Here is a 57671-nt window from a genome sequence, read left to right as displayed (position 1 = left end):
CAGACGAATGTACCGAGGCGGGGTACGGTGCCTTCCATGCGCGTCAAGTATGGGATTCGTTATACATCGACCGCGTCAAGACGATCGACGAATTGAACGTCCGTTCAGAAGTACGGGATCACTTGGCAGAGAAATACGTCATCTCGACCCAGGAGCTCTTCGTCAAACAAGAAGCCGGAGACGGGACGGTCAAATTTTTACTTAAACTCCACGACGGCCATTACATCGAGACGGTGCTCATGCGTCATAAATATGGTCGCTCGGTCTGTGTGACGACACAGGTCGGCTGTAACATCGGCTGCAGCTTCTGCGCGAGCGGACTGTTGAAAAAGACGCGCGATTTGACTGCGGGTGAGGTCGTCGAACAGATCATGACCGTCCAACATTTCCTCGACGCCGAAGGCGAAGGGGACCGCGTCAGTCATATCGTCGTCATGGGAATCGGTGAGCCGTTCGATAACTTTGACAACCTCGTCGACTTCCTCCTCGTCGTCAAAGACGAGCGCGGGCTCGCCATCGCCCCACGGAAGATCAACGTCTCGACGAGCGGGCTCGCGGACAAGATCTACAAGTTCGCCGACCTCGACCTTCGGATCAACCTGGCGCTCTCGCTCCACGCACCGAACGATGCGCTCCGGACACAGATCATGAAGATCAACAAGGCGTTCCCGCTCGACAAGCTCATGCCAGCGATCCGTTACTACGTCGAGAAGACGAACAAGCGGATCACGTTCGAGTACATCCTGCTCTCGAAAGTGAACGACCTGCCGGAGCACGCCGAGGAGCTCGCGAATCTGATCGAGGACATCAAGGACAAGTCGTACGTCAACTTGATCCCGTACAACCCGGTCAACGAGCACATTCAGTATGAGCGTAGCACGCCGGAGGACATCATGGCGTTTTACGACATCCTGAAAAAACGGGGCGTCAACACCGGCGTCCGTCTCGAGCACGGGACAGACATCGATGCGGCCTGCGGTCAGCTTCGAAGCAAACAGATGAAAATCGAAGGCGCAAAATAAACGAAACCTCTCCGAACCGTTCGGAGAGGTTTTTTAACGTTTCATCCCGACGTATTGGACGACCGACGATTGCCCGTGATGGAACAATCCTTCCTGACGCTCGACGGTCTGTTGGCAGAGTAAGATCGTGTCGAGTGCCGCCGTCAGTGGTTTGAACGTGTCGACGGTGTAAAGCAGGTTCGCATCACCCGGTCCGCCCGTGCCGTACATGAGCTGGTCCTGATGATACACCTCGGTGACGTACAGTCCGCCTTGTTTGAGCGTCCGTTTGACGCCGTCGAACACGGCTTGACGGACGTCCGGCGGGAAATGACCGAAGATACAGACGACGACGTCGTACGACGCCTCTTCCCATAGCGCATCCGACAGGTCGACGTGTTTCGTCTTGATTGAGACGCCTTTCGTCGCGGCGAGCCGCTCGGCCTTTTCGAGTCCGACCCGGGAGCCGTCCCACATCTCGACGTCATGACCGATGGAGGCGAGCCAGACGGCGTTCCGTCCTTCGCCTTCCGCGATGGCGAGGATGCGTTTCTTTTCCATGTCGTGCGCGGTGAAGTACTGCTTCAAAAATTCATTCGGTTCCGTCCCGTATACGTAGACGTCCGTATCATAGCGTTTGTCCCATTTTGACATGTCGTCACTCCTCGTTTTGTGATTTCCTTCTTCAGTATACCAAGATGCGTGCCGGGAGAACCATTTGTCCGTTTCATGCTTATTCCGTCCCATCTACGGGAATAGGATTTTGTACTAAAAGATAGAGTGGAGGCTGTGTAATGGAGAGAGTAGACGCATCGCTTTGGATTCGGGTCCGGAACACGTTAGGCGAAGGACCTTGTTGGGACGCGGAACTGAAACGGTTTTACTGGGTGGATATCGAAGGCCATACGCTCTGGTGGTATGACGAGAAAGAGGACGAATTGTCTTCGTTTGATATGGGCCAGCAGCTCGGCTTTGTCGTTCCGAAAGTGACGGACGGTGTCGTCGTCGGGTTGAAGGACGGGATCTACGAATGGGATGAGATTTTCCGTGAGTTGGATAAGATTGTCGAGTTGGACGACCCGGAAGGGGAGTTACGCTTCAATGACGGAAAGGCGGACCCGTATGGACGCCTGTTCGCCGGGACACTCCACCTGCAGGACCAAGAAGGACAGGCGACATTGTATCGGCTGGACCGGGACGGGACGACGACGGAACTCTTACGGGGGCTGACCCTCTCGAACGGGTTGACGTGGTCACCGGACCACTCCGTCTTTTATCATATCGATACGCCGACGAAGACGATTCGCAAATATGATTTCGATCTGCGGACCGGGACCCTCTCGAACGGGACGGTCGCCGTCGACTTCGAGGCGGAGGAGGGCTTCCCGGACGGCATGACCTCGGATGTGGACGGGTGCTTATGGGTCGCACATTACGCCGGTGGCAAAGTCTCGCGTTGGGACCCGGAAACGGGGGAGAAGCTGTTAGAAGTGAACGTCCCTGCCCCGAACGTGACGTCTTGCTGTTTCATCGGGGACGGCTTGAATCGTTTGGCCATCACGACGGCCCGGGAGGGGATGGATGAGTCGGCGCTAGAAAAGTATCCGGACGCCGGTTCGGTCTTTCTCGTCGACACAAATGTGAAAGGGATGCCCTTATATCGTTTCGGACGGTAAGGAGGAGACGACATGGTGAAACGTCTATTGGTGCGTGCAGGAATCGGGTTGGCGATTGCGGCAGTGACCGGTGCGGGGATTCAAAAGATTCGGGCGGACCGGAAACGCGAGGAGGACCACTCTTATCTCGACCCGAAATGGGACGAGGTGTCGAGCGTCGACGCGGACAAGGATACCGACGAGGTCGGATTGACCCAGCTCGATTCGATCTACCGCGCGGAGTGGCAGGCGAACGCTTACCCGCGGTCGGAGGCCGAGCGGAAGGCGCTCGAGGAATGAAGTTCCACTGAAAATGAATCAGACCATAAAACAAGACGACTCACTCGGAGTCGTCTTGTTTTGTTTCTTTCACGATTTTAAACTTCGGTTTCACGGATTCGTTGTTGAACGCCTCGAGGACGGTGTTCTCGTTGGCCATTCGGATCTGTTGCGGCTCACCTTTTGCCGTCGTCCCGATGCAGTACATCTGTGCCTCGTAATCGGCGAAGAGCGTCTTATAAGAAGTCGCATGGTGCATGAGGCGTCCCGGGGAGCCCCAGCCGACGATGATCATGCCGTTGCTGTTCTCGACGTCTTTCAACGTCTCTTCGACGTAGTGATAGTTCACCTCATCGAGTTGGGACTCGACGTACGGGAGGTCGTCACTGATCGCGAGCGTCGGGACGAGACTGATGACCCGCATCTCACGGATCGGTTGCTCAAGGTGGTTACGCATCAACATGTAGGCACGTTGCGTCGTCGTGCCGGACAAGAAAGCGTCGCTCATGCGGGGTGAATAGATGATGACCGCACAGATGACACCGTCTTGGACGTCTGTAAACTCATAAGTGCGCATATAGCGTTTCGTCTTATCCTCATTGAAGACCGACTTGACGCGTATCGTCACTTCCTCTACATGCGTGTTCATATGGATTCCTCACTTCGATTGAATGAAATCAGCCCAACGTCTTGAACCATTCGATGTAGCGAATGGCATAGTAGGCCGCTTGTTGTTTGACTGTCAGACGGTCGTCCGGAATAAGGACGACGTCCGTTTGATACGATTCATAAAACGACATGACGTCATCGACATACTGCTCACTTCGATTGTATTCAAAGATCGCGTTTTGAATCGACGTTGCGGAGTCGCTCGTCGTCCCGCCATGCTCACTTAAATAATAAGCCGCCGTATGGGCAGAATCAACCAGGCTGTGCGGGTCTGCTTTCCCGTCACCGTCGCCGTCACGTCCGAGACCTCCGTACTGGTCGATCAAGGAAAGGTCTGTCAAATCGACCTCATCCTCCGGGACGTCCCCGCGAATGTCTTCCGTGTCATATTCCCAGCCGAGCCACGTTCGCGGCATGAATTGGAACGGGCCGATCGCCCCGACAGAGGAGCGCATCGAGGAGCTGTGCGAGAAGATGGTCTCAACGCGGTGGACCGCGGCGAGGAGTTTCCAGTCGACGTCGTACGTGGTCGCCGCATCCTGATAGACGTCCACGTGCGTGGACGGGATGCCGTTGTCCCCGTAATAGGTTCGATATAATCCGTTGTTTACTTTATCATGTTGACCGAGCCAGCCCAGTGCACCGAGAAAAAGGACGAGCACGAGGAGCAGTCCGGTCAGTCGCAGCATCAATCGCTTCAAGATACCGCCTCCTAGCTTTTAGACAATACCCGAATAGTGTAGCATATAGCTAAGAGGAAGGACAGGAGAGGATATGGATGCTCGAACAATTGATTTTTACCGTCATCATCGGCTATTTATTGATCGTCCAATTGTTCAACGCCCGACTGATCGAACCGATGATCCAATCGCTCGGTCGGACGAAAGTGTACGAACAGACGATCCAATCGGCGTGGGGATTGAGTCTGCTGTTGCTCGCGCTCGTTTTTTTATTTCAAGTACCGCCAAAAGAAGTCGGGTTGAAATTCTTCCCACCGAGCGGTGACGAACGAGCGTGGCAGGCGTTCTTTTTGGCCTCTATCCTCATCGCAATCAGTCTCGTCTGTTATCTTCTCGTCAAAACGTCGCCCCGGTTACGGGCCCGGCTTCGACCTCACTATGAGCTTGACATGGAAAAGTTGCTGTTACCGCGTACCTCATCGGAAGAACAGGTGTGGAAAGCGGTGTCGGTCACAGCCGGTGTGACCGAGGAGTTCATCTTCCGTGGGGTCTTACTCTATACCCTCACACTCTATTTTGACGCCTCCCACCTGACGCTCGCCATCATCGGGGGACTGTTGTTCGGTATGGCCCACGCCTATCAGGGGTTGCGGGGCGTCATCACGACAGGCGTCGTCGGGGTGGGGCTCGGTGCCCTCTATTTGGCGATGGGGATCCTTTGGCCCGTCATGGTCATCCATGCCCTTCTTGATCTGATCGCTGGTCCAATCCATGTCGATTCAAAAAGTGAGTGACCGCACGCTCATAGCCCACGGCATCTTTTATGATGCAGTCCGTATGCTCGGCCCCATCAATCAAGGTGAGGTCGTTTTTGCGGTTGAGCGCGTTCATCTCGACAGACATCCACGTCGGGACGAAATCGTCTTTTGACCCGTGAATGAATAAGATCGGGGTTTCAGTCTGTTCGACCGCCGCTTTCGGACGGACTTCCTTCATCCGGAAACCGGCCCGTGACCAGAGGAAATAATCGATCCCCGGAAGGAACAGGTCACCCGGGAGCCGGTGAAGCTCGATGAGTTGGTGTCGCATCAGCTGCCGCATGTCATCGAACGGGCACTCGGCCATGATGAAATCGACATCGGTCAAAGGCGCGGTCTGAAGAACCGTCGCCGCCCCCATAGAGACCCCGTGCAGCCCGATCGTGTCGACTTGCTCTTTCTCACGTAACCAGTCGACCCAGTCGGCCATGTCCTGCTTCTCGTGATAGCCGTAGGAGGCGTAGACCCCTTCAGACTCCCCGTGTGAACGTAAATCGACCGCGAGCAGGTTGTACCCGAGCCGGTGGAACATCGCTAAGTGAGGAGCCATGAAAGAGTGGGAGGCCGTATAACCGTGTACAAAGACGACCCATTTCTTGGCGTTATGGTTCCGATAGATCCGTCCGTACAAGCGTAAATCGTCACGGGAACGGATAGAGACGTGCTCGAAAGGAACGTCATGGTAAAAAGATTGATCTTCTGCCGTATAAGGGGCGAGTAACATCTCCGGTGTTTTCCGTTTCCCTCGCGTCATTCGTTTGAAGGCATAGTAGCTGATTCCGTAATATCCGGCGAAAAGTGTCGCCGCACCCAGTTTCCATTTATGCTGCATCGTGAACCGTCTCCTTTCATCTCTTGTTTTATTGTACCCGATATGTCGCGAACCGTTCAGCTTTTGTAAGATAACGTCAAGGCTTACTGCCTATTAGCGGAACTGTTCGTTGACAGGAGGGAAGTCGTGAAAAAATCCGTTTCGCCTTAAACTGAACGTATCTCAGAAGAAGAGGACAGGTGAGACAGATGGAGCGTCACCTTCTTTATCGAACGTTGCAAACCTTATTGACGGAGACGACCGGCCGACTGGCAGACGGGGTCGAGTTCAATTGCACCGCTTTTGGCGGTGAGTCCGCCATGGGCGTGGTACTGGATTTGATCATCGAACGATATTTTGATGGGCACGGTCGTGAAATCAAGTTGCCGGTTCGTCAATTGGCTGAAACCGTCCGTGTCCGACCGGATGAATTCGTCCGTGCCCTGGTCGCCCTCGGTGCGATCGAACTCGCCTCAAATCACATTAAAGAACGAATGATTCAAATTGATGAGGCATCGATCTCAGAGACCGGGACATTGGTCGTCCGCATCCGGCTCGGTGGTTGGCTCACCTATCAGCTCGAGAGCGTCTGTCAGCCGGAAGTCGGGCTGCGTGTCTCGCAATAAGAAAAGCACGAGGTCGGGGCGGTCCCGATCTCGTGCTTTTTAGGTTGTGGACTTCGAGAGATGCTCATGTAAGGCGCGGAGTGCGCGAATGAATGCATCCTTAAAGTATTTGTCTTCCTGTGTCTCCAACGTTTGGATCGCCTTTTGGTCACCGGTGCTTGCTTTGATCAGGAGATTGACGACCGTTCCCCAACGTTTGACGTGCTCCGGCCGGGGATGGTTCAACGCCTCGGTAAGGGTGAACCAATAAGGCTGGTCGCGGCGTTGGAGGGTGGCGAGCATCTTTTTCGCCGTCAACGCGTCTGTCTCAGCAGGAAGCGTGGCCGTTGCGAACCATCCAAGCAAGGCGACACTCATCGATTCGAGTTGCTCTTTATACTCTTTCTCGAGCGGCAATCGTCCATAGTCGGTCAAGTTCACGAAGACGAGGCGGTCCTTCGGGTCGATATGGGTGATCCAGCCCGAGAGCGTTTTGTGTTTTTCCCGTTCTTTCGATTGGGCTTTGCACGTGTACCCTTGTTGCTTCCCGATATAGATCCGGAACTGACCGCGGTCGACATGCTTGTCCACTTTGAACTCGATGTTTTGACCGACCTGGAACGGTTGATTCCGTTTATTCAGCGTCTGTCCTTTTTTCAGTTCTGGACGTTTTGAGATGTGACGTAACGCTTCCTGCTCCGTCCGGTCGTCGAGCGTCCATAGGTTATGCGGGGTCACATTTTTGAAGCGATGGCGTCGAACATAAATATACTGGTCTAACGCATCGATTGCACTGGCCGATGTGATGGTCCCGTTCATGTAATCGTCAGCAATATCACGAAGCGTGAGTGATTCAAGACGGTCGATGTGGCCGGCGTACGGGACGGTTCCGACGACAAACAGGGCGGTCGCAATCAATTCACTTTCGCGAGGGGTCAATGGTCGTTTGGCCATAGTACACATCCTCTCTCCATTCATATCTTTAGTATAACAAAAAGCGATTTCAACATGTAAATCCCAATCACCTTTTAGGAAATTTTATGTGCTTACAGGAATTCCTCGTTTCATTCCGAATACATCTATGTAGAGGATCAGAGAACGAAGTGGCTAACGAGAGGGTGGGGGTGAGGAGATGAAGCTTTCCATTGAACCGGGAGATTATGTCGTCTTGGTCGAGATCAATAAAGAAGTGTTGAAATGCACCTCACTCGAAGCAGCCGGACAAGCCGACCGGCTACGCTATGAACTCGTCGGCCGGATGAGCGAGCGGTTGCCATCGGAAGTCATCGTCCCTTCAATCATCGACTACATTCGCTTCGGCAGCGGTTATATCGGCGACCGGATTGTCTGGGATACGGAGACGGAGTCTTTTTTTTGCCAGCAGTTCGAGACGATCGACGGTTCGCCGCTCGGAGAAGACCTGGATGGCTTCAAACCGGACCCGTCACGCGTGGAGCTCGCCCGGTATTATACGTATTTGACGATCGGAAAGATCATTGACTATGAGATGGACCAAGCGGACGAACCGGGGGATTGGTGACAAAATAATATTTTTATAAAAAAAGGGAAATTCGGCTCGTGATTTGAGATAATAATCTCAACTTCGATTGTTTGGAATGGAGCGAAATGAATGAAACGGATAGCTTTACTGACCGCGTTGGCGATTCTCATCCCGTCAGCCGCGTCTGCGTCAAAGCCGGTGTTACTCGAAAAACATGGCTATACGACAACAGAACCTCGAATCTCGAATCAATATTATATCATGCAAACCGGAACGGACCTCGCCTGGAACAAGACACGGGGCGCACGCGATATCGTCGTCGCATTGATCGACTCGTCCGCTGACCGGAACCATATTGAATTAAAGAATGTGCCACGGGTCGTCCAATCGCTGCAAGGACCGTATATTGCGGATTTTCATGGCACCCACACGGCCGGCATCATGGCCGGAAAACATAACAAATACGGCATCGCGGGTCTCGCACCGAACGTGCGCTATCATTTTTACAATGTGTTCTATGGGGAAGATTCAGAATATACCGATACGTGGATCGTCGCAAAAGCGGTCGATACCGCGGTCGCTAAAGGCGCGAACATCATCAACATCTCACTCGGCGGTGAAGAATATGACGAGCGGTTGGCAAATGCGATTCAACGTGCCCGTGCCAAAGGGGTCATCGTCGTCGCATCTTCCGGGAATGACGGGGAGGACAGAACCTCGTTCCCGGCGAGCATGAAAGAAGTCATTGCCGTCGGAGCCATCGATTCGAACCATCGGATCGCGCGCTTCAGCAACATGGACAATCATGTGAAAGTCGTCGCACCGGGTGTCAGTATTCTCTCCCTCGGGGTAAACAATCAGTTTACATACTTGAACGGGACCTCTGTCGCGGCACCGATGGTCACAGCGAGTCTCGCGCTCGTCAAATCGGTCAACCCATTTCTGACGCCGGCGGAAATCGATACGATGATTGCGAAGATGCCTCGGAAACCAGGCAAAACGTATGCGGAACTGAATACGAAATGGTTGGTTGATCATACGCCGCGGCCGATCCACATCTCGACCCCGTCGACGCTTCGGAGCCGGTATGTGAGAGAAATCAAACTGAGTGTGACGAACCACTCGAATTTGAAGACGTCGTTCGCAATGTACAAAGACGGGAGAAAAGTAAAGACGCTGACTCCGAACAAGCTGTTCACGATGTACTCGAGAGGAGACTGGCTACCGAGCGGGAAGTACCGAATCGTCGCACAAGTGACCGATGGGAAGTATAAACGCTATACGAGCCGCACAATCAACTACGTGAACACGTTGAAGACAAGTGTCACTGTGAAGGCAGTCGATGACAAGACGTTCGAGGTGAAGACGACCCGTAAAGGCATCGTCACAGTCAAAGATGATGCAGGGAAAACCGTCTATGAGGCACTTCATATCCCCGGGGCCTTCCCGGTACGTGGCGACACGTCGAAACCGTTGACGGTCATCTTGAAACCGACCGATGTCACGGAGAAGTCGGTCTCCACTCATTATGAACCGCCTGTCCCGTCTGAACCGGAACCCGATTCGGCAGAGACGATCGAACAACTCTAAAAAAAAGCCACTTCGCTCAATTTTATGAGTGAAGTGGCTTTTCGTTTGTCAGTCGATGGTGATGGCTTCCCCACACCAACGGATGCTAGCTTCTAAGACATTGCCTTGGTCATCGATATGCTCAAAGCTCAACTTTCCATCTCGAATAATGTCACACAGACCGACACGTACGGTGTCGCTCCATTCGCGACGGGTCTGTGCCGTCGCATCATATAAAGGAATCGCCTCTGGGAAGCGTTCTTGTAGATGTGCCAGGTTATGATGGTCGAAATGATACGAACGCTTCGACAACTCGTTCGGAGCCTTGATGTCGAACGGTTCGAACCCACGGACAAGTCGGTTGTTCCGATAGAAGGCGAACACGCCGTTGTTCGGGTGGAGCACTTTAATGTCATCGATTTCAATTACATAGGTCAGACGTTGGATCCAACCATTTTTCGCATCTTGATGCATCAAAATCCCTCCTTATTCAGTGAACACGCCTTATTTTAGCGCTGACGGTTCGTAAAATCAAGTTCGGGATTTGAGTTGTCAACGTGCGCATAATCCGCTACAATGGGTGAAGTGACTATGGGGTCTGGACAATCGCGGGACGAGAGTCTTGAGGAAAGTCCATGCTCGCACAGCCTGTGACGGCTGTAGTGATCGTGCTACACGAAACGATAAGTGTAGGCAACGCAAGTTGACGGCAGAAGAAGCACCTAAGTCCTCGGATACGGTGCACGCTTCTTGAAAGTGCCACAGTGACGGAGTCTGAATGGAAACGTTCAGAGTGGAACGAGGTAAACCCCACGAGCGAGAAACCCAAACTATGGTAGGGGAACTTCCCGACCGGAACCGAACGGGACGGAGGGCGCCGATTGCGCGCAGATAGATGATTGTCACTCCATCGTGCCAGGGAGACCGTTATGAGCACCGGAGTACAGAACATGGCTTACAGGACAACATAGTCTCAACTAACATCGACAAGGAGTTCAAGCAAATTAACTTGAGCTCCTTTTTACATGATTAATTTACTGATGAAAAATTATGATTAGAAAGAAGGCGATAGAATGACGAAACGGAAATTGATTGCCACAGCGGCAATGGGCATCGAAGCGCTTGTCGCAAAGGAGGTCCGCGACCTCGGATATACGTGTGAGGTGGAGAATGGACGGATCTACATCGATGCGGAAATGGAAGACATCCCGCGTCTGAACATGTGGCTCCGGACAGCGGACCGTGTCAAACTCGTCGTAGCCGAGTTCAAGGCGACAACGTTCACAGAGTTATTCGACGGGGTTGTGTCTTTGCCGTGGACAGATCTCATGCCATGGGACGCTGCGTTCACGGTTGACGGTCGCTCGGTCAAATCGAAACTGTTCTCGATCCGAGACTGTCAAAAGATCACGGAGAAGGCGATCGTCGAGGCGATGCAACGCGGCTACAACAAGCAAGGGGAATGGCTCCCGAAAACAGGAGCGAAATTCCCGATCGAAGTGGCGCTCTTAAAAGATGTTGCGACGATCACGATCGACACGTCAGGTCCGCTCCACCGTCGCGGCTATCGTGAACTCCATTCGCAGGCACCGCTCAAAGAGACGATGGCGGCAGCAATGATTCAATTGACGAACTGGCGTCCGGACATGCCGTTCTATGACGTCTTCACCGGTTCCGGGACGCTCGCAATCGAGGCGGCGATGATCGGCCGAAACATCGCACCGGGGATCAACCGCGAGTTCTTCTCACAAGACTGGACGTGTATCCCGAAGAAAGCCTGGTATGCGGCGATCAATGAAGCAAACGAAAAGGCGGAGTGGGATAAGCCGCTTAAAATCTACGGGATCGACCTCGACCCACGCATGGTCAAGCTTGCGAAAGACAATGCGGAGCTCGCTGACGTCCGTGACGCCATCACGTTCGTCCATAGCGACGCGGCTGCCTTAAAGCCAAAAGAAGAGTACGGCGTCATCATCGGGAACCCGCCATACGGGGAACGCCTCCAATCGGAAGAAGAGATCATCGACCTGTATGAACGGATCGGTCAGCAATATGCGAAATACCCGGGTTACAGCGTCTACATGCTGACGAGCTACGAGGATTTCGAGAAGGCATATGGCCGTCCGGCGACGAAGCGTCGGAAGCTTTATAACGGGAATATCGAGACGCAGTACTACCAATATTTCGGTAAACGTCGTCCGAAGCCTAACGTAGAGCCAAAAAACAAGGGTGAGTAATCACTCCTCGCACACCTTGTCTTCTAAGACACATTAACCGCTCCTAGGAGCGGTTTTTTTTACGTTCTCAAACAATTTTGGATGATCTGGCTCTCCAACTGGGAGGTGGACAATCCGTGTCAAAGAAGTCTTCACATTTGTTTCATCCGGAAGGGAACAGGTTATACATTACATATGTATAATAAGAAAGGGGACAGAGAATGCAGACGTATACAGTCGAGTATTATTTTCACGCGAAAGAACAGACGACACGGACGGTGGAGGTCGAGATGGACCGGAAACCGGATTTGAATGACAACGATCAATTGAATCAACTGTACCAAATCGTGTCGGACGCGATCCGTGAGCCGATCACGAGTATTGAGATCATCGCTGTGAAATAACCACCCGAGGCTTCATGCTTCGGGTTTTGTCCGTACATAATGAGTCATCAATTGAAGGAGTGATGGAAATGAATCTATTGGTCGTCGGAATCGGGGACGTCGCCAAGAAAGCGTACTTACCCGTCTATGCAGGAATGAAGAACATCAACGTCTTTCTGGTCTCAAGAGACCGTGAGAAAGCGGAGGAGATGGTCGCGCGCTATCGGTTCAGTGGCGCGTACGAAACGATTGAGTCCGTGCCGCTTGAAGAAATTGACGCCGTCATGATCCACTCCACTACCGCAGCGCATGGGCATCAGGCGGAATATTTTTTGAAGAACGGGAAACACGTGTTCATCGATAAACCGGTCACGTTCAAGTATGAAGAGACGGAGCAACTCGTTCGAATCGCCGAAAAAAACGGAGTACATCTCGTCACCGGCTTCAATCGTCGTTTCGCCACGGCGACGCAAGCGCTCAAGGAAGTGACCGACCCGAACATGGTCGTCATCCAGAAGAACCGAACGTATTCGCCGGCGACACTGCGCGAGTTCATCATCGAAGATTTCGTCCATGTCGTCGACACGTTACGCTATTTGACGAATAGCGCCCCTGTGGATGGCCTACACGTCACGACTCGCGTTGAAGAAGGGATTTTGAAGCAGCTTATGATCCAGTTCACGGCAGGCGGAGTCCTCGCCGTCGGTGTCATGAACCGGGATAGCGGTTGTACCGAAGAAGTGATGGAAGTCATGTCACCGGATGTGAAACGGGTGTCGCGGGACGTCGAGCGAGTGTACGATTATACACCGGCGGGAGTCCAGGAGCGTGCACTGAGCCCGTGGGAGTCGAATCTGAAACGACGTGGCTTCACGACGATGCTGGAGGCGTTCGTTCAGCTTCTTGAAGGCGAGCCGAACGGTTCGGTCTTGGCGGAAGATAGTCTTGAAACCCACCGGATCTGTGAGGAAATCCTAAAGGAAGTGTGAATACAGGCAGTTTCTGACCGTTTCAGAGTGGGTAAAAATCGGTAAAAGGAGGCGGATGATTTGGATATAAAAGAACTGATCATGCAAGTCAATGACATTTTATGGACGTATGCGCTCATCTTTGTATTGATTATCGGGGGGATCTACTTTACGGTTCGAATGGGGTTCGTCCAATTCCGGATGTTACCCGAGATGTTCAAGCTCTTGTTTGTCAAAGGGCTTAAACATGAAAAAGGGCAAGTATCTTCTTTCCAAGCGTTTGCCATCGGGACGGCCGCCCGTGTCGGGACCGGAAACATCGCCGGGGTATCGACCGCCATCGCCCTCGGGGGGGCCGGCGCCGTCTTTTGGATGTGGCTCATCGCCTTGATCGGGGCGGCCTCCGCGTTCGTCGAGAGTACGCTCGCCCAAGTGTATAAAGTGCACGATGGGAAGGCATGGCGCGGGGGACCGGCTTATTACATCGAACGCGCATTGGGAGAGAGGTGGTTAGGGATCGTCTTCGCGATCTTGATCACGTTCTCGTTCGGATTTGCGTTCAACTCTGTCCAGGCGAACACGATCGCCTTGTCTGTGAACAACGTGTTTGAGATCAACACGTGGTGGATCGGGTTGATTTTGGCGGTCGTCACCGGCATCGTCATCTTCGGCGGGATTCGTTCGATTTCGACGTTGTCCGGGGTCATCGTCCCGGTCATGGCAGGGGGATACATCCTCTTGTCGATCTGGGTGATCTTGACGAATCTTGACGTCGTCCCGGCCGTCTTCTCGGCGATCTTCTCAGAGGGCGTGTTCGGATTCAGAGAATTGTTTGGAGGTGCGGTCGGAGCCGCTGTCCTTCAGGGGATCCGTCGCGGCTTGTTCTCCAACGAGGCGGGGATGGGCTCTGCGCCGAACGCTGCGGCCACGGCCGAAGTCAGCCATCCGGTCAAGCAAGGCTTGATTCAATCGCTCAGTGTGTTCGTCGATACGCTGTTCATCTGTACGGCGACGGCGATGATCGTCCTCATTTCCGGTGTACAAGGTTCTGAGGAGTTCCAAGGAATCGAACTCGCGCAGGAAGCACTGCTCGTCGAGATCGGACCGGTTGCGACCTCGCTCATGACGATTGCCATCCTGTTGTTCGCGTTCAGCTCGATTTTGGCGAACTACTATTATGGTGAGACGAATATCGAATTCATTTCCGAGAAGAAACGGTATCTGGTGTTGTATCGCATTGCCGTCATCGGAATGGTCTTTTTCGGATCAATCCGTTCGGCCGGACTCGTCTGGTCGATCGCCGATATCTTCATGGGACTCATGGCGCTCGTCAACATGTACGCCATCTTCCGGTTGAGCAAGGTCGCGAAAGTGCTCCTTGACGACTACATCGCCCAGAAACGGGCCGGTAAAGACCCGACATTCTTCCGTGATAATGTCGACCTTCCCGGAAAAGAACACGTCGAGGCTTGGGAATCGAAAGAAGAACAGATCAGCTGAACCCAATGATCAAGGAAGGCAAGATTCTCCGCTAAGGGGATTCTTGTCTTTTCCCTTGATAAAATTATTTCAAATACCACATTAACAATAATAAATTGAAAGTAGCGAGTAACGATGAAACACGTGATTTCGACCGTTGTCAAACGGTTTTTTCAAGAACGATTCTATGATCAAGCGGCCATGTTGGCTTACTATTTTATTTTATCGACGTTTCCATTTCTATTGTTCGTCCTCGGGATCGTCGCATTTTTACCATTCTCGAGCGGGGATGTGATTTCAGCCTTATCCTTGATTATGCCGGAGGCGAGCTATAAATTGTTGCAAGGAACCATTGAGGCCATCTTTGATGACTCAAGACTGAAAATCGCCTCGTTCAGCATTCTGCCTGCCCTTTGGATCTCCTCGATCGCGGTCCAATCGCTCGTAAGGGCGTTGAACGATGCTTATCAGGTCGTGCGGACGAAATCCTTTTGGCGCGGAGCGCTCCAGGACATCGCCATCACACTGGCCTTGATGTTCGTGCTGCCGTTTTCTCTACTCGTTCCGGTGACGGAGACGGCTCTCCGGGAGCTGTCGACGTATATCTTGTTCGTCGATGAGATTGTCGCCCGGTATGCCCAAATCTGGTTTTACTTCCGGTGGGGAGTCGGGACGTCGATTCTCTTCATCGTGTTCGTCTTCGTCTATAAGTGGCTTCCGAGTGCGAGAGGGACGTTTAAAAACAGTTGGGGTGGGGCGTTGTTTGCGACCCTCGGCATATTGACAGTCTCGAATGCGTTCAGCTACTATTCTCAGTATGCGAGCTATGAACAGTTTTATGGCCAGCTCGGGGCATTCATCATCTTATTGATCTGGTTTTATGTCGCAGCTTCGGTCATCCTGCTCGGTGGATTATTAAATGCAGCAATGATTGCCCGAAAAGAAAATAAGCGATAGAAGTGTAATTGCCTGTTATCATTTTCATTTATGGGGAATGGTAACGATAAGGTCACATCTTTTAATCGGAGGTGGGAAACATGGATATGCAACGGCTCGTTCACAACCGTCGTTTCATCGATCAATCATTGTTTTACCTCGCCTTACAATTATGGAAGTGGATTATCCTGTTACCGGTCCTATTCTATCTCGATCTATCCATGCGAGGTGCTCCGTTCTCTGAATATGTAATGGTGAGTGTTCTGCTCTATGTGATGTTCCGGGTCGTGCAATATGTCATTGCCAGTCGGGCCACACTGATGGAGTTGGTGGAGTTTGGTTACGCCGTGTTATCATTACTCCTCGTGATTTCTTTTCTTACGGAAATTGCCGCCTCGCCGGGAGCCATCGCGCTCGTCATCGCTGTGTATTTGATTCATCCGATTTTAGCATTATCGCATTATCAAGACTTTTCCGAGCGGAAGTGGTTGAACAAACAGTTCCAATTGTTCAGCCCGATGTTACGTCAAGGTGAGATTCCGGTCCATGTACTCGTGTTGACCGAAGACGAGATCGTCATCACCGCGGAAAGTGGGAAAGAGTTTACGTATCGCCACATTTATTGGGGCGGTTTCTATTTTGAAAATGCTTCTTAGAAGGTGGTTACGGGATTGGTTACTGGATTAGACAATATCATTGTGATTGTATTTTGGATTGCCACGTTGATCGCTTTTTTTAAAGGCGCCTATGACATGTGGCGGGAGTACAGAACGACGAAGCAAAAATCTGTCTTATATTATTTGATCGTTTTGATCATTACATGGTTCTGGTTCAACCCTTATCAGTTGGTCGCCCTGCATCCTTTTGTTTTGATGGCCTACTATTGGAACCGGAACAGATGGATGCGGTATGCCATGCTCGTTCTCGTGCTCATCCCGTTCATCGTACGCGTATGGTTGATTGCGACGACAATGTGAACATAAAAAAATCGGCTCTGTTAAAGAGCCGATTTTTTTATTGTGTTTATTCTTCTTTAGCTGCTGCAAGTTCAGCTTCCATTTCACCAAATTCGCGAGAGATGCGTTTTTGTTCTTTCTGGCTAGTGAACTTACTGACGAGTACAATCGCGAGCATACTGAGGAAGAATCCTGGTACCATCTCATAAAGAACTGTCGTGAGACCAGAAACAATCCAAAGGATGACAGTGATTGCACCGACGAGGATTCCTGCGAGTGCACCTTGACGAGTCATCTTGTTCCAATAGAGTGAGAGCAAGATGGCCGGACCGAATGCAGAACCAAATCCTGCCCATGCATAGCCGACGAGCGTCAAGATCGTGCTTGACGGGTTGAGTGACATGAGTGTCGCAACAAGTCCGACAGTCAAGACACCGATTCGTCCAGCGAGAACCATTGTCTTCTCACTTGCTTCTTTGTTGAAGAACTTACGATAGAAGTCTTCTGTAAGAGCTGAAGACGTAACGAGCAACTGTGACGATACGGTCGACATGACGGCTGCAAGAATGGCAGCGAGTAAGAATCCTGTGATGAACGGGTGGAACAATACGTCAGAGAAGCGGATGAACACTGTCTCTGGGTCGGCAAGCGGATTGCCTTGTCCACGGAAGTAAGCAATACCTACAAAACCAGTCATCACGGCACCAATGATTGAAACGGTCATCCAGCTCATCCCGATACGGCGAGCTTTCTTGATTGACTTCACATCACGGATTGCCATAAAGCGGACGATGATGTGCGGCTGACCGAAGTATCCGAGTCCCCAAGCAAGGAGACCGATGATCCCAAGTGTTGTCGTCCCTTTGAAGAGATCGAACAAGTCAGTGTTGATTGCTGTCGCAGAGTTAACGGCAGGTTCTACGCCACCGATGTCTGTCAACGCCACAAATGGTACGAGCACGAGTGCCAAGAACATGATGACACCTTGTGCGAAGTCTGTCCAACTGACCGCTGTGAATCCACCGAAGAGCGTGTAAAGTATGACGACGCTGATCGTTACGATGACACCAGTCTGATAGTTGATTCCGAATGAGCTTTCAAACAACTTCCCGCCAGATACGAGTCCGGCTGACGTGTAGAACGTGAAGAAGATGATGATGACGGATGCAGACAGGATCCGTAGCCAGTTCGAGTGATCTCGGAACCGATTCTCTAAGAAGTCAGGAATCGTGATCGAATCGTTCGCCATCTCTGTGAAGACGCGAAGTCGAGGAGCGACTAACAAGTAGTTCAAGTAAGCTCCGATGACCAATCCAACGGCTAACCAAATTGCTGATAGTCCAGTTGCGTACATCGCACCCGGTAGTCCCATTAACATCCAACCACTCATGTCCGAAGCCCCGGCTGACATGGCAGTTACGCCTGGCCCCATTTTACGGCCACCTAACATATAATCTGATGAATCGGTCGTGCGTTTGTACGCAATATAACCGATGAGGAGCATCATCACGAGATAGAGCGCGATTGATACCCATTCTTGCCATTGCATCAAATAACCTCCTATAGATAAATCAAATTTGATCTTAACAACCATAAACTTAAATCGTGTGAAAGCTTCACACAGATCGAGTCGCCAATTGAAAAGGCGAACTTGTGGTTAACCTTACAGAACCTCAGAAATGATTGCAAACTGACACTTTTCCCCAAAAACCGCTCTAAAGCCTATCATATCAGGGGATGAGGTCGGATTTAAACAAATAAAAAGTTTAAATATTCTGACAATTTGTCATCCTGAGGACTTCCTGATGTAACATTCCTGTAACATAAACTGCGATTTTCGACCGTTTGAATAGAAAAAGAGCTCCCGTGGGGGGAGCTCACTGAAGTCATCAACATCCTATTGAGATAAGAATTAGAAGGCTAAATCTTCTACAAGTCGCATGGTCGGGAACGTTTGACCGGACTTCGCCTGCATCGTGACGAGGATGTAGGATTTGCCCTCATGTTCCATGATGAAGACCATCGTATAACCGGATTCATCAGTATAGCCGGTCTTCGTCGCTGTGACATGTTTAGAATAATGAATGCTGCGCTCATTGACCGCCGAACCGAGATGATACCACCATCTGCGTCTTCCGTTCCCGTCCTGGTCATTGAACTCGGCCTTATACTCATACGTCCCGGCAATCTCGATCAACTCCGGATAGGTACTGAACGCGTAGGCGATCTTCGCCATGTCGTTGGCGGTCGTATAATGGTTCGGGTCAGAATAGCCGTGGGCGTTCATGAAATGTGTCCCCGTCAGACCGAGTACTTTCGACCGTTCATTCATCAATTCTACGAACGCACTCGTCGTCTCACTCGTATATTCGGCCAAGCTGTTCGCAGCGTCATTCCCGGATTCGAGCAAAGTCGCATATAATGCCTGTCTGACGGTCAATTGGTCCCCGACAGAAAGGTGGGCGATGTGACTGTCCCATGGAATGTCGAGTGTCGACTTTTTGATCGTGATGACAGGCTGATCGAGCTCACCGGCTTCCGCCGCTTTCTCATAAGCGAGCAGGGCCGTCATGAGTTTTGTCGTGCTCGCCGGGTAGACACGCTCGTCGGCATTTTTATCAATCAGAATCGTACCTTCCGTGACGTCGACGAATGTCATGGCACCGACCATTACTTCGTCTGTATTCACGAGCGGGGTCGATGAAATCGTCCAATCCTTCATCGGGATATCGGGAAATGTAGGGCCTTGCTTCATCGGTTCGGCGACCGGTACCGATTCTTTGGCAACGGTTGGCGTCTTGTCCTCTTCTTTGTTGAATCCGAGCAGTGCCGGGATTAGGGCCACTATCCCTAACAGCAACAAACCGGCCGCGATTCGTCTCATTATGTACGTGCTTCTTCGGTGTCTCCGTTTACGGATCAAACTAAGTCCCTCCTTCTATTCTTACTTTACTAACATAATAGAAAACGACGCTCCAAATCGTCATGAAAATAAAGAAGTAGGTCAATGATTGGTGCATGCTGAACCGAATGGGTTTACGGGTATAGATGTACAGACTGATTTATCCGAAGGGAGGACATGACATGCATCGCTATCCGTTCACGAATTCGCTATGGCGTCAGCATGACCGAACGAAGCCATATGAGCAGCTCAAGCAATCCGTATCCACCGAGATTGCCGTGATTGGGGCTGGAATCGCCGGTCTCGTCTGTGCATTTGAACTGCAGCGTCGCGGAAAACAGGTCGTCTTGCTTGAGGCGCTTGAAATCGGACACGGAACGACCGGACATACGACGGCAAAATGTTCCGTGCAGCACGGGACCATTTACTCACACTTGATTCGGACGTTCGGCGAAGAGGTGGCCAAACTGTATTACACGTTCAATCAGGAATCCCTGACTTACTTACAAGATCAGCACGATGCCGGGTTTGACATGGATTTTGAGATCAAAGATTCGTACCTTTACAGCACGCAAAAGTCGACTGAATTGGAGGACGAGTTGGACGCTTACCGAAGAATCGGGGTAGACGGGGGAGATGCCACGACCGAACTGAACACGCTCCTTCCGTTCCCTGTCAAACAGGGGTTGGTCATACGGAACCAGGCTCAATTTCATCCCGTCAACTATTTACACGAATTGGCCGACCGCTTCGTCCAATCAGGCGGTGTCATCTATGAACAGACGAGAGCACTTGAAATCAGCAAAGGTCCCCGACCAATCATCACGACCTCGACCGGACGTAGGGTCCAAGCGAATCAGGTCGTCGTGGCGAGCCATTATCCGTTCAATGACCTGAAAGGACTCTACGTTTCAAAATTCACCGTCGAACGGTCGTATATCGTGGCCTGTGAGATGGAAGAGGCGCCACCGGAAGGAATGTTCTTAAGTGTCGATGAACCGAGCCGGTCGTTCAGAGATTACCACGAAGACGGGAAAACCTATCTCCTAGTCGGCGGGGAGGGACATTTGAGTGGACAGGTGACCGATACGAGAAGCCGTTATGATGTACTTGAAGCATTCGCCCAGCAAACATTCCATGCTTCTCGTGCGTCCTTCAGATGGTCTTCCCAAGATTTGATTACGTTGGACCGTTTACCGTATGTCGGACAGATGTTCCAGCGTGAACCGGACATCTGGGTCGCGACCGGGTTTCTTAAATGGGGCATGACGAACGGGATTGCGGCGGGGCGGCTACTCGCGGACCTGTTGACCGGAACAGAGAACCGTTACGCCCGGTTCATCTCACCGCTCCGCTCTGCTGTCAAACCGCATGATGTGAGATCGTTTGTGAAAACGAACGTCGATACCGTCACGCAATTCGTCAAAGGGAAGACAGAAGAGACGGGTACGGTCGATGCGTTGCAGTTGGATGAAGGCGGGCTCGTCCAACTCGAAGGGAAGAAGGTCGGCGTCTACCGTGACTTGGAGAATCAATGCCATATCGTATCCCCGACATGCACCCATCTCGGCTGTACGGTCAAATGGAACAATGCCGAGCGGACATGGGACTGTCCGTGTCACGGGTCCCGCTTCGATTCATTAGGAAACGTCCTCGAGGGTCCGGCAACAAAGCCTCTCTCTTATGAAGCACGAGATGATTTATGAAAACGGGCAGAGAATGGTAGGCAAACGTTGTCAGCTATAATAGAGTTAAAGAGTAATGACATCATCGTATAGGAGTGGTTGATCAGATGGAACTAATGAAACAATGGCGGGAGCACTTTAAACAGTTACGGGCTTTTGATGAGGCAATCTCGCTTCTTTACTGGGACATGCGGACTCAAATGCCGGAACAGTCGGCACCGCTTCGTGCAGAAACAATCGGATACTTATCGACGGAGGCGTTCAAACGTCAGACGAGCGAATCGTTTAAGTCGCTTTTGAACGATGCGGGGAGTGCTGAGGGCTTGTCTTCTGCTGAGCGGCGATCAGTCGAGGTGGCGAAAACGCAGTTCGAGCGGAATGCCAAAATTCCTCATGACGAGTATCAGGCGTATGTGACCCTCGTCTCCGAATCGGAAACGGCGTGGGAAAAAGCGAAAGAGCAGGACGACTGGGACATGTTCGCGCCGTATTTGAAGAAGATCGTCAGCTTCCAGCAAAAATTTGCAGATTACTTCGGATACGAGAAACACCCTTATGACGCCTTGCTCTATGATTACGAGCCAGGGATGACCGTCGAGCAATTGGATGAGCTGTTCCTCGCTTTACGGGAGGAGCTGGTTCCTCTCATCCAACAGCTGCCGAAAGAGACCCATTCGATCGATTGGTCGATGCCGGCCGAGGTTCAAAAACAAATTTGCCATGACTGGATGAACGTCGTCGACTATGATTTGACACGTGGCCGTCTCGACGCGACCGTGCACCCGTTCGAGATCACGATCAACCGTCGTGACGTGCGCATCACGACAAAGTACGACGAACAGGATTGCCGCAACGCCCTGTTCGGCACGATGCATGAAGCGGGACACGCCACATATGAACAGCAGATTGCCCCGGAGTTGGATGAACTCGGTCTCGGTGGCGGGGCATCAATGGGCATCCATGAGTCCCAGTCCCTTTTCTTTGAGAACTTTATCGGTAGAAGTGTCGCGTTCCTCGAGCGTGTCTACCCGAAACTACAGGAAGTCCATCCACCATACACATCAATCGACTTTGACACGTTCTATGCCGGTGTCAACGAGGCGAAGCCATCCTTGATTCGAATCGAGGCGGACGAATTGACCTACAGTTTACACATCATCATCCGCTATGAACTCGAAAAGGCATTGATTCAAGGAAATCTTTCAGTCGATGACCTGCCGGAAGCGTGGAATGAAAAATATAAAGAGTATTTAGGACTCGATGTGCCGAGTAATGCGAAAGGTGTTCTTCAGGACGTCCATTGGGCAGGCGGTTCGTTCGGGTACTTCCCGAGTTATGCGCTCGGTTTGATCTATGCGGCGCAGCTCACGGAAAAAATGCGGGCCGACCTCCCGAATTTTGAGGAACTCGTCTCTAAGGGTGACTTCGCCCCAATCAAACAATGGCTGGAGCAGCAGGTTCACCGCCACGGCAAGCGATTGACGCCGAATGAATTGATTGAACAAGTGACAGGGGAAGCCATCTCGGTCAAACCGTTGATCCGTTACTTGAGTGAAAAATACACCGGAGCTCGGGCATGAAACTGTTCGCACATCGTGGAGTGATGGCGCAAAAGCCTGAAAATACGATGTCATCTTTCCGGCTCGCGCTTGATGCTTCGGCGGACGGGATCGAAACCGATGTCCATATGACCCGGGACGGAGAACTCGTCTTGATCCATGATGAACACCTCGAGCGGACGACCGATGGTACGGGGATGGTTCACCACCAGACCCTCCAGGAGCTGAGACAATATAATGCGGGCGTCCGTTTCGGGTTGGACGAGCAAATCCCCACATTAGACGAACTGCTCGAGCTCATCAAAGATGGTCAAACGCTCTTGAACTTAGAGATCAAGACCGACCGGTGCCGCTACCCCGGGATCGAGGAAAAAGTGATTGAACGGCTCAGCATGTTTTCAATCGATTTGGACCGCGTCATCTTCTCGTCGTTCAACCACAACACAATCCACCGACTGAAACAACTCGAACCGAGGATCGAATGCGCCCTCCTGTTAGCGCAACCTCTGTTTGATTTGCCACGATATATGCAGATGGTCGGGGCCGACTCGGTACATCCCCATGTCGATGTCTTGACCGACGAAGACATCCTGCACTTACAGTCCATTGGCATTCGTGTCAGACCGTATACTGTGAAACAATCCGGACAGCTCCAACGTTTTGAGCGGCTCGGGGTCGACGCGGTATTCGTCAACGATGTGCAATGGGCAACCCATGTTTTGACCCCGTAGACAAATTACGGGGTTTTTATTTTGGGGCGAGAGGGAAGTGTCAATTGTGTGAAGGAAAGCGTTTCCAATGTCACAGCACATTGCGGACACACCCTCACCTTTACGTCGTCGAACCGTTGTCTTAAGTTTAAGATGTCACCAGGCTACATAGCACTCAGATGTAGCACACCATGTAGCATTGCATCACACTTATCGTATGCAAATCGTTTGGTTTCCAAGGTCAAAAAGGAGGAAATTTCACATGAAGAAGTTGATGTCTTTACTTGGTACACTTGCACTGGCTTTCGCGTTTATCTTACCGGTTAGTGCCGATGGTCATGAGAACGCAATGGTCCGTGTGCTACATGCTTCACCTGATGCACCGGCGGTCGACGTGTATGTGGATGGGGAAGTCGCGGTCGAAGGGGCAGAGTTTAAAGACCTTACCGACTACTTGACGCTTCCTGCAGGAGATTACAACGTTGAGATCAAGCCAGCAGGTGATGCTGAAACAGTCGTTGTCGCAGCAGACCTCTCAATCGAGGCTGGCAAGTTTTATACAGCAGCCGCGATCGGGCAGCTCGAAAATATCGAGATTGCGGCAATGGAAGACGATGCGAACTTTGAAGATGGAAAATCTAAAGTCCGCGTCGCACACTTCTCACCTGACGCACCAGCCGTAGACGTTGCGCCTAAAGGCGGGGACGCACTCTTCTCGAACCTTGAGTTCAAAGGGGTGAGCGACTACGGAACATTGGACGCTGGCACGTATGACCTCGAAATCCGCCCAGCCGGTTCGATGGATGTCGTGAAAGCGCTCGACGGTGTCGCACTTGAAGGTGGCATGAACTATACAGCATTCGCAATCGGATTGCTTGAAGGCGAGCCGGCGTTTGAAGTCCTTCTCGCCGCGGACGGCGGGGAAATGGCAATGGCACCTGAAACAGGTCAAGGTGGACTCGCTCAAACGGCTTCAATGAACTGGTTGTTCGCTGCAGCGGTAGTTGGAGCGGCAGCGGCTGGCTTCTACGTCTTTCGTCGTCAAAAGCAAGACGCTTAAGCTGATCTTTGTCGGAACACTCACGTTCCTCGCATTCGGTACAGTCGTCGATGCACCGGACAAATCATTCGTCCTTCCGACGGTCGATTTTGCGCAACCCGAAGTATTGAGCGCGAAACCGGTCGACCGTCAATCCTTCTACTCCGAACGCTTCATCCCGGCTCAGTTGTCGATCCCCTCGATCGGAGTCGAGACCGTGATTGAAGCCGTCGGAATAGACGAGCAAGGACGAATGGGCACACCGGACCGAATCGATCAGGTCGGTTGGTATCAGTTCGGGGCGAAGGCTGGAGCCACTGGGAATGTCGTCTTGTCAGGACATCTTGATGATTTGAATGGACCCGCCATCTTTGCGGACTTGGCAAGTATCCGACCCGGAGACGTGGTGACACTCCGTAACGGTGAACAGAGCGCAAACTATGAGACGGTTTCAATCAAGCAGTACCGGCTGAACGACATGCCGCTTGCTTCAATCTTTGCGGCGACCCAGTCCAAGCGTCTTCAACTCATCACATGTGCCGGACCATACGACCCGCAAGAAGGGTATCGGGACCGTGTCGTTGTCACAGCGCAACTTATTGAATAGTTTAAGGCGCAGGCATCTCAGGATGCCTGCGCTTTTTGTACTAAAAAAGGACCGGAACGAATCCCGTTCCGGTCCTTTTAGAGCTATCCGCAATTAAGCGTCCATGCGATCTAGTAATTTTGAAAGTAAAATAAGTTCGTCATCCGAAAAATCTTCGAACACATCCATCAAGTACTCGATCTTCATGCTTTCTAACGTTTCGAACAGTTCACGTCCTTCGTCCGTGGCTTGAAGTTCCACGACACGGCGGTCACGTTCACTCCGTTCGCGCGAGATCAATCCTTTTTTCGTCAACTCATCAGCGAGTGCTGTGATCATCGAAGCGGAAAATTGAAACTCATTCGATAGCGCAGAGGCGATTTGAGGACTTTGTTGACAGAGCGAACGAAGAATGAAGAATTCGTTTCGCGTCAAGTACTGGGAGAACATCGAACGGAGATTTTTTTTGACTCCGCGATAGTTCATGCGAATTCCACGCTCGGCATCAGCGACTAACTGGCGGCGTGAAGCGGTTTCTACTGGTGTTGTCATCCTCGAAGCTACCTCCTACATCAATATTATTCATATATACTTCAGAACATAAAAACATTTTACATTAAAAACATGTTGTCTGTAAAGTTATGTTGGTTCTTCGCGGACACGCAATTCTTGCAGGACCTCGTCATAGTGTTTCAGGTCCGGATAGAAACGTCGGAAAAAGAACTCGATCTGTTGATCGTCGCCTTCGATAAGAAGTTTTGCCAATACAGCATAGACGACGCCCATCCCTTGTCGCGGTAAAAGTGACGATGGAAGAAGAGAGGCGCATTTTTTTGCATGGTCGAAATAAAGCGTGAGTGTGTCGTTCAAGTCTTTGAACGTCCGGATCTCAGCATAATGGAACATCCGTGTCAGTTCGACGATGGTCGACAAATCGGTCTCGAGGAGCCAATCACTCTGGAAGATGGCGTGGTCAAGTTTCTCGACGGTCTGGTCGTTCGCAATATAATAGTTCAGGTTGTCCCGGGTGATGGTGACGGTCTCAGGGGAGTCGACGATTTGTTCCACCGTCTCCTGCTCGAACGTCCGCAACTGTTTCCGTATATTGACGAACTCAGAATCGGCGATTTCAAGGAGACCGGCGACCCGACTGAAACTTCGTTTGATCTCGGGAGGGACCGCGTTCGGATTTTTGTACCCCAGGTCGTGTTCGATTTCCGCCCACGCGTGCTGCAGGATCGAACGGACTTGGATCTCCGCCTCTTTTTCTTCGAATCGGCGATATTCGCCTAGGGCGAGGCGTCGTTCGTTCAGCCCGACGACATAGTGGACAGACAAATAGCCGAACTCGTTCGCATCGAGAAGCGTCGACTTGTCGATCGACTGCTCCCGGTCGATTGAGAATTCGTCTTCTAATATTTGAGCGACCGCCCGGACGTCATCGTGAAAGTAGGTAACGATCCGGATTCCGGCCAAATCCTGGACATCCCGGAGCGATCGGTACTGGTATGGTTTTCGAGAAAGCTTCGCGTAGAGACTCTCCGCCTCTTTCGCTCGTGCGACGATGGAATGGAACTGGATTCCGGCCTCGGTGAGTAACTCACTCAACAATGATTTAAGTTTTGCGGCAAATGCTTCATAGTCCTCTTTTTCATTCAGATACTCGAGCATGATGGCGTTCATATCCTGTTTCGGCACGGGTCATCCCTCCTCTTCGATGCTCTCATTATACCATCTCAGAGAGTCGGGAAAGGGCGAAAACCGATGAGCGGACACACATCTGAGAAAAAAATGTCACAATAATGAAATTTAACGTTTAGACTCTCACTTTACGGGAATAATATTACCATTCTACTGTTCGAAAGCGGACGTCTAGGAGGAAGAATGAATGTTAGAGACAAGAATCGTACATGACATGACTTCGGTGGACCATGAAGTACAAGAGATGGTATCGGGAGGATGTGTCAATGAACATATCTACTTATTTGCGAGCGACGATGAATTAACGATTCGATTGGCGGCCGAGACCGGGGTGCAACCTTATCGAATCCCTGAAAAAGGATTGTTTGAGTCATTGTTATCGAAGTTCACGAGCAATTCACATGACCGGATCGAACAGATGGAAAGCCTTGGCTTGACGAAACAAATGATCGATTCTTTGGAACATGAGATTCAGGACGGAAAAATCGTACTCGTCTGCGATAAATAAAGGGAAAAGGACCGAAGCGAATCGGTCCTTTTTTCTATTTGGTGTGATAATAAGCGTCCACGATGCGTCGCAACGAGTGACGGTCGAGCTGGAGCGGACGGTATCCGGCATCGGCGAGCAATTGTTTCGTGTTCGGGTCATGGAAGGTGATATCCCGATTCAAATAAGGATTGAACACCTTCACCATGTCATTGAACGATTGTTCGACTTTACTCAGTGAAGAAGCCGGGGTCTCGGTGATCGTCAGATGAGGGAACGAGAGCGCCTCCTTCATGTAGTCGAGCATCACGTCATTCGTAGGCGGGGTATCGTTCGTGACATTGTAAATCGTGTTCGGTTTCGCATGCTCGACTGCGGCGAGCAGGACATCTGCGACATAATCGACAGGAACGAGGTTTGAGGTACCGGTTGCCGAACCGATCAATCGGATGGATTCATCCAGTCCGCCTCTGCGCTCCATTTTTCGTTTGAACAGTTCAAGGGCACGCATGTATCCGTACATCGTGAATTTCGAGTCGGCCTCGCCGGTCTTTGAGTCGCCGACGATGATCGCCGGTCGGAAAATGGAGACATCGAGTTCATGCCGCGCCTCCCAGACGACACGCTCGGCATGCGCCTTGCTCTCTTCATACGGATTGAGGAACGGCTGGTTCACATCGTATAAAGACTCCCCGCCGACTTCATTCGCCCCAAGGGTGTAGGCCGTACTCACGTGGAAGAACCGGGGGCAAGCGAGTGATTTCGCCAAGGCGAGCGCCTCTTTCGTTCCTGTCAAATTGGTTTCAAACAGTTCGTCCCGCAGCGACTCGTCGAATTTGACGAGGGCGGCCATATGCAGCACCAGATCGACTTTTCCTTTGTTCGACTCGATGAACGATTCATCCGCTCCGAGCATCGGGGCCGTCAAATCTCCTTGTAAGACACGGATCGACCGTCTTTCTGTTTCCGTGAACATCGCATTCACTTTTTCAGTTGAACGTGCCAACACACTCAACGTGTGACCTTTGGCGATGAGCTCGCGTGCCAGCCTTCCTCCTAAGAATCCAGTCGCACCAGTCATAAAAATATACAAATCATTCTCCCTCTTTCTTTCAATCTGTCCCTATCATAACAACTGACGGGGAATGAAGCCACTGTTGCCCATTTGTTAAAAAACGCATGTTTAAAAAAAACACAGGTCGGTTATGACTTATAGAGAAGCGTACGATTGGTGCGTATCGACAGATCAGACTGTCAAATAAATTAAGTGAGGTAATGTAGGATCATGGCAAATCTATTCGGAAGTGACAAGGACGTCTTGGAAAAGAAGCAACAAGAAATTGAGAAAGCGGTCAAAGAAAAAGAAATCACCCAAATCCATCTCTATTTCTCAGATGTACTCGGTGATTTGAAACTCTTGACGCTTTCGTCAAAACTGTTGCAGGAAGTGTTCGAAGGGAAGACGATGTTCGACGGGTCGTCAATCGCTGGATTTTCTTCCATCAAGAATTCCGACTTGTTCTTACGACCGGACTTGAATCGTCCTCGTTATGAGAAGGACGGGGAAGAGAACATTTTGGCCTTCTTCTGTGACGTGTGCACACCAGAAGGAGATCGTTATGAATTTGACCCGCGCAATGTGTTGAAAGATGCGCTCGAACGTGCGGCGCGTGACGGGTATTCCGTCTTCGTCGGAGCCGAGCCGGAGTTTTTCGTCTTTGATGAAAATGGAGAGTTTTATGATGAGGCCGGCTACTTCTCGACCCGCTCAGAAGACAAAGGATATGCGGTCCGTCAACATATCGCCAACCGTTTGAGTGACGTCGGGTTTGAAATCGAGGCCGTACACCACGAAGTCGCACCGGCGCAGCATGAGATCGGGATCAAATATGACGATGCGCTCCATACAGCGGACAACATCCAATTCTTTAAAGAAGTGGTCAAAATCGCCGCTCAAGAAAAAGATGCGAGCGTGTCCTTCCTGCCGAAACCACGTCGTGACGTGAACGGGTCAGGGATGCACTTGAACATCTCGGTATGGAAAAACGACGAATCCGGTAAACCGACGTCGAACGCATTCGATGAGCCGGAAGCCGACTACGGTCTCTCGAAGACGGCGCGTCATTTCATTGAAGGGATTTTAAAACATGCCCGTGCGACAGCCATCTTCACGAACCCGCACCCAGAATCCTATGAACGGCTCGTCCCAGGCTTCGAAGCACCGGTCAACATTTGCTGGAGTCCATCGAACCGAAGCTCCATGATCCGGATCCCGGCTTCGCGTGGAAGTGCGACGCGTGTCGAGGTACGTAACCCGGACCCGAGTGCGAACCCTTATTTGGCGCTCGCGGCACTCATCTATGCAGGTCTCGAAGGGATCGAGCAGCAAATCGAGCCGTCCGCACCGAACGAGGATGACTTGTTCGAGTACTCGGCCAAACAGATCGAGGACCAGGGCATCGGTTCGCTCCCGGCGACGTTCCATGAGTCGATTCAATCACTGAAGAAGGACAACTTCCATGATTACTTCAATCACAACATGGTCGACCGTTATCTGTCGCTCATCCAAGTCCGTAAATAAGACACCATGAAAAAAACGTCAGCCTCGATTTTGAGGCTGACGTTTTTGTGATTAATGGATCCCGCGCATATATTCTTTGATTTTTGGAGCGAGGGCGAACAAGATCAAACTGAGTACGATGGCCGCACCCCCGATGATACCGAAGTAAAGCATCTCGTTCTCCGGCGTGTAGAATTTGACGAGCTGGGCGTTGATCCCTTGTGCCGCAGCGTTCGACAAGAACCAGAGTGACATCGTCTGTGCCGAGAAGGCGGCAGGTGCCAGCTTCGTCGTGGCCGACAATCCGACCGGGGACAAGCTAAGTTCACCTAGTACGACAATGAAGTAACTGAGTACGAGCCAGAGTGGATTGACGAGTGTGTCCGGTCCACCGAAATAGGCCGGGAGCAAGATGACCAGGAAGCTGATTCCGGCAAACAAGATCCCGAATGCGAACTTTGTCGGGATGCTCGGTTCACGGTCTCCGAGTCGCACCCACATCCAGGCGAAGACTGGAGCAAGCAGGATGATGAAGAGCGGGTTGAGCGATTGGAACCAAGCCGGTGACAAGGTGAAGCCGAAGAAATCGAGGTCTGTCCGTTTATCCGCATAGTTGGCCAGGATGGTCGCGCCTTGCTCTTGGATCGCCCAGAACATGACCGATGCGATAAAGAGCGGGATATAGGCGATGATCCGGGAACGTTCGACTTCTGTCGTTTTCGGGCTGCGATACATGATGATGAAGTATGCCGTCGGAATGGCAATCCCGAATACACCGACCAACGTGATGAACGTGTCGATCGTGAACCAACCTAATGGAATGAGGACTGCCAACAAGAGGGCAATCCCGAGCGTGACGAGAGTGACGACTTTGATCGCTGTTTTCTTCTCATCCGCTGATAACGGGTTCGGGACGTATGCACCCGCTAGGCCGAGGTTCGTTTTTCTCGTCAGGACGAAAACGACGAGTCCGAGGAACATCCCGACTGCGGCAAGGGCGAAGCCCCAATGGAAGCCGTAGCTCTTTTGGACGGAGCCGACGATGAGAGGCGAGATGAATGCCCCGAGGTTGATCCCCATATAGAAGATGCTGAACCCGGCGTCACGGCGCCGGTCCGTCTCACTGTACATGTCGCCGACGATGCTCGATACGTTCGGTTTCAATAAACCTGTCCCGATGACAATGAGTGCCATTGACATGAACAAGAAGACGACACTGCCCGGGATGGACAAGACGATATGTCCCAGCATGATGAAGAATCCGCCATAAAAGACGGCACGAGATGTCCCGAATACCCGGTCCGCGAGCCATCCCCCAATGACGCCGGACATGTAGACGAGTGCCCCGTAGACGGACATGATCGAGAGGGCGACGTTTTGATCGAGTCCGAGCCCGCCATCCGATACCTCATAGTACATATAGAATACGAGGATTGCCCGCATCCCATAGTATGAGAACCGCTCCCAAAATTCAGTGAAGAATAACGTGAACAACCCTTTCGGTTGTCCTAAAAAACCTTTCTGTGGAACGCTGTCCACAATTGTCTGTTTATCGATCCTTTCCATGAAAGATCCCTCCTTAACCGTTTTATCATAAAAAAGGAAGTATACGATTGTAAAGTAGTATTGAAAGATAATTTCAATTTTTAATGTTCTTGAAAAGAAGTAAAAGACCACACGAGCTTGAGAAGCATGGCGTGTGGTCAAGAGTTGTGCGTTATGCCGTTTGTCGTTTTTGTTCTGCCGCTTTGACGCGGCGACCGAGCTGCCAATAGATCAATCCGGACAGACAGCTTGCCCCGCCGACGAGCATCAACGCGATGTGACCGGCTTTATGGTCAAAGAAGAGACTAGCCATGAGCGGGGCGGTCACGCCTCCGATGAGCCATTGGATACTGGCGGCACCGTTGTAGGCCCCGCGCATATTCTCTGGCGCGATCAACGCGATAAAGGTCTGCTGAACAGGTGACATGATCATCTCACCGAGTGTATAGAACGCATAGACCGCCATCAAGATTCCGACAAGGATCAAGTACGGGGTCTGAATCGAATACAGGAATCTCGGGACGAGGGCGAGAAGGATCATTCCGACACCGAAGATCGTCGCGCCGGCGAGCATGACTTTCCCGAACGGTTTGTTTCCCAATTTTGATGCGATCGGGAACTGGAACAATACGACCATGATTCCATTCAAAGCGAGCATATACGGGAACGGGTTCTCCTGATTCGAGTAGGTCGGTAGCGACTCTTTCAAGAAGAGCGGTAACATGCTCTCGACGAGCGAGAATCCCATTGATATGAATATACCCGCAAAGATAAAGACGAGAAACACATGATCGTTATAGAATACGCGAAGGACGTCCCGGTTTGAAGGAGAACCCTCATCCGACACTTCCGGGACACTCTCGTGAATAAACTTCCCAAGGACCATCGCATAGAGAACGAAAGCGACTGCCGCGGCAAAGAAGATGTATTGACGATCGATGAACAACACGGCGCTTCCGAGAAGCGGACCGAACGCGGCACCAATGTTGTGCCCCATCCGCAACAAGCCGAACGCTTCGTTCATCTGTTCAGGTTCCGTCACGTCTGCGACCATGGCACTCGCTGCCGGGTGGAAGAGAGAGTTCGTGAGCCCAAGCATCGCATTCAGCAACAAGAGCGGCCAAAACGTATCGGCGAATGCGAAACCGACCAAAGCGGTGGCGTCGCCCAAGATGGCAATCATCATGATCGGCTTACGTCCGTAAAGGTCAGCTAGTCGGCCACCAAGAATCGAGCCAATCAAAGCCATGATCGGGCCGGTCGCCATGATGATTCCGACTTGGACGTAGCTGTCGAGTTTATCACTGTAATATAAGACGAGGAACGGGGCGATCATAAACATCATGATTCCCGTGATGGTCTCTCCGAAAAAGCGAATCCAAATGTTTCGGTCGAGCCGTTTTAAAGTTTGGAACATATTTTTCACCTGCTTCATGTTTTTGTCATGCAAAAAGGACGTCATATGCATCAAGGCATACGACGTCCCACGTTGTCGATGTTTCTGCATGCCCAGTCAGGCAGGCGTCATCTATAGTCCAGATGAAGAGGCGCCCGCCAATCCGTATGATGTTGGATGAATCGAACCGAAGATACGACTGACATGGAAACCTCTCCTTTCTTTTATGATTAGAATCTTCATTTCAACTGTATGACACAGTGATTGAATATGTCAACAAATTGTTACAACGTTTATAACAGATCGTTCAAGTTCTTTTCGTTCAGGCGGAAATCGATGAGCCGCGTCATGACAACTTGGATCATGGCGGTGATCGGCACACTGATGAACATGCCGACGAGACCGAACAGACTTCCTCCGATGATGATGGAGGTGATGACCCAAAACGGAGTGATGCCGACGCTGTCGCCTAAAATCTTCGGTCCGAGCCAGAGCCCGTCAAACTGTTGCAATAAAAAGATGAACAACAGGACAAGAAGGGCCGTGAACGGGTCATAGAAATAGGTGATGATGAAAGCCGGGATCATCCCGAGAAGCGGCCCGACGTACGGGATAAAGTTCAGCACCCCGATGATCACCCCGAGTAACAGGGCATAAGGCGCACCGATCACGAGGAGTCCGGCGACCGCCAAGACCCCGATGATGAGGCAGTCGAGAGACTTTCCGATGATATAGCGCTTGAAGATGTAGTCCATTTCCTGAAAGATATCAATCGACGTCTTCGCCGTCGCAACCGGTAGACTCGCGTAAAGAAGTCGCTTGAACATGCGGGAGAACACTTCTTTGTCTTTCAACAAATAGATGGAGATGACGATCCCGATCAAGAAATTGATGAGCGTCATCGTCAAACTCGATACGTAACCGACCGAAGACAAGACAGCCGTCTCGAGCCATCCGGAATAACGTTCCTCAAAACGGTTGATATCAAGTGCCTCCGCAATCGTTTCATTATAATCCTTCAGGTACGTATTCACGTCCCCTAAGAAGACATCGATTTGGCGAATATAGACGGGTAGTTCTTCAACAAGCGAGACCGTGCTCGCGTAGATTCTCGGGAAAAGTGTGACGATCGAGACGACCAGGATGCCGATAAACGTGATGTACACGATCAAAAGGCTCTGATAGCGCTTGAGCCGAAACTTCTCCTCGAGATACGACAAGACCGTATTCAACAGGAGCGCGATGGCGATCCCCATGATGACCGGGGTCAATAATTGAAATGTATAGTGTAGGACACGGGAAATCGTGTCCGGTTCACTGATCACTCGCCAGAGGACGAGTAAGATTAATCCGATGACACTAAGTCTCCAAATAAGTTGACGATTGAGCTCCAATGATCTATCCCCTCATACGTTAAGTTTTCTGTTAAATCTTCACTTCTAACTATGAATGTTTTTGTTACAGGTTTCAATAGCTGTCTCATCCAACGGAAAGAAGAAAAAAGAGCGCTGCGCAGGCAGGGCTCTTGTCATTGGTTCAATAATCGTTTCAATTCGGCGATCCGGTCGTGTCTCGGGATGAACGTCCGAATCTCCTTTTCACTGAATCCGACCTGGATCCGGTAATGATCGAACACGATCGGGCTTTTTAAGATTTGCGGGTTCGACGACACGAAGCTATAAAGTTCGCGAAGGGACATCTCGTCTAATTTTTCAGCGGCTTGTTTGTACACACTTTTTTGAACGGACAACAGATCGGTCGTCCCGTTCTCGGTCAGACTCAACATTTCTTTGAAGTCTGTGAACGAGAGGCCCTGGTCTGTCAATTTCTTTTCAATGAACGGAATGTTCTGTTCACGCAACCAATCAATCGTCTTTCTGGAGGAACTGCAGCTCGTATGGGTGAATACGGTGACTGTCACGGCAATCACATCTCCTTTATGGTCAGTTTGGTTCTCTTTATTGTCTCTCTTTTGTACGGGTCGTGAGCGAATTATGTTTCAAATCACACATACTTTTTATCTTCCTGTCTGATTTGAATAATCATTGTACGGGTACACCATGAGAGAGACATCTTATAAGGAGGTTCTAGCATGTTTGACTATACGGTCCAGAGCAACAAATCAGTTGATGAAGTCGTGAACAGTCTGGGAGAAACGTTGAAACAGGAATCGTTCGGTGTGTTATGGGACTTTGACCTGAGTGCGACCTTGGAGAAAAAAGGACAGGCAATCGACCAGGAGTACCGCATCCTGGAAGTGTGTAATCCGAAAGCGGCCAAAGAAGTGCTGTCGCATCAACTTGAAGCAGGATATTTCCTCCCTTGCAAGATTGCGGTCTTCTCGAAAGATGGACAGACACATATCGGCATGCCGAGACCGACGAAACTGATCAGCCTGATCGAAGATGAGTCACTCCAGGCGATTGCCTCGGACGTAGAAGCCAGTCTCCATCGGGCAATCGACAGCAGCCGTTAAACCATTTCCCGCTCATAAAAAGAGCGGGATTTTTTTGTATGCACAAGTAATTAAATGGTAAAATTGGATGTGTAGTTTAAAGGAGGGGAAATTTTGAAACGACTAGCTTTCGTTTTGTTAAGCATCGCGGGCTTGCTCGGAGCATGCGGAAAAGATGACGTCGAGGTATTGCATCTGGAGACGAACGCGTCACATTGGAGCACAGAAAAATTGACCGGAATGGGTGACACGGTTGCGAGTGAGCATGCGACGGAGCTGATGACAATGTGCCAAGGGGAAAGGACGACTGAGTTGAAAGGGGATTTAGTCATCTATGACTCGATGGTTATGAATCGTCGCCCAATCACCTTATCGAGTGACGCCTATATGTATCGAATTGTTTCTTTCGTTGAAGGGGATGAGCCGTACGTTCTTTGCCGAGAACAGATATCGAATCAATTTGTCGCGGAAGCCATTGAAGAGATCCCGAGCTTCATTGATACAAGTCAAAGCATTGAATTGAGCCGGACGCCAATCATTCAGTATCCGACAGACGAGGAGATCGAGCAGTTCCTGCTCTCGGATGGCCTGAAAGATTTTGGACTAGACGTGAAGCCGTCCAGCGGTTCGATCTTGAACATATCACCTGCCTATTACGGGGTCCTTGACTTCGAGTTGGGTGGTAAACCGATCAAAAGTCACCTGCAGGTGTACGAACCGGTCAGTGTGATGCTGAAAGATCAACAGCTTGCGATCGCGTATGACCCGAAATCCAGCCGCGCTTTCCTGTTAGCGTCTTACAATCACGAATATGTTTTTGGGAATCCGATTGGCTTTATCGAAGAAGAACATTCTGACATCACAAATGAACTTCTCTTTCATGATCTGTCCATTAAGCAGATCGCACCAGTTGGTCCGCTCGACCCTGGTGTGTCCACCCCGCTCTATGAATTTACATACACCGAAAAGGGTGAGCGTGTGACGAAGACCCTTTCGGCGACGTTCCGCGAAGGTGAATTCGTGAAGAACGGGGAGGAGCCCCGAAACATGTTCGAGAATCTCTTACCAAACATCTATGATGGACCGATGATTTACATCCATAAGAAACCGTATGACCCGGAAACCCCGCTCAATCAACCTGATATCCTCCATGCAAAAGAAGAGGAGGTCGAGGAGCTCCTTTCCTCGATCGAATCGGCCAAACCCATCGAGCGGACCGGTGAAGAGGGAACATATCGATACCTCACCATCATCGATGGAGTGAAGGAACAAGTATTTGACGTGTCGTACAAACAGCGGTCGAAAAAATTGGATATTTACCTGACCGATCCAAAACGAAACGAGTCCTTCAAATTATCAAGTGAGGCGGCAGAAGCATTACGATCCGCCTTCCCTAAAATAAATGAAAAGGAATGAGGCTTTTTGAAACGATTCGCATTAGCCTGCTTGACCGTCACCACGCTGCTCGGCGCTTGCGGGAATGAAGAAATCGATGTGGTGGATCTGAAATATATCCCGTCACATTGGGAATTGTTTGGCGTTGACCAATCTGATCAGGAGTCCGTGGAGGGAATATTGAACGCGTGTGTCGGCGAACGTGCGGTCGAGATAAAAGACGATTTCAAAGTTTACGGTACTGTTACCGCAACGAAACTTCCTTTTGCAGCAAATGATGTCTCAATGAAGGAACGTACCATCTCGTACATCGAAAGTGACGAAAAGTACGTCGTCTGCCGTGACCGTTCCGATGTCCGATACGTCGCGGATAAAGTCGACCACTTCCCGGAATTTATTGAGTCGAATGAGCGGCTCGAGTTGTCCTGGCTCCCGTCGATCGAAATGCCGACAGAGGAAGAACTGGAAGAATTACGATCCGCTCCCGCCTTCACGGAAGATGAGATTGGATTCATGTGGGTTGAGCAGTCGCTGTTGAACATCAAGCTCCCTGCTTACGGCTTTCTCGAACTGAAATTAGGGGAGAGACAGTTGACGTACCAGCTCCCTTTGTTCGAACCGGTCTATGGAGCGGGAAATGAGATCGACCTGACTGTCGGAATTCACGGGAAGACAAATCGCGCCTTCGTGTTTCATACATTCGGGAACGCTTCATCGTACATCGGCAATCCGATCGAGTTTTATGACCGGGAGGACAATGAACCGACCCGCTTTAATCGTTTGCAAATCAAACGGGTCGCATCACCCGAAACGCTCGACCCCGGGGTGGCGACACCGCTCTATGAGTTCACGTATGACCAAGCCGGGGAGCGCGTGACCGAGGTCTTCACGATGACGTTCCACGAAGGGGAGTTTAAAGCAGAGGGAACGGAGATGAGTGGTTTTATTCAATCTGAACACATGGCGATCAATGAATCGATGATTTACGTACATAAAGACCGATATGAGGCAGGAGGAAAGATTGCGTATCCGAATGTCCTTCAACCGGATGCGGATGAAGTAGAGGCGCTATGGAAAGCAATCGAATCGGCAGAACCGGTTGAGCGGTCAGGAGACGAGACGACCTATCGATATGTGACGTTGACCGATGGCTACAAGGACCAGCAGTTCGAGCTCTCATTCAAACAGCGCTCTAAAAAGCTCGACATCTACCTGACCGACCCGGAGCATGAGCAGACGTACAAACTGAGTAGCGAGGGAGCGGAAAAATTCATAGCCGCCTTCCCGAAAGTAAAGGACTGATCGCATGATGATAAGAAATCAAACACGAAATCGGGTCATCGGGCTCACATGCGCAGCGATACTCCTGACGAGCGGTTGCGTGAAGAAAGACATCCCTGTCGTCGCGCTCGAGGATATGACCTATTCATGGACCGTCGAAAAAATCACTGACGATTTGGAGACAGTCAAGCTCTCTAACGCCGATGCGGTAATCGATGCCTGTACCGGCGAGCGAACGACCGAGTTGGGAGGGGATTTTACGGTTTACAATCCATTTCTGGCGCATGGGTCGTACAACATGCCCGAGGGTGGATACCATCATATCAAGGTAGTGAGCTACGTAAAAGGAAAGGAATTCTATGTCCTTTGCCAGGATGAGACGACATACAATCTGGTCGCGGAGACGATTGATGAGATCCCTGAATTTGTAGACCTTGCTTCCGGTAAAAAAATGACGAATCACCCGAGTCTGGACACTGTTTCGGATTCCGTACGGGAAACATTTTTTGAGCTGAAGGATCAATATGATTCGACGGGTCAATCCATTTTGATTTTAGAGGACTCACTCATTCAGCTGACTCCTTCCTTGTATGGAAGCATCGGATTCAGTCTAGGCGAACAGGGGATGGAAATCCAACTAATCGATTTCACACCATTTAGCACGGATATCGACCATATCGGCTTGGCACTCGGATATGATGAGGAGACGGAACAGGCCTATCTCCTGCTGTCATATGGAGACCGGTATTTCAATTCTGCACCGCTCGAGATTTTTTCGAGGGCGGATTTGATGCAAACGATTCCTTATATATACCTGTCTGCGAAACCTGTGTTCACAAAGGATGTGCTAGAACCTCACGTTCAAACACCAGTCTACGAAATCAGCTACGAACAAGATGGGCAACCCGTCACAGAAGAGATCCGATTGACATATCGACCAGGTGTTTTCGAAGAAGGTCAGGCTGATCGTCCAGCTGAACAGGTGCCTACATACAAAGATGAAGGACCCCTTCTTTACCTTCACACCAAACCATTCGATGATGAGAGTCCGATTCGTGATTCGGAAATGATGCGCGCAGCGGGAACTGATGTGAACGCCTTGTTAGAGGCAATCAGCCATGCTAAACCCGTCAGTCGTGCCGGAGATGAGCAGGAATATCGTTACTTGACGATATTTGAAGGGATGAAGTCGCAGGAGTTCGAGGTGTCGTATAAACAGCGCTCCAAAAAGCTTGATATCTACCTGACCGACGCCAAGCGGGAACAGACGTTCAAGCTGACGAGTGAAGGCGCGGAGACGTTTCTGTCCTACTTCCCGGAGGTGAGACCATGAGCTCGGCAAATCGGAACTGGACTCGCGTAGTAGCACTTCTTACGGTTCTAACATTTTGGATCTCGGGGTGTGGGAAGGAAGACATGCCCGTCGTCCAATTGAAATATTTAGAGACAGATTGGACCATCCTCAACCCGATCGGTTTGAATGGTGAAGCCGATGACTCTGTAAAAGTAAGCTCGATCCTTGAGGCTTGTAGAGGACCAGAGGAAGAGTTGAGTGGCGATTTAACGGTATATGATACATTTGTTGCCTATCGCCGATCAATGACTGCCTTTGAGGAGCGAGATACGTTCAAATCGGTCTCATATTTTAAGGGAGATCATAACTATGTCATTTGCCAAGATGAAGCGTCGGTTTCTCCTGTAGTCAGGGTTGTAGATGAATTTCCCGAATTTGTTGATGTGACTGCCGGAGTGCCCATAAATACCTTTCCGACCATCGAACATTCCTCAGATAAAGTCGAGGGGTATGAGCCTGTCGATCAGCTCGGCAATCCAATCAGAATAATAGAAGGCAGCACGTTCCAACTACAACCAGGTATCTTGGGTGAAATCGAATTGAAGCTCGGCGCAAAAACAATGCTTCAGCCTTTCATAGTATTTGATCCGATGAGCGCGAGGTATATGAAAGACGTTCGTTTTTCAATCGGTTATTCGGACAGTACTGAACAAGCCTACATCGTTCTTTCTTTCGGAGAAGGACATTATAGTTCTGAACTGCTTCACTTTTTTGATGAGACTCAATCGAACGCTTACGAAACAACGTTCGTAAGCTTAGATGTTAAACCAATTGTTGACGACGAGATCCTTCAGTTGGATACTCCTGTTCGTGTCTATACGTTCACCTATATTGAAGACGGAGAACAAGTATCGGAAGACTTGTCATTTACTTTTTATCCAACAACAGATGGAGACCACGATTCACGATTGAGTGACGCACACGAAAGAGAGGATCAACAAGCGGATATTTATCTCCATAAGATGCCGTACGATGGGGAAACGCCATTGAATTATCCGGATGCCGTGCGTGCAGCCGGAATTGATTTTGACGACTTACTAAATGCGATCAAAACCGCGAGACCGGTTAAGCGTCCGGGTGACACGGGTGTGTACCGATATTTGACGATCAATCAAGGATTGAAAGGGCAAGTGTTCGAGGTGTCGTATAAACAACGATCCAAAAAGCTCGACATCTATTTGACTGACGCCAAGCGGGAGTTGACGTTCAAGCTGACGAGCGAGGGAGCGGAGACGTTTCTTTCTTACTTCCCTGAACTGAAAAAGGATTGACGAAACAGCCGAGTGACGTAGACCGTCATTCGGCTGTTTGGATGTGGAGCGTATGTCCGTTTTCTTTCAACCAATTCATCACCTCGGTCGTCGCCGGGTAGACCGACCTGAGCGTAGACCAAAAGGACTTCGAGTGGTCGAAGTGGACGAGGTGTGTCCACTCATGGGCGATGACGTAATCCATGACGTATACCGGGGCGAGCATGAGTCGGACGTTGATCGAGATGTTGCCCTGTGAGCTGCAAGAGCCCCAACGCGATTTTTGATGTCCGATGCGGATTCGTTTTGCTTCTACACCGAGCAACCGCTCATAATACGGGGCGCGATCTTTCACATACTCAAGTGCGCGTTCACGCAGCCAGCGTTCATACGCTAAGAAGAGGTCGGACTTACTCCATTGTTCGGGGCAATAGAACGCCTCCCCGTCGAAGCCGAACGTCGTCCTCCCATCACGGACGAGCGGGAAGGATTCGCCACGGTACAGAAAGGTATTCTCCGGTTGTACTTCACGTCTCGGTAACGATTTCAGCTGTTCCTGAATCCAGTCGGCATGGTCTGATAAGATGACGTCGATGATTCGCTTTGGCAATCGCGCCGGAACCCGAAGTTCGATGCCATCCGGGGTCACGAAAAAGGCGGCACGTTTCCTGCGTTTGTTACGAATGATGTTGACCGACATGATCCACCTCCACGTAGTTTCTCGGTCGAGTATATCGAAGTTGATGGAATTCCGCCACGGTTTTCCGTAACGGTGCCAGACATTTTTGGTACAGTAGGAATAGGAGGGATGAAGATGAAATCGATTCTACAGCAAACACTTGAACGAAAAGGGACAGATTCTGTGAAATGGGACGGGTTGGAGCGGTGGTTCCATCTGTCAGAGGACGTGTTGCCTCTATGGGTGGCCGATATCGACATCCGGACGGCTCCATCCATCTCAGAAGCCCTTGCGAGTAAAGCCGCATCGGGGGAATTTGGCTATACGTTGTTCTCACGGGAAGCGCAGTCAGCGGTCAGTTCGTGGTACGGACGTCGTCACGGACTTGACGTCGACCCGACACACGTCCTGTTTTCAAGCGGTGTCGTCCCGGGACTGACACATATCGTCGAGGCGTTGACCGCTGTCGGGGACGGGGTCGTCATCCAATCACCGGTCTATCCGCCGTTCCATGAGCTCGTCACCGGGTCGAAGCGTGAACTGTTCGATGCACCGCTAAAAATCGTTGAAGGACGTTATGAGATGGACTTTGACGCTTTAGAGGATGCGATGCGCCATGCGAAGATGTTCCTGCTTTGTTCTCCACACAACCCGGTCGGTCGGGTCTGGACGGAAGAAGAGCTTTCTCGAGTCGTCGAGCTGGCGAACAAACATGACGTCATCATCGTCGCCGACGAGATCCATGCGGATTTGACCTATCCGTCGTTCGAGCATACCGCCATCAACAAACTGGATCCGAACGTCATCACCGTGAGCGCCCCGTCAAAGGCGTTCAATATCGCCGGCCTGTTCGCTTCATACATCATCTGTCCGGAAGAGTCGTGGCGTAAACGAATCATCAAGGTACAGAACAAACATCATGTGTTACCGACGCCTTTCGCCAACACGGCAATCATCGCCGCCTATACGGACCCGCGCGCGGAGCGGTGGCTTCAACAGCTGACTACAGAACTTGAAGAACAGATGGCTGCCATCATTGAACGGATCCAAACGGAGCTCCCGATGTTGACGGTTTACCGACCGGAGGCGAGCTACTTACTTTGGATCGACTTTTCTTCCATCCCGCTCTCGTCAGAAGAACGGAAGAAGTGGTTACATGACGAGGTCCGTCTGTTCTTGTCCCCGGGTACCCCTTTTGGTGAGTCGGGAGATGACTTTGAGCGCATGAATATCGGGACGAGACGGGAGTTGCTGGATGAGGCGATCGAGCGGCTCGTCAGTCAAACAAAACGAAACGCGTTTGTGTGATTCGAGAAACGGGAAAAATTCACAGAGAGACGATGAATGAAAGTGAGTGAACAAGATGGAGACGATCAACTGGAAAAAGAAGATGGAGGAACAACTGAGGCGGAACGGATTTACGCTTCAAGTGGAAAACATGTCAAATATTCAAATGACGGAGATTTATGCGGATTCGTCTCCATTGATTTCCTATCCACTCCGTGTTCGTTTATATGAACGGATGGGTTGGCTCATGTGTACGGTCGACTCTCCATCGATCGACCGCAGTGAGGACCACCCGCTGTATGAGCGGATGGTGACCGCCGTCTTTGAGCGGATCGTCCGCCATCTCTATAACGGTTACGGTTTCCACCTCTTGACGTTTATCGGGGACACCGGTAACTACATCGCACCGAAGGATTCAGAAACGGGGGAGGTCGTCCGTCTGCTCGCCCATTTATGGAATGACCGCTCTTATCTCCATTTAGATACGTACGAAGAATTCCCGGCCTTATACATCACGCCTCCATGGGCCCATCAAGCCTATGCAGTCGAAAGTACGGACGAGGAATGGGTCATTTATGCGGGCCGGACCGGTCGTCCATCGACCGATTATCGGGCTGACGGGACGGAACTCCGTGCGCACCGCTTGTCCGAAGGGGAGTTGTTCTTCCCGATCGACCGGATCTCGAAGCAAAAGGGGACGTTGGCGTTATCCGAATGGCTCCGTCTGGAACGGCGTGAAGTCGAAGATTTCATGATGTCCTTCATGGAAACGATTCGCCGCTTCGACCCGGCTTTCGGCTTTGCGTGGGGAGGGACGGAGACGTTCTTCCATGGTGTACCGGTCGAGCCGTATGCTCAAGTACTGCGTGTCGAGAGCGGAAAACGTCGCTATCGCGTGATGAACAACACGTCGAACCGTCTCTTCGCGGTGGCGGATGACCCGAATGACTGTCTGAAGGAAGTGAGCCGGACGCTCAGTACGGTATCCTTGCCTGACGATCGGGTGTCGGCACTCGGTCAGCTCGTCATGGGCGTATGGCAACAATTCGAGTCCGATGAGTCGACCTACATCCAGGAAGTCGCGTATCGGGACGTCTCCATGTTCCAAATCGAGGAACGAATCGGCCATGCCCTGTCGAACCAGCAACGGATTCGTTGGTTGGAGAAGAATGATCCGCATCAGGCCGTGATCGAATACGCCCACTTTCGGATCACCTTCCCGAAACGTCCGCCTGGCATCGTCACCGTCGAACCCGTTGAGTCTTTCGATGAAAGAGGTGTGTTATGAGAATCATTGATGCCCGCGCCATGTCTTTCGGTCATGAAGATGTCATCGCCGTCACCGACTCATCCGTCTATTTTCGAGAGAAGCATGGCAATACGCGTTTTTCACTTTATCGGTACGACGAGGAGGATGGGGCAGTCACGAAGTTGAATCAACGGCCGTACGAAGACTTTGGGTACACGAAATTATTCATTCATGAGGACCACCTATACTTTTTGAACGAGACGCCGGACGGGAACGGGATCGTGAAAACCGAATTGATCGACTTTGACTATAAGGCGGGACGTGAGGAACGATTGGCCACATTCGAGAAACGGGGGAACAGTACACTGTTCTGGGTGCTCGAGGACCGCTATTTCGTCTTTCTGACATCATTCGAGACGACCGACGAGGCTTGGTTGTTTGATGTGGTGACCGGACAACGGGAGCGGATCCGTGATGAGCGGCTCGTCGGAAAGACAGACCGTTTCCGTGAACTCTATTTATTCACGGCCGACTTTAAAGGAGAGCCTTACCTCGTCTGTAATGCGCGACTCGATGAGTTCGATTACTATGAGGCGTTGGAATCGGGTAAGATCTCGCCTGATGACGCCGTCGACCATTCAGAGGCGATTCTCATTTGTCCGCTCCGTGAAGCGATCGAATCGATTTGGGAGCAACAAGAAGAACTGCCGTTCGATGATTTGATCCGGCTGCATGGGGAAGGGGACACGGTCCAGTATTTGGGTGAAACGAACGGCATCCTCCGCTTCTCCGCCTTTATCGATGAGATGAACGAAGAAACGATCTACGATTTGACCGCCCCGGACATCCTGCACGAAGTAGGCGTCGTCGATTGGGGGGCGCTCGAACCGATCGACTTCACGTATGATGATGTCAGTTCGACCATTTTCATCAAGATCGATGAGACGGACGAGCATACTGAAGTCATTGACGTGACGACCGGTGCCCGTTTCATCGATCGTGAGCCGTTCGAACGCGTCCTCGACGAGCGGTATTTGATCCATGAATATACCGACGGGATGATGAGTGGCGTCTCGGTCTATGACACGGAAAAGAAAGAGCGATTCCATTTTGAGAATGCTTACTATACAGTGATTGACGAGGCGATCGTCATTTTGTCGATGAGCCCATAATCATGAAAAAACCGTCTCCTAAATAGTGGAGACGGTTATCTATTATTAATTGGTTTACATAACATATTATCGTAAACCATGTAACGCTTGCCGTTTTCGTTCATCGCCGATATGGGCATAAACTTGTGTCGTTGCGACCGATTCATGCCCGAGCAGTTGTTGGATGGTCAACACATCGACACCGCTCATCGCCAGTCGGGAGGCGAACGTGTGACGCAGTTTATGGGGAGTCACTTGTTTATGTGCTAGAAACGGAAGGGTCGGTTTGAGTCGGTCGATATGACCCTTCAGCATATGCTGAACCGTTCGGACCGAGATTCGTCTCCCTTTGTCATTCTGAAAGAGCGCTCCCTCCCCGTTCTGTTGTAAAGCCTGCAACAGCAAGGGTTTGAGCGGTTCGGCGATCGGGATGATTCGCTCCTTGTTGCCTTTCCCGATGATCCGGATGGTTTCGGTCTCGAAATCGATGTCCGTCCAATCGAGACCGACGAGCTCCGAGACGCGCATCCCTGTCAGGCCGAGCAATTGAATGATCAGGAAGTCCCGTTCCCGGTTCAGCTCGTACCAGCTCGCCTCGCGCTCCGTCATGCCGACGTTGCTGCGGACGAGGGTAGAGAAGTCGAGCCATTCTGACTCTGTCAGATAGACGGGGTTCCGCTTCCCCCGTTTCGGACGTTCGACCGCCTGGAACGGGTTATGGGTCGCCTGATTCGTCTCGATCAAATAGTTGAACAGGGATTGGAGCGTCGATAATTTCCGGTTGATGACACTCGGGGCGTTGTCGAGTTCCAGTGCCAGATACGTGGCGTAGGCATCCGCTCCGGAGTGATCGAATTGAACGAATTCTTCGACCGTGATCGCCTCCGGTTCGATCTCTGACTCACTCGCCCGTTCGACCCACCGGAAGAAGTCCAACATGTCATAGACGTAGCGTTGGGCGGTCTGTTTTGAGTAATGTTTCGCCGCCAAGTGGTGGATGTATTGTTGGATGAAAAGGGGGAGACGATGGAGGCTGTTCAGCTCAAATCGTTTCGATGTGGTTTGTTTTGGTGCTTGGCCGAGTTGGCGGAATAGACTCAAAGGGATCCCTCCTTGGTTTAGTAATTATGAGAAGACGACCTGGTTCTTACCTGCCCGTTTTCCCGCGCGGAGTCGATCGTCCGCTTCTTTGACGACAAGATCGAGTGGTTCGAAGGCATGACGATAGGATACGCCGAACGTCATCGTGACGTGGAGTGCTTCTCCTTCATAAGAGAAGGTGTGCGACTCGATTTGACGTCGGATGTGTTCTATTGTCAGAAAAACCTCCTGTTCATTCTTTTTGCAAAGGAATAAGAGGAATTCCTCTCCGCCCCAACGGACCGCGATCCCGTCTATTTTCGTAAGGAGTTGTGCGACTTGTTGCAACACGACGTCCCCGCAATCGTGTCCATGATGTTCGTTGAACGACTTGAAATGGTCGATGTCTGCCAGGATGACGGCATACGGCTCATCTTGTTTTGCCGCTTGGGCAATGGCCAAAGAGACGCGGTTGTTTCCGGTCACGCGGTTCATCAGGCCGGTCAGACCGTCCGTCGAGGCGATTGTCTGCAACGAGTCGTTCGTCTGTTCGAGTTCATTCGTCACTTCGACGACTGCCCTGTCAAAGATGAGGGACAGACCGGCGATCAATAGCAAGGTGGATAGAATACAGAACAATCCGAGAGTCTGCTCGACGACCGGGGGCAACGATGTGACCCCTTCCGTTGCGAACAAGTACAACAAGCTATAGATGACGACCGCGAGCCCGATCGTATAGAGGCGATGCCTTCTCGCGAGGTTCGGGATAAAGAAGACGCCATAGGCCATCATCAGGATGAAATAGTGCATGTTCACATCCCAACCGATGATGATGGTGGAGATGATCGCATTATAGACGACCTCGATGAATAAACCCGTGAAGAAAATACCGTACCAGCGTTTATGTACAAAATAAAAAGAGAGTGAGTAATAAAGGACACTCGCTAAATTCGATAGAGCGAGGATTGTAATATCGAGCCGCCAAAATAAGACGAAGAACAGGACGTGGAGACCTAAAGCCATCACATTTCCGAAAAAAGTGATGCGGTCATTATATAAGGTGCCACGGCGTTCTTCATAGGTTGTACCCATGTGACCACCTCCTCTTTTTAGTATAGCGAAAAAGGAGTGATTTTCCTATTCGAGCTCTGAAAAAGAAGTCAATTCCCCCAATAAAACCGTCCTTATATTTGCGTGAAATAGATATTTCACGCAACGTACATGAAATGTGGTTTTGCATCGGTTTTGAACCTTATACATCACGATAAAATATTACGCAATAGAAAATGGTTTACATAATTAATTATAGTAAACCAATTGATTTGTTTTAAAAATAATGAGGTGGTACACTGATGTATAAAATGAAAATAAAGCTTGAAACGAGAGGAAAGGTAACGTTACACTGATAACGTAAACAAAAGGGGGATTCAATGATGGATGATCAACGTTTGAAACAGTTATTGTCTGAAGCGAAAACCATCGCGGTCGTCGGTGTGTCGGAAAATCCGAACAAGACGGCCAACCAGATCGCGGAGTATTTGCTCCGTGTAGGTTACACGGTCATCCCCGTCAATCCGTTGCTCGAGGAATGGAACGGTCGCAAGGTATACCCTTCGGTCGAGAGTATCCCGGGCAGAATCGACATCGTCGACGTGTTCCGTCGCAGCGAATATTTGGCAGGCGTCGCCGAGGACGCCGTCCGACATGGGGATGTCGGGCTCATCTTCAATCAACTCGGCCTCTCTAGTTCGGAGGCGGAGCGGATTGCAAAAGATGTCGGGCTTGATTATATCGAGAATCGCTGTCTGTACGTGGAGCACGCCCGTCTCATCGGCTAAGACCTACCTCCTTGGTAGGTCTCCTTTTTTTCAAGGCTCGGCGTGTTTGAGGGAGACTTGCCAGAATCGGAAAAGCGCTATACAATGAGTTAGAAAAACGAACGTGTGTTCGAAATTGAGGTGACTGCTATGTCAACAGATCTATTCAACTACAATGAAGACGCCATCCAGGTGCTCGAGGGACTCACGGCCGTGCGAAAACGTCCGGGGATGTACATCGGGTCGACGGACCATCGCGGACTTCACCATCTCGTCTATGAGATCGTCGATAACGCGATCGATGAGGCGCTCGCTGGCTTTGGCGGTCAAATCGATGTGACGATTCATAAGGACGACGCCATCACGGTCCGTGACCATGGTCGCGGCATGCCGACCGGGATGCACGCTTCCGGTAAACCGACACCGGAAGTCATCTTCACGGTCCTACACGCCGGAGGAAAGTTCGGTCAAGGTGGCTATAAAACATCTGGAGGACTCCACGGGGTCGGTGCCTCGGTCGTCAATGCCCTCTCGAGCAAGGTCGTCGTCACGATCTATCGCGACGGCAAAGTGTTCGAGCAGACGTTTGCTGATGGCGGTGTGCCGCAGACGACACTCCTTGAGACCGGTAAGACCCGTCAGACCGGGACGAGCGTCTATTTCAAGCCCGACGCGACCATCTTCTCGACGACAACGTACAACTATGACACGCTAGCCGAACGGCTCCGTGAGTCGGCTTTCCTTCTTAAAGGATTGACGATCACGTTGACGGATGAGCGCTCAGATAAGCAAGAAACGTTCCACTATGAAGAAGGGATCGCCGAGTTCGTTCAGTATTTGAACGATGACAAAGCGACCCTCCATCCGATCGTCTATTTCGAAGGGACGGAAAACGAGATCGAGATCGAACTCGCCTTCCAGTTCACGGATGCCTACTCCGAGAACGTCCTCTCGTTCGTCAACAACGTCCGGACACGGGACGGCGGGACACATGAGGTCGGTGCCAAGACGGCGATGACGCGCATCATGAACGAATATGCACGGAAGAACGGCCTTCTCAAAGAGAAAGACAAGAACTTAGACGGTGGAGATGTCCGCGAAGGGCTCACACTCATCGTCTCGGTCCGGATCCCGGAGGAATTCCTCCAGTTCGAGGGACAGACGAAATCGAAGCTCGGTTCGCCTGAGGCCCGTGCGAGCGCGGATAGCGTCATGGCCAAGCAATTGACAATCTTCTTAGAAGAGAACCCGCAAATGGCGACGATGCTCATCAAGAAAGCCATCCGTGCGGCCCAGGCACGTGAAGCGGCCCGTAAAGCGCGGGAAGAAGCGCGAAACGGCAAGAAAAAGAAACGTTCGAGCATCCTGAACGGGAAACTGACGCCGGCGACTTCGAAGAATGCCGCCAAAAACGAATTGTTCCTCGTCGAGGGGGACTCGGCCGGCGGTTCGGCGAAGCAAGGTCGAGACCGGACGTTCCAGGCGATCCTGCCGCTACGCGGGAAAGTCATCAACTCGGAGAAATCGAAGCTACAGGACATCATGAAAAACGAAGAGATCAACACGATCATCCACGCCATCGGCGCGGGGGTCGGCCATGATTTTGACCTCGATGACTGCAACTTCGATAAAATCATCATCATGACCGATGCCGATACCGACGGGGCGCACATCCAGGTGCTTCTCTTGACGTTCTTCTTCCGCTACATGCGCCCGCTCGTCGAGGCGGGACGTGTCTTCGTCGCCTTGCCGCCGCTCTACCGCATCTCGAAAGGCAAAGGCAAGTCTGAACAGTTTGACTACGCATGGGATGAAGAAGCGCTCGAAAAACTGGTCAAAGTGTATAAGAAAGGCTATATCCTCCAACGCTACAAGGGTCTTGGAGAGATGAACGCGGATCAGCTCTGGGAGACGACGATGAACCCGGATACACGGACGCTCATCCGTGTCACGGTCGATGACGCCGCGGTCGCAGACAAACGTGTCTCGGTCTTGATGGGAGACAATGTCACCCACCGCCGGGAATGGATCGAAGAGAACGTTGCCTTCGGCCTTCAGGAAGATGATTCGATCATCGCCAATGAACATGTGACTAAAGCGATTGAGGAAGTGATGTAACGATGTCGACGATTCAACACATTTTAAACCTATCTCTCGAGCAGGTCGTCGGAGACCGCTTCGGGCGCTATTCGAAATATATCATCCAGGACCGCGCACTTCCGGACGCACGGGACGGGCTCAAGCCCGTCCAACGCCGGATTCTCTATGCGATGCACCATGAGGGTAATACGAACGAGAAACCGTACCGGAAGTCAGCCAAGACGGTCGGGAACGTCATCGGGAACTATCATCCGCACGGTGATTCGTCGGTGTACGAAGCGATGGTCCGTCTTTCCCAGGACTGGAAGCTGCGTTATCCGCTCATCGATATGCACGGGAACAACGGCTCGATGGACGGTGACCCTGCTGCGGCCATGCGTTATACCGAGGCGCGTCTCTCGAAGATCGCCGGCGTCATGCTGACGTCGATTGCGAAGAACACGGTCGATTACACACCGAACTTCGATGATTCGACCGAAGAACCGCTCGTCTTGCCGTCACTCCTGCCGAACCTGCTCATGAACGGGACGACAGGGATTTCGGCAGGTTATGCGACTGAGATTCCGCCGCACAACTTGACCGAGGTACTCAACCTCGCCATCGCCCGCCTAAAAGGGGATGTGGACTCGGCGAAAGACGCCCTCCAGTACGTCAAAGGCCCGGACTTCCCGACAGGCGGGACGGTCATGGGCAAAGAAGGGATCTTGAAGGCGTTCGAGACAGGTAAAGGCAAGGTCATCATCCGTGCCAAGTCTGAGATCGAGCAGTTGAAAGGTGGTCGTGAGCAGATCACGATCACCGAGCTTCCGTATGAAGTGAACAAGGCGAACCTTGTCAAGAAGATGGAAGAACTTCGACTCGATAAAAAGGTCGAAGGGGTCGCCGAAGTGCGGGACGAGACGGACCGCACCGGTTTACGTGTCGTCATCGAGCTCAAGAAAGAGGCGGATGCAGAAGGCGTCCTTCACTTCTTCCTGAAGCATACAGACCTTCAGCTCGCCTATAACTACAACATGGTCTCGATCGTGAACCGAACACCGAAACAGATGGGGATCCTCCCGATCATCGATGCCTATTTGAAACACGTCGAAGAGGTCGTCACACGCCGTACGACGTTCGAGCTCGATCAGGCGAAGAAACGGGCGGAAATTGTCGACGCGCTTGAACAGGCCATCTCTGTCCTTGATGAGACACTCGAATTGATCCGCTCCGCGAAAGACAAGGCGGACGCGAAGAAGAAATTGATGGCCCGTTTCTCATTCACGGACCGTCAAGCGGAAGCCGTCGTCATGCTCCAGTTATACCGTTTGACCAATACGGATATCGTCGAGCTTCAAAAAGAGGTGAAATCCCTCCAAAAAGAGATCGCGCGTTTGACGAATATTTTGGAAGTGAATGCGACGAAACGGAAATTGATCATCAAGGAACTGTCAGCGCTTCGTGACGAGTTCGGTGACGACCGCCGTTCTGTCATCGAGTCGGAAGTCGAGGAGTTGAAACTCAAAACAGAAGTCATGATCGCCGTCGAGGAGACGATGGTGTTCGTCAGTCGGGACGGTTATGTCAAACGTTCTTCGATGCGTTCATACGGGGCGTCAAGTGACGTCCTCCCAGAGATGAAAGAGAAAGATCGTCCGCAACTCATCACACAAGCGATGACGACGGACCACTTGCTCGTCTGGACGAACAAAGGCAGCTATCTCCTCATCCCGGTCCATCAGATTCCGGAGACGAAGTGGAAGGATGCCGGTCAACACGTCGCCAACCTTGTGCCGATCGAGGGTGAACAGGTCATCTCAGCAGATGTCGTCTCGACATTCGAGACAGATGCCCATTGTCTGTTCGTGACCAAGGACGGAATGGTCAAACGGACGCCGCTCCGTGACTATGATGCCCAGCGGAAGTCGAAACCGCTCATGGCACTGAAGCTTAAGGGCGACGACGAGGTCGTATTCGCAGGGATCAGTGACGGACCAGGACAACTCTTCCTCGTCTCTGAGCGCGGGTATGGGCTCTGGTTCAAAGAAGACGATGTTCCGGTCGTCGGGCAACGCGCAGCGGGCGTCAAAGCCATGAATTTGAAGTCTGGTGACACGATCGCCGATGCCTTCTCCTTCTTCACGCCACCGCTATTCGTCCTCGTGACGCAACGGGGAGCGGTCAAGAAGATGAAGCTCGAGGATCAGTTCGATTGCACGAACCGCAACCTGCGCGGCACGATGCTCATCCGTGAGGTCAAATCGAAACCGCATCAAATCCGTCGTGTACTTCCTGTACTCGGTGACGAGACGCTTCATATCGTCGGGAAGGAACGTGAGAAGAAAGTCAGCACGAAGAACCTCACGCTTCTCGATCGCTATGCCAACGGGTCGTTCGTCTTTGATGAGGAAACGTTCGGTGAGATCGAGGATGTCTATTTGAACTAACCAAAAACCTGTACGAGGGACCGGTCCCCTCCGTACAGGTTTTTTTGATGGGCTTATACTCCATCGTCGTGGATAAATTGCTCCAGCTCCGCTTGCTGCCGTAAATGATGCCTTGCGTGCATATCGATTAAGTCGTACCATTCACGGGCATTCAACCAACCGAATCCACCATGGTGCGTCTTTTGCTCAGCGGTCGCCTTGCTTAGGAGGTGCTCCGACGTTGACATTCTCGACAGAAGTTCATCCAATCGGTTTTCAAGTTCCTCACGCGTGTTCGTATTGTTCGGAGGTGCGTTCAGTTCGGGAGGAAGTTGGATTTTGATGGGTGGGAACCCCCCTTGTTGGAATAACTGTTCTCCAAATACAGTCTTCTTGTACGAATCATCTTTCTTTTCAGCCTGTATACAGGCAGGGAGCTCGTCCAAATACTCATGTGAGACGACGATGAGGTGGTCGAGCATCTGCCCGATGGACCAGGTCTCCGGGTCGTGTTTATACGATAGTTGACGTGTCGTATACTGCTCCAGGTCTTGTCTGTACTGTAAGAATATCTTCATGTGCTCCATACCTCCTCGTTGAATCAGATGTTACTCCTACCTTAGCATACACCGGTCATGAGGCAATGGACTTTGTAGAAGCACAGCATCTTTATGGAGGAAGACTTCGAGCGGACGACGAATTAAGTAAGCAGGACAAATGATAGGGGGATCTATATGTCTCAATGGCTCAAGTGGGCGAAACAACTCCTGATACTCTCTCGGGATGGGTTGGCGCACACGCAAGATGAATCTGACCGCGAACGATATCATGAGTTGCATCATATCGCGACAGACATGCTGGCACAGCTTGAACGACAGACGGATGAGGTGATCGACAATCGGTTGAACGAGACCGAGGAAACGGCGCAGTTGTTGGTTCGGGGCGTCGTGTTTAAGGAAGACCGCCTCCTGCTCGTGAAAGACGGAACAGAAGGCCTCTGGCGGTTGCCTGGTGGTGTCTGCAGGAGCGGAGAATCTCCAGGTGCCAACATTATTCGAGAAATCGAGGAGGCGGCAGGATTTGATGTCATTCCGGTGAGACTCCTCGCGTTGTTCGACCGGCCGGACACACCGCCTCGTCATATGTATACACTGTTTATTGAATGTGCGTTGCTCGGCGAAGAACACCTTACAGACGTCCCGACCCAGAACCTTGGCTTTTTCAGTCGGGAAGACCTGCCGGAAATCGCACAGACACATCATTCACTCGAGCAGCTCCATATGTGCTTCGATGCCCATTGGCAGGAAGCCGATTGGACCACGCTGTTCGATTAAGGGGAGTTTCAGATGAAAGTAAAACGTTATGGACCCGTGCATCAGCTGACCTTTTTTGCACCATTTTTACCGATCAACGTCCAATTGTTCGAACATGAACTCGGGCTCGTCCTGATCGATACGGGACTTGACCGGAACGCAACCGACATTTTGAACTATATCGCATCGCTCGACAAACCACTGCTCGCCATCCTGTTGACGCATGCCCACGGGGATCATGTAGGGGGAGTCGACGCGATTTTGAGAGAGCATCCCCAGGCTGAATTGTTCATCTCAAGGAGGGATGCACGATTACTTGAAGGGGACCGCTCGACTGATGAAGAGGAGAGGCCGTTGAAGCTGAGAGGCTCTTTACCCTCTATTCAATCAAAACCGGACGTGCTTCTGGACCCGGGAGAGCGGTTGTTCGGATTACAGGTCTATCCGGCAGCGGGTCATACGCCGGGCTCGATCGCCTTTTATGATGAGACGAATCGGATGTTGTTTGCCGGAGATGCGTTCCAGTCGCAGGGTGGGGTGTCCGTAATGGGAGATGTACGACCTTTGTTCCCGTTACCTGGCCTCGCGACATGGGACAAGCGAGCGGCTGCCGAGCATGCAGAGCGTTTAATCGACTTGTCACCCCTGGTCACGTTCGTCGGTCATGGTCACGCCATAAAAGGGACGCACCGCTTGTATCTGGCGCTTAAACGCGCTAAACGGAAGCAAGCCCGTTTCTATTCAAGATAACCATCTCGGGAGGTGTCTGGCGTTGGAATTAAAAGAAGTCCCATTGAAGGAGTTTTCGCAAGCCCAGCAGATGCTTGAGATTCAACGGAATGCCTATGCAGTCGAGGCGGAGCTGATTGGATTTGATGAGATACCGGCACGATTTGAGACGATCGAGGTCATACAAAACCTGCCTGGGACGAGTTATGGATTGTATATCGAGGAGCGGCTGATCGGGTTCGTCACGATTGAAGCTTCGGAAAAGACCGTCGAAATCACGAAATTATGTATTGATCCGACGTATTTTCGGGCGAGGCTCGCGACAACGTTGCTTGAACATGTGTTGAGTATACATGAAGGTAAACTGGTCTACGTGCACACCGGCAAACACAATGGACCGGCGAAGCGGCTGTATACGAAGCTCGGGTTTGAACCGAGCGCAGAGTTTGAGCCTGAACCGGGTGTCACATTGATCCGATTTACACGAACTTGATTCAAATCGAATATTTTCTATCTCATCTCACTATCTAAAGTATACTAGCATAATGAGATGAGATTTTATTTATGCTGATAATATATGTTATGTAAACTTATAAAAATTTAAGCTTTTTGATAATGTAAACTTGAGCCCCCTTTCTCTATACTGTGCCGAATCCTGGAACGATAAAACGCCCGGCTCACCATGCATGAAACGGACGTCGATGATTGATAGAATTCGCTTTTTGCTCTGCAATTCAGATTTTGCACAAACGTCAGTGCCTGAGGTTTGCGCGAAGAAGTCGGCTTCCAGCTCCTCAACATTCGGAAGGTCTTGATTGTCCTTTAAATAGTGCGCCGTCGCCTTCAATGCTTCGGAAATTTTTACACGTGATTCATCTGTTCGATTGTTCAAGATGTCTTGAGACAGCTCGAACGCTCTTTGACGATTGATGAATGAGAGCTTTTTCAAACTGATATCTGCCAGTTCAGTGTTGTTTTCGATTAATTCGATAAGAATCGATGCTTCATCTGGATTGAACGATGCATCCGACAAAATTTTTCTTTTGACGTCGATACTCACACGATCATCGTTCAACAACGCCTTCAAATCGCCACTGTCATTCTGGTGCATGCTGTTTTTGTGGAAATAGATGTCGAGAAGTATCTACTTTGTCGTGTCGGTATGGCTGTCATCCTTGATCAAGTCGACGATTTCTTCGTTTGAAAACTCTGCTTCGATGTTTAACAGCTCGTCCATGAAAGAAAACAGTTGCGTTGAATCGATTTGAGCATCTCCCGTTGACAGTCGGTTAATTTCGGACAGGATGTCATACTTACGAGCATCCACGCTCCCCTTTCCATTGTTCGCGGTTACGGTCAACGCTGCGACGGCGAGTAAACCTACGGCCAAGGACGCCGCAATGAGTTTAAGCTTTTTGTTGAAAATCATGTTTATCCTCCCTTCTTCGTGTTCATGTAGGCTAAAGCTGCAATACACTTTCGATTTCAAACCATTTCTTCTGTACATACTCTGTATATAAAGAGTATAACGGGGTGTTAAAATTCCTATTTAGTGTAATTTTACACTATGGGTAAAACAAGTCAACTCCCTTTCAATCTTTCACATCGTTTATTTTCACGTACAAAAGTAGATTTAAGCTTATAAACAGTTCTGAACATGTAGCTCTCCACCTCCCTGTCCCTATCCTTTTTCTTGACTGTACCAGTCGCCTGCTTATCTATTTCAACTAATTGGTAGCGTTTTATGATTTCTTGTTTCATTCATTTAAATTATTCTGTTCTTCAGTTCTCCTCAGTTGCCTGAGCGGACGAGTCATGCTATTTTTAGACAGATGAAGCATTAAAGGAGGAATTACAATGAAACGAATGACGAAAGGTTTGACAGCAGCCCTTTTCCTTGCTGTCCCGCTCGCGGCGTGTGGTGATAGTGGCACCGAACAGGCCGATACGACACGTTGGGAGGAAATCCAGGAGGAAGGGACGCTCACGGTCGGTACAGCCGGTACGCTCTACCCTGCTTCTTTCCGCGAGGAAGAAAGTGACACGTTGACTGGATTTGACGTTGAATTGATGAAAGAGATCGGGAAACGACTCGACCTCGAGGTCCAATTCAAAGAAATGGCGTTTGACAACATGTTGACGAACGTACAAAACGGTCAAATCGATGTCGCAGCGAACGACATCTCGGTCACAGAAGACCGTAAAGAGAAGTTTGCCTTCTCGACACCTTACAAGCACACATACGGGACGGCCATCGTCCGGAAGAGTGACCTTTCTGGCATCGAATCACTCGAAGACTTGAAAGGGAAAAAAGCAGCCGGAGAAGCGACTACCGTCTTTATGGAAGTTGCGCGTCAATACGGTGCAGAGGAAGTCATCTACGACAACGCGACGAACGACCAATATTTGCGGGACGTCTCGACTGGTCGCACGGATGTCATCTTGAACGATTACTACTTGCAGACCCTCGCCCTCGCCTACTTCCCTGAGTTCGATATCACGATCCACCCGGATATCGCCTACAACCCACAAGACGTCGCTTTCTTGATGGATAAGGAAAATGCGGAGCTTCAGGAGAATATCGACCGTGTTCTTGGCGAGATGCTTGAAGACGGTACGGTGACGAAGTTGTCTGAACAGTTCTATAACGGTGCAGACGTATCGGTCGAACCGGATGTTGATGCGACAGTCGTCGAGACGGAATAAGCAGACGATATGACGTTCTCGGAGATCAAGTGGGACGCCATCTTTGACGTCGATTTAGCCGTTCGTTCGTTCCCCTATATCCTCGGTGGGTTACCGAATACGCTTTGGATCTCGTTTGTGAGCATGTTTTTCGGGTTACTGCTCGGTCTCGTGCTTGCACTTGGCAAATTGTCGCCGACACGAATGCTTCGTTATCCGTCGACGTTTTATATCTCATTCATGCGGGGTGTCCCGATTCTGATCATCCTGTTCATTCTGTATTCAGGATTTCCGTTCATCGGGATCGAGTTCGCCGCATTGACGGCAGCAATCATCGGCTTTAGCTTGAATTCGGCAGCCTATATTGCTGAAATCATCCGCTCGGCCATCCGTTCCGTCGATGACGGGCAGGTCGAGGCGGCGCGGTCGCTCGGGATGGGGAAATGGTTGACCCTGAAAGGGGTCGTCCTGCCGCAGGCGACACGGATTGCCCTCCCCCCGCTCTCGAACGTGTTCCTCGATTTGATCAAAGCGAGTTCACTTGCTGCGATGATCACCGTCCCTGAGATCTTCAACAAAGCGAAGATCGTTGGGGGCCGTGAGTTCGACTATATGACGGTCTATGTGGTCGTCGCGCTTATTTACTGGGGCATCTGTACATTCATGTCCTTCTTCCAAGATTGGCTGGAGCGACACTTTGAACGCTATTTGGATACACCGAAACGATGACTTTCGAGTCATCGTT

Annotated in this window: 58 protein-coding genes and 1 other RNA gene (1 of these 59 cut by a window edge); 38 read left to right on the top strand and 21 right to left on the bottom strand. The window is 51.0% G+C overall.

Annotated elements, in window-relative coordinates; genetic code table 11:
• Positions 1 to 1022 carry the 3' portion of a dual-specificity RNA methyltransferase RlmN gene (rlmN, locus tag KNP03_RS00575; RefSeq protein WP_214823831.1) on the top strand. It extends 40 nt beyond the left edge of the window, so only the last 1022 of its 1062 coding nucleotides appear in the window; the start codon falls outside the window, past its left edge; it ends in the stop codon at positions 1020 to 1022.
• 33 nt (positions 1023 to 1055) lie between these two features.
• On the opposite strand, the gene KNP03_RS00570 is transcribed toward rlmN, so the two are convergent.
• Entirely contained in the window at positions 1056 to 1655 is a 600-nt protein-coding gene (locus KNP03_RS00570) for a class I SAM-dependent methyltransferase (RefSeq protein ID WP_214823829.1), read from the bottom strand.
• 140 nt (positions 1656 to 1795) lie between these two features.
• On the opposite strand from KNP03_RS00570, the gene KNP03_RS00565 reads away from it, so the two are divergent.
• Positions 1796 to 2677 carry an SMP-30/gluconolactonase/LRE family protein gene (locus KNP03_RS00565; RefSeq protein WP_214823828.1) on the top strand — a complete coding sequence of 294 codons (882 nt, stop codon included), beginning with the start codon at positions 1796 to 1798 and terminating at the stop codon, positions 2675 to 2677.
• A 12-nt stretch (positions 2678 to 2689) separates the two neighbouring features.
• Positions 2690 to 2956, top strand: coding sequence for a hypothetical protein (locus KNP03_RS00560; RefSeq protein WP_214823827.1), 267 nt, complete (start codon positions 2690 to 2692; stop codon positions 2954 to 2956).
• Between the two features lie 40 nt (positions 2957 to 2996).
• On the opposite strand, the gene KNP03_RS00555 is transcribed toward KNP03_RS00560, so the two are convergent.
• Both KNP03_RS00555 and KNP03_RS00550 read right to left on the bottom strand, forming a co-directional pair.
• Positions 2997 to 3584 carry a DUF1643 domain-containing protein gene (locus tag KNP03_RS00555; protein ID WP_214823826.1) on the bottom strand — a complete coding sequence of 196 codons (588 nt, stop codon included), beginning with the start codon at positions 3582 to 3584 and terminating at the stop codon, positions 2997 to 2999.
• A gap of 28 nt (positions 3585 to 3612) precedes the next feature.
• The gene (locus KNP03_RS00550; RefSeq protein WP_214823825.1) at positions 3613 to 4305 is read right to left on the bottom strand and encodes a lysozyme family protein; all 693 of its coding nucleotides are present in this window, start codon (positions 4303 to 4305) and stop codon (positions 3613 to 3615) included.
• A 77-nt stretch (positions 4306 to 4382) separates the two neighbouring features.
• Between KNP03_RS00550 and KNP03_RS00545 the strand changes: the two genes are divergently transcribed.
• Complete coding sequence (locus tag KNP03_RS00545) at positions 4383 to 5078, top strand: CPBP family intramembrane glutamic endopeptidase (RefSeq protein WP_214823824.1); 696 nt, start codon at positions 4383 to 4385, stop codon at positions 5076 to 5078.
• Here the strand turns inward: KNP03_RS00545 and KNP03_RS00540 are convergent.
• Complete coding sequence (locus KNP03_RS00540; protein ID WP_214823823.1) at positions 5017 to 5934, bottom strand: alpha/beta hydrolase; 918 nt, start codon at positions 5932 to 5934, stop codon at positions 5017 to 5019. The two genes, KNP03_RS00545 and KNP03_RS00540, sit on opposite strands and share 62 nt — an antisense overlap.
• 179 nt (positions 5935 to 6113) lie before the next feature.
• Between KNP03_RS00540 and KNP03_RS00535 the strand changes: the two genes are divergently transcribed.
• Positions 6114 to 6539: a hypothetical protein gene (locus tag KNP03_RS00535; RefSeq protein WP_214823821.1), complete on the top strand. Its 426-nt coding sequence runs from the start codon at positions 6114 to 6116 to the stop codon at positions 6537 to 6539.
• Positions 6540 to 6578: 39 nt separating this feature from the next.
• Here the strand turns inward: KNP03_RS00535 and KNP03_RS00530 are convergent, their stop codons facing one another.
• On the bottom strand, positions 6579 to 7472 hold the full coding sequence (locus KNP03_RS00530) for a hypothetical protein (protein ID WP_214823820.1): 894 nt from the start codon (positions 7470 to 7472) through the stop codon (positions 6579 to 6581).
• Between the two features lie 178 nt (positions 7473 to 7650).
• Here KNP03_RS00530 and KNP03_RS00525 point away from each other — a divergent pair, with 178 nt between their 5' ends.
• Both KNP03_RS00525 and KNP03_RS00520 read left to right on the top strand, forming a co-directional pair.
• Positions 7651 to 8058 carry a hypothetical protein gene (locus KNP03_RS00525; protein ID WP_214823819.1) on the top strand — a complete coding sequence of 136 codons (408 nt, stop codon included), beginning with the start codon at positions 7651 to 7653 and terminating at the stop codon, positions 8056 to 8058.
• Positions 8059 to 8148: 90 nt separating this feature from the next.
• Positions 8149 to 9609 (top strand): S8 family peptidase, encoded by a 1461-nt coding sequence (locus KNP03_RS00520; protein ID WP_214823818.1) that lies wholly within the window; start codon positions 8149 to 8151, stop codon positions 9607 to 9609.
• Between the two features lie 48 nt (positions 9610 to 9657).
• On the opposite strand, the gene KNP03_RS00515 is transcribed toward KNP03_RS00520, so the two are convergent.
• Positions 9658 to 10062, bottom strand: a complete 405-nt coding sequence (locus tag KNP03_RS00515; RefSeq protein WP_214823817.1) for a hypothetical protein — start codon at positions 10060 to 10062, stop codon at positions 9658 to 9660.
• Between the two features lie 120 nt (positions 10063 to 10182).
• On the opposite strand from KNP03_RS00515, the gene rnpB reads away from it, so the two are divergent.
• The 8 genes from rnpB to KNP03_RS00475 all read left to right on the top strand — a co-directional run bounded on the left by rnpB (position 10183) and on the right by KNP03_RS00475 (position 16547).
• Positions 10183 to 10551, top strand: an RNA gene (rnpB, locus tag KNP03_RS00510) — RNase P RNA component class B.
• Between the two features lie 110 nt (positions 10552 to 10661).
• Positions 10662 to 11825: a THUMP domain-containing class I SAM-dependent RNA methyltransferase gene (locus KNP03_RS00505; RefSeq protein ID WP_214823816.1), complete on the top strand. Its 1164-nt coding sequence runs from the start codon at positions 10662 to 10664 to the stop codon at positions 11823 to 11825.
• A gap of 200 nt (positions 11826 to 12025) precedes the next feature.
• On the top strand, positions 12026 to 12208 hold the full coding sequence (locus tag KNP03_RS00500; RefSeq protein WP_214823814.1) for a hypothetical protein: 183 nt from the start codon (positions 12026 to 12028) through the stop codon (positions 12206 to 12208).
• 68 nt (positions 12209 to 12276) lie between these two features.
• Positions 12277 to 13176 carry a Gfo/Idh/MocA family protein gene (locus KNP03_RS00495; RefSeq protein ID WP_214823813.1) on the top strand — a complete coding sequence of 300 codons (900 nt, stop codon included), beginning with the start codon at positions 12277 to 12279 and terminating at the stop codon, positions 13174 to 13176.
• A gap of 60 nt (positions 13177 to 13236) precedes the next feature.
• Positions 13237 to 14655 (top strand): alanine/glycine:cation symporter family protein, encoded by a 1419-nt coding sequence (locus tag KNP03_RS00490; RefSeq protein ID WP_214823806.1) that lies wholly within the window; start codon positions 13237 to 13239, stop codon positions 14653 to 14655.
• Positions 14656 to 14769: 114 nt separating this feature from the next.
• On the top strand, positions 14770 to 15591 hold the full coding sequence (locus KNP03_RS00485; RefSeq protein ID WP_214823804.1) for a YihY/virulence factor BrkB family protein: 822 nt from the start codon (positions 14770 to 14772) through the stop codon (positions 15589 to 15591).
• A gap of 80 nt (positions 15592 to 15671) precedes the next feature.
• Positions 15672 to 16226 (top strand): hypothetical protein, encoded by a 555-nt coding sequence (locus tag KNP03_RS00480; protein ID WP_214823802.1) that lies wholly within the window; start codon positions 15672 to 15674, stop codon positions 16224 to 16226.
• A gap of 15 nt (positions 16227 to 16241) precedes the next feature.
• Positions 16242 to 16547, top strand: coding sequence for a hypothetical protein (locus KNP03_RS00475; RefSeq protein WP_214823800.1), 306 nt, complete (start codon positions 16242 to 16244; stop codon positions 16545 to 16547).
• A gap of 46 nt (positions 16548 to 16593) precedes the next feature.
• On the opposite strand, the gene putP is transcribed toward KNP03_RS00475, so the two are convergent.
• Entirely contained in the window at positions 16594 to 18075 is a 1482-nt protein-coding gene (gene putP, locus KNP03_RS00470) for a sodium/proline symporter PutP (protein WP_214823798.1), read from the bottom strand.
• A gap of 363 nt (positions 18076 to 18438) precedes the next feature.
• Positions 18439 to 19410, bottom strand: a complete 972-nt coding sequence (locus KNP03_RS00465) for a D-alanyl-D-alanine carboxypeptidase family protein (RefSeq protein WP_214823795.1) — start codon at positions 19408 to 19410, stop codon at positions 18439 to 18441.
• 200 nt (positions 19411 to 19610) lie between these two features.
• Here KNP03_RS00465 and KNP03_RS00460 point away from each other — a divergent pair, with 200 nt between their 5' ends.
• From KNP03_RS00460 to KNP03_RS00440, 5 genes are all read left to right on the top strand, one after another.
• Complete coding sequence (locus tag KNP03_RS00460; protein ID WP_214823794.1) at positions 19611 to 21134, top strand: FAD-dependent oxidoreductase; 1524 nt, start codon at positions 19611 to 19613, stop codon at positions 21132 to 21134.
• An 86-nt stretch (positions 21135 to 21220) separates the two neighbouring features.
• A complete protein-coding gene (locus tag KNP03_RS00455; protein WP_214823786.1) occupies positions 21221 to 22693 on the top strand; it encodes a carboxypeptidase M32 in 1473 nt (490 codons plus the stop codon).
• The gene (locus tag KNP03_RS00450) at positions 22690 to 23403 is read left to right on the top strand and encodes a glycerophosphodiester phosphodiesterase (RefSeq protein WP_214823784.1); all 714 of its coding nucleotides are present in this window, start codon (positions 22690 to 22692) and stop codon (positions 23401 to 23403) included. Before KNP03_RS00455 ends, KNP03_RS00450 begins: the two co-directional genes overlap by 4 nt.
• A 241-nt stretch (positions 23404 to 23644) precedes the next feature.
• Positions 23645 to 24442, top strand: coding sequence for a DUF4397 domain-containing protein (locus KNP03_RS00445; RefSeq protein WP_214823783.1), 798 nt, complete (start codon positions 23645 to 23647; stop codon positions 24440 to 24442).
• Complete coding sequence (locus KNP03_RS00440; protein ID WP_240544394.1) at positions 24387 to 25028, top strand: class F sortase; 642 nt, start codon at positions 24387 to 24389, stop codon at positions 25026 to 25028. Before KNP03_RS00445 ends, KNP03_RS00440 begins: the two co-directional genes overlap by 56 nt.
• A 93-nt stretch (positions 25029 to 25121) precedes the next feature.
• On the opposite strand, the gene KNP03_RS00435 is transcribed toward KNP03_RS00440, so the two are convergent.
• Together KNP03_RS00435 and KNP03_RS00430 are read right to left on the bottom strand one after the other, a co-directional pair.
• Positions 25122 to 25559, bottom strand: a complete 438-nt coding sequence (locus KNP03_RS00435) for a MarR family winged helix-turn-helix transcriptional regulator (RefSeq protein WP_214823781.1) — start codon at positions 25557 to 25559, stop codon at positions 25122 to 25124.
• A gap of 87 nt (positions 25560 to 25646) precedes the next feature.
• Positions 25647 to 26705, bottom strand: a complete 1059-nt coding sequence (locus KNP03_RS00430) for a GTP pyrophosphokinase (RefSeq protein WP_338082693.1) — start codon at positions 26703 to 26705, stop codon at positions 25647 to 25649.
• 190 nt (positions 26706 to 26895) lie between these two features.
• On the opposite strand from KNP03_RS00430, the gene KNP03_RS00425 reads away from it, so the two are divergent.
• Positions 26896 to 27216 (top strand): YflT domain-containing protein, encoded by a 321-nt coding sequence (locus KNP03_RS00425; protein WP_214823779.1) that lies wholly within the window; start codon positions 26896 to 26898, stop codon positions 27214 to 27216.
• Positions 27217 to 27250: 34 nt separating this feature from the next.
• Here KNP03_RS00425 and KNP03_RS00420 read toward each other — a convergent pair whose 3' ends face one another.
• Positions 27251 to 28288, bottom strand: a complete 1038-nt coding sequence (locus KNP03_RS00420) for an SDR family NAD(P)-dependent oxidoreductase (protein WP_214823777.1) — start codon at positions 28286 to 28288, stop codon at positions 27251 to 27253.
• Positions 28289 to 28480: 192 nt separating this feature from the next.
• Here KNP03_RS00420 and KNP03_RS00415 point away from each other — a divergent pair, with 192 nt between their 5' ends.
• Entirely contained in the window at positions 28481 to 29776 is a 1296-nt protein-coding gene (locus tag KNP03_RS00415) for a glutamine synthetase family protein (protein ID WP_214823775.1), read from the top strand.
• Positions 29777 to 29827: 51 nt separating this feature from the next.
• Here KNP03_RS00415 and KNP03_RS00410 read toward each other — a convergent pair whose 3' ends face one another.
• From KNP03_RS00410 to KNP03_RS00395, 4 genes are all read right to left on the bottom strand, one after another.
• Entirely contained in the window at positions 29828 to 31321 is a 1494-nt protein-coding gene (locus tag KNP03_RS00410) for a peptide MFS transporter (RefSeq protein ID WP_214823773.1), read from the bottom strand.
• A 151-nt stretch (positions 31322 to 31472) separates the two neighbouring features.
• Positions 31473 to 32717: an MDR family MFS transporter gene (locus tag KNP03_RS00405; RefSeq protein WP_240544393.1), complete on the bottom strand. Its 1245-nt coding sequence runs from the start codon at positions 32715 to 32717 to the stop codon at positions 31473 to 31475.
• A gap of 272 nt (positions 32718 to 32989) precedes the next feature.
• The gene (locus tag KNP03_RS00400; protein WP_214823771.1) at positions 32990 to 34090 is read right to left on the bottom strand and encodes an AI-2E family transporter; all 1101 of its coding nucleotides are present in this window, start codon (positions 34088 to 34090) and stop codon (positions 32990 to 32992) included.
• 134 nt (positions 34091 to 34224) lie between these two features.
• Positions 34225 to 34617 (bottom strand): Spx/MgsR family RNA polymerase-binding regulatory protein, encoded by a 393-nt coding sequence (locus KNP03_RS00395; RefSeq protein WP_214823769.1) that lies wholly within the window; start codon positions 34615 to 34617, stop codon positions 34225 to 34227.
• A 171-nt stretch (positions 34618 to 34788) separates the two neighbouring features.
• On the opposite strand from KNP03_RS00395, the gene KNP03_RS00390 reads away from it, so the two are divergent.
• The 5 genes from KNP03_RS00390 to KNP03_RS00370 all read left to right on the top strand — a co-directional run bounded on the left by KNP03_RS00390 (position 34789) and on the right by KNP03_RS00370 (position 40452).
• Positions 34789 to 35172: a DUF302 domain-containing protein gene (locus KNP03_RS00390; protein WP_214823767.1), complete on the top strand. Its 384-nt coding sequence runs from the start codon at positions 34789 to 34791 to the stop codon at positions 35170 to 35172.
• A gap of 93 nt (positions 35173 to 35265) precedes the next feature.
• Positions 35266 to 36567: a hypothetical protein gene (locus KNP03_RS00385; protein WP_214823765.1), complete on the top strand. Its 1302-nt coding sequence runs from the start codon at positions 35266 to 35268 to the stop codon at positions 36565 to 36567.
• Between the two features lie 6 nt (positions 36568 to 36573).
• Positions 36574 to 37848, top strand: coding sequence for a hypothetical protein (locus KNP03_RS00380; RefSeq protein ID WP_214823763.1), 1275 nt, complete (start codon positions 36574 to 36576; stop codon positions 37846 to 37848).
• A gap of 7 nt (positions 37849 to 37855) precedes the next feature.
• Positions 37856 to 39160 carry a hypothetical protein gene (locus KNP03_RS00375; protein WP_214823761.1) on the top strand — a complete coding sequence of 435 codons (1305 nt, stop codon included), beginning with the start codon at positions 37856 to 37858 and terminating at the stop codon, positions 39158 to 39160.
• Positions 39157 to 40452, top strand: coding sequence for a hypothetical protein (locus tag KNP03_RS00370; RefSeq protein WP_214823751.1), 1296 nt, complete (start codon positions 39157 to 39159; stop codon positions 40450 to 40452). Before KNP03_RS00375 ends, KNP03_RS00370 begins: the two co-directional genes overlap by 4 nt.
• A gap of 25 nt (positions 40453 to 40477) precedes the next feature.
• Here the strand turns inward: KNP03_RS00370 and KNP03_RS00365 are convergent, their stop codons facing one another.
• Positions 40478 to 41131, bottom strand: a complete 654-nt coding sequence (locus tag KNP03_RS00365) for a M48 family metallopeptidase (RefSeq protein ID WP_214823750.1) — start codon at positions 41129 to 41131, stop codon at positions 40478 to 40480.
• Positions 41132 to 41245: 114 nt separating this feature from the next.
• On the opposite strand from KNP03_RS00365, the gene KNP03_RS00360 reads away from it, so the two are divergent.
• Genes KNP03_RS00360 through KNP03_RS00350 form a run of 3 tightly spaced genes read left to right on the top strand, consistent with a single transcriptional unit; the run spans position 41246 to position 44818 of the window.
• Positions 41246 to 42418: a MalY/PatB family protein gene (locus tag KNP03_RS00360; RefSeq protein WP_214823749.1), complete on the top strand. Its 1173-nt coding sequence runs from the start codon at positions 41246 to 41248 to the stop codon at positions 42416 to 42418.
• A gap of 55 nt (positions 42419 to 42473) precedes the next feature.
• Positions 42474 to 43685 (top strand): hypothetical protein, encoded by a 1212-nt coding sequence (locus KNP03_RS00355; protein ID WP_214823748.1) that lies wholly within the window; start codon positions 42474 to 42476, stop codon positions 43683 to 43685.
• Complete coding sequence (locus KNP03_RS00350; RefSeq protein ID WP_214823747.1) at positions 43682 to 44818, top strand: hypothetical protein; 1137 nt, start codon at positions 43682 to 43684, stop codon at positions 44816 to 44818. Before KNP03_RS00355 ends, KNP03_RS00350 begins: the two co-directional genes overlap by 4 nt.
• Positions 44819 to 44884: 66 nt before the next feature.
• Here the strand turns inward: KNP03_RS00350 and KNP03_RS00345 are convergent, their stop codons facing one another.
• The gene (locus KNP03_RS00345; RefSeq protein ID WP_214823746.1) at positions 44885 to 45898 is read right to left on the bottom strand and encodes a tyrosine-type recombinase/integrase; all 1014 of its coding nucleotides are present in this window, start codon (positions 45896 to 45898) and stop codon (positions 44885 to 44887) included.
• A gap of 24 nt (positions 45899 to 45922) precedes the next feature.
• Positions 45923 to 46969 carry a GGDEF domain-containing protein gene (locus tag KNP03_RS00340; RefSeq protein WP_214823745.1) on the bottom strand — a complete coding sequence of 349 codons (1047 nt, stop codon included), beginning with the start codon at positions 46967 to 46969 and terminating at the stop codon, positions 45923 to 45925.
• A gap of 341 nt (positions 46970 to 47310) precedes the next feature.
• Here KNP03_RS00340 and KNP03_RS00335 point away from each other — a divergent pair, with 341 nt between their 5' ends.
• The 3 genes from KNP03_RS00335 to parC all read left to right on the top strand — a co-directional run bounded on the left by KNP03_RS00335 (position 47311) and on the right by parC (position 52220).
• Positions 47311 to 47715 carry a CoA-binding protein gene (locus tag KNP03_RS00335; protein ID WP_214823744.1) on the top strand — a complete coding sequence of 135 codons (405 nt, stop codon included), beginning with the start codon at positions 47311 to 47313 and terminating at the stop codon, positions 47713 to 47715.
• A gap of 129 nt (positions 47716 to 47844) precedes the next feature.
• Positions 47845 to 49812 carry a DNA topoisomerase IV subunit B gene (parE, locus tag KNP03_RS00330; RefSeq protein WP_214823742.1) on the top strand — a complete coding sequence of 656 codons (1968 nt, stop codon included), beginning with the start codon at positions 47845 to 47847 and terminating at the stop codon, positions 49810 to 49812.
• 2 nt (positions 49813 to 49814) lie between these two features.
• Positions 49815 to 52220, top strand: a complete 2406-nt coding sequence (gene parC, locus KNP03_RS00325; RefSeq protein WP_214823740.1) for a DNA topoisomerase IV subunit A — start codon at positions 49815 to 49817, stop codon at positions 52218 to 52220.
• Positions 52221 to 52273: 53 nt separating this feature from the next.
• On the opposite strand, the gene KNP03_RS00320 is transcribed toward parC, so the two are convergent.
• The gene (locus tag KNP03_RS00320) at positions 52274 to 52777 is read right to left on the bottom strand and encodes a DinB family protein (RefSeq protein WP_240544392.1); all 504 of its coding nucleotides are present in this window, start codon (positions 52775 to 52777) and stop codon (positions 52274 to 52276) included.
• A 156-nt stretch (positions 52778 to 52933) separates the two neighbouring features.
• On the opposite strand from KNP03_RS00320, the gene KNP03_RS00315 reads away from it, so the two are divergent.
• Genes KNP03_RS00315 through KNP03_RS00305 form a run of 3 tightly spaced genes read left to right on the top strand, consistent with a single transcriptional unit; the run spans position 52934 to position 54734 of the window.
• The gene (locus KNP03_RS00315) at positions 52934 to 53533 is read left to right on the top strand and encodes an NUDIX hydrolase N-terminal domain-containing protein (RefSeq protein ID WP_214823738.1); all 600 of its coding nucleotides are present in this window, start codon (positions 52934 to 52936) and stop codon (positions 53531 to 53533) included.
• A gap of 12 nt (positions 53534 to 53545) precedes the next feature.
• The gene (locus KNP03_RS00310; protein WP_214823737.1) at positions 53546 to 54262 is read left to right on the top strand and encodes an MBL fold metallo-hydrolase; all 717 of its coding nucleotides are present in this window, start codon (positions 53546 to 53548) and stop codon (positions 54260 to 54262) included.
• 22 nt (positions 54263 to 54284) lie between these two features.
• Positions 54285 to 54734, top strand: a complete 450-nt coding sequence (locus KNP03_RS00305; RefSeq protein ID WP_214823736.1) for a GNAT family N-acetyltransferase — start codon at positions 54285 to 54287, stop codon at positions 54732 to 54734.
• Between the two features lie 87 nt (positions 54735 to 54821).
• Here the strand turns inward: KNP03_RS00305 and KNP03_RS00300 are convergent, their stop codons facing one another.
• Positions 54822 to 55352, bottom strand: coding sequence for a hypothetical protein (locus tag KNP03_RS00300; protein WP_214823735.1), 531 nt, complete (start codon positions 55350 to 55352; stop codon positions 54822 to 54824).
• Positions 55353 to 55385: 33 nt separating this feature from the next.
• On the bottom strand, positions 55386 to 55670 hold the full coding sequence (locus tag KNP03_RS00295; protein ID WP_214823731.1) for a hypothetical protein: 285 nt from the start codon (positions 55668 to 55670) through the stop codon (positions 55386 to 55388).
• Positions 55671 to 56098: 428 nt separating this feature from the next.
• Between KNP03_RS00295 and KNP03_RS00290 the strand changes: the two genes are divergently transcribed.
• Positions 56099 to 56947, top strand: a complete 849-nt coding sequence (locus KNP03_RS00290; RefSeq protein WP_214823729.1) for a transporter substrate-binding domain-containing protein — start codon at positions 56099 to 56101, stop codon at positions 56945 to 56947.
• A 9-nt stretch (positions 56948 to 56956) separates the two neighbouring features.
• Positions 56957 to 57655: an amino acid ABC transporter permease gene (locus KNP03_RS00285; RefSeq protein WP_214823727.1), complete on the top strand. Its 699-nt coding sequence runs from the start codon at positions 56957 to 56959 to the stop codon at positions 57653 to 57655.
• Positions 57656 to 57671: the final 16 nt, after the last annotated feature.

Source organism: Exiguobacterium algae (genome assembly GCF_018617875.1).
Taxonomy (GTDB): domain Bacteria; phylum Bacillota; class Bacilli; order Exiguobacteriales; family Exiguobacteriaceae; genus Exiguobacterium; species Exiguobacterium algae.
Note: the sequence above shows the minus strand (reverse complement) of the source record. Positions and strands in the feature narration are given on the sequence as shown.

Coding starts and splice junctions, on each gene's coding strand:
- KNP03_RS00310 (WP_214823737.1), top strand. CDS start 53,546: ATGAAAGTAAAACGTTATGGACCCGTGCATCAGCTGACCTTTTTTGCA.
- KNP03_RS00285 (WP_214823727.1), top strand. CDS start 56,957: ATGACGTTCTCGGAGATCAAGTGGGACGCCATCTTTGACGTCGATTTA.
- KNP03_RS00300 (WP_214823735.1), bottom strand. CDS start 55,352: ATGCACCAGAATGACAGTGGCGATTTGAAGGCGTTGTTGAACGATGAT.
- KNP03_RS00500 (WP_214823814.1), top strand. CDS start 12,026: ATGCAGACGTATACAGTCGAGTATTATTTTCACGCGAAAGAACAGACG.
- KNP03_RS00480 (WP_214823802.1), top strand. CDS start 15,672: ATGGATATGCAACGGCTCGTTCACAACCGTCGTTTCATCGATCAATCA.
- KNP03_RS00455 (WP_214823786.1), top strand. CDS start 21,221: ATGGAACTAATGAAACAATGGCGGGAGCACTTTAAACAGTTACGGGCT.
- KNP03_RS00450 (WP_214823784.1), top strand. CDS start 22,690: ATGAAACTGTTCGCACATCGTGGAGTGATGGCGCAAAAGCCTGAAAAT.
- KNP03_RS00460 (WP_214823794.1), top strand. CDS start 19,611: ATGCATCGCTATCCGTTCACGAATTCGCTATGGCGTCAGCATGACCGA.
- KNP03_RS00335 (WP_214823744.1), top strand. CDS start 47,311: ATGGATGATCAACGTTTGAAACAGTTATTGTCTGAAGCGAAAACCATC.
- KNP03_RS00505 (WP_214823816.1), top strand. CDS start 10,662: ATGACGAAACGGAAATTGATTGCCACAGCGGCAATGGGCATCGAAGCG.
- KNP03_RS00390 (WP_214823767.1), top strand. CDS start 34,789: ATGTTTGACTATACGGTCCAGAGCAACAAATCAGTTGATGAAGTCGTG.
- KNP03_RS00515 (WP_214823817.1), bottom strand. CDS start 10,062: ATGCATCAAGATGCGAAAAATGGTTGGATCCAACGTCTGACCTATGTA.
- KNP03_RS00465 (WP_214823795.1), bottom strand. CDS start 19,410: ATGAGACGAATCGCGGCCGGTTTGTTGCTGTTAGGGATAGTGGCCCTA.
- parE (WP_214823742.1), top strand. CDS start 47,845: ATGTCAACAGATCTATTCAACTACAATGAAGACGCCATCCAGGTGCTC.
- KNP03_RS00295 (WP_214823731.1), bottom strand. CDS start 55,670: ATGATTTTCAACAAAAAGCTTAAACTCATTGCGGCGTCCTTGGCCGTA.
- KNP03_RS00555 (WP_214823826.1), bottom strand. CDS start 3,584: ATGAACACGCATGTAGAGGAAGTGACGATACGCGTCAAGTCGGTCTTC.
- KNP03_RS00350 (WP_214823747.1), top strand. CDS start 43,682: ATGAGAATCATTGATGCCCGCGCCATGTCTTTCGGTCATGAAGATGTC.
- KNP03_RS00415 (WP_214823775.1), top strand. CDS start 28,481: ATGGCAAATCTATTCGGAAGTGACAAGGACGTCTTGGAAAAGAAGCAA.
- KNP03_RS00565 (WP_214823828.1), top strand. CDS start 1,796: ATGGAGAGAGTAGACGCATCGCTTTGGATTCGGGTCCGGAACACGTTA.
- KNP03_RS00410 (WP_214823773.1), bottom strand. CDS start 31,321: ATGGAAAGGATCGATAAACAGACAATTGTGGACAGCGTTCCACAGAAA.
- KNP03_RS00435 (WP_214823781.1), bottom strand. CDS start 25,559: ATGACAACACCAGTAGAAACCGCTTCACGCCGCCAGTTAGTCGCTGAT.
- KNP03_RS00525 (WP_214823819.1), top strand. CDS start 7,651: ATGAAGCTTTCCATTGAACCGGGAGATTATGTCGTCTTGGTCGAGATC.
- KNP03_RS00425 (WP_214823779.1), top strand. CDS start 26,896: ATGTTAGAGACAAGAATCGTACATGACATGACTTCGGTGGACCATGAA.
- KNP03_RS00315 (WP_214823738.1), top strand. CDS start 52,934: ATGTCTCAATGGCTCAAGTGGGCGAAACAACTCCTGATACTCTCTCGG.
- KNP03_RS00370 (WP_214823751.1), top strand. CDS start 39,157: ATGAGCTCGGCAAATCGGAACTGGACTCGCGTAGTAGCACTTCTTACG.
- KNP03_RS00290 (WP_214823729.1), top strand. CDS start 56,099: ATGAAACGAATGACGAAAGGTTTGACAGCAGCCCTTTTCCTTGCTGTC.
- KNP03_RS00445 (WP_214823783.1), top strand. CDS start 23,645: ATGAAGAAGTTGATGTCTTTACTTGGTACACTTGCACTGGCTTTCGCG.
- KNP03_RS00495 (WP_214823813.1), top strand. CDS start 12,277: ATGAATCTATTGGTCGTCGGAATCGGGGACGTCGCCAAGAAAGCGTAC.
- KNP03_RS00540 (WP_214823823.1), bottom strand. CDS start 5,934: ATGCAGCATAAATGGAAACTGGGTGCGGCGACACTTTTCGCCGGATAT.
- KNP03_RS00405 (WP_240544393.1), bottom strand. CDS start 32,717: ATGTTCCAAACTTTAAAACGGCTCGACCGAAACATTTGGATTCGCTTT.
- KNP03_RS00320 (WP_240544392.1), bottom strand. CDS start 52,777: ATGAAGATATTCTTACAGTACAGACAAGACCTGGAGCAGTATACGACA.
- KNP03_RS00355 (WP_214823748.1), top strand. CDS start 42,474: ATGGAGACGATCAACTGGAAAAAGAAGATGGAGGAACAACTGAGGCGG.
- KNP03_RS00365 (WP_214823750.1), bottom strand. CDS start 41,131: ATGTCGGTCAACATCATTCGTAACAAACGCAGGAAACGTGCCGCCTTT.
- KNP03_RS00560 (WP_214823827.1), top strand. CDS start 2,690: ATGGTGAAACGTCTATTGGTGCGTGCAGGAATCGGGTTGGCGATTGCG.
- KNP03_RS00545 (WP_214823824.1), top strand. CDS start 4,383: ATGCTCGAACAATTGATTTTTACCGTCATCATCGGCTATTTATTGATC.
- KNP03_RS00530 (WP_214823820.1), bottom strand. CDS start 7,472: ATGGCCAAACGACCATTGACCCCTCGCGAAAGTGAATTGATTGCGACC.
- KNP03_RS00570 (WP_214823829.1), bottom strand. CDS start 1,655: ATGTCAAAATGGGACAAACGCTATGATACGGACGTCTACGTATACGGG.
- parC (WP_214823740.1), top strand. CDS start 49,815: ATGTCGACGATTCAACACATTTTAAACCTATCTCTCGAGCAGGTCGTC.
- KNP03_RS00375 (WP_214823761.1), top strand. CDS start 37,856: ATGATAAGAAATCAAACACGAAATCGGGTCATCGGGCTCACATGCGCA.
- putP (WP_214823798.1), bottom strand. CDS start 18,075: ATGCAATGGCAAGAATGGGTATCAATCGCGCTCTATCTCGTGATGATG.
- KNP03_RS00340 (WP_214823745.1), bottom strand. CDS start 46,969: ATGGGTACAACCTATGAAGAACGCCGTGGCACCTTATATAATGACCGC.
- KNP03_RS00520 (WP_214823818.1), top strand. CDS start 8,149: ATGAAACGGATAGCTTTACTGACCGCGTTGGCGATTCTCATCCCGTCA.
- KNP03_RS00360 (WP_214823749.1), top strand. CDS start 41,246: ATGAAATCGATTCTACAGCAAACACTTGAACGAAAAGGGACAGATTCT.
- KNP03_RS00485 (WP_214823804.1), top strand. CDS start 14,770: ATGAAACACGTGATTTCGACCGTTGTCAAACGGTTTTTTCAAGAACGA.